Raw genomic sequence first — 56,634 nt, 5'->3', positions numbered from 1 at the left:
TCCGTGGTGAGGGGAAGCGTTGCGGGTTGGAAAAAGTGGGCTTGCGTGATCAGGCCGCGCGAGGCTGTGCACCGAAGCGCGTTGCCGCGGACGGCGCAGCATCGGGTTCGAGCAGCTCGCGCACGGCGTTGCCATAAAGCTGTTGCAGCAGGGCGGGCGTGAGCGCCGACGACGCGCCGTCGTACACCACGCGCCCATCGCGCAGCGCAATGGTGCGCGGGCAATACTCCATGGCGATATCCACCTGATGCAGCGAGACGACCACCGTCAAGCCGTGATCGCGGTTGAGCATGCGCATCATGTCCATCACGCGCCGCGACGATGCGGGATCGAGCGAGGCGATGGGTTCGTCGGCGAGAATGAGGCGCGCGCGCTGCACGAGCGCACGGGCGAGCGCCGCGCGCTGCTGCTGGCCGCCCGAGAGATTCGAGGCGCGCTCGGCGGCCTTGTGCGCGATGCCGACTTCGCCGAGCGCAGCAAGCATCAACTCGCGCTCGGCGCGCGGAAAGCGGCCTGTGAGGCGCCGCCACAACGGTAGCCGCGACAGTGCGCCGATCAGCACATTCGTTTCGACCGTGAGGCGATGTACGAGATTGAACTGCTGAAACACAAAGCCGATGTCGCGGCGAATGCGCCGCACTTCGCGCACGATGCGGCCGTCCTGCTGAATAGGACGACCAAGAATTTCGATGCGCGAAGGCTGCGGGTCGGAAGCCGTGAAGCCCGCAATATGGCGTAGCAAGGTCGATTTGCCCGAGCCCGATGCGCCGATCAGCGCAACCATTTCGCCAACGCCTACGCGCAGGTCGATCTCGTCGAGTGCCTTGCGGCCGCTGTCGAAGCTTTTCGAGAGGCGTTCGATGCGTATGGCGTCCATAACGATCCGTCGCTGTGTAGTCGAGGGCTCATTCTAGGAAGCGACTGTGACGGTTGAGTGAAGGTGTCGCGACGTCTAGACGACTACATGTTTTACGATCTCCACGGCGCGGCAAAAATCGTGAGGGATGTGACAAAGGCATGACGCCAAACATCTGTCACGCTCAATATCATGGGAAGCAGCTATATTGATGGGCAGCGTACGTGCTGTCCCTGGTTTTCCTGACTTGTTGCTGACTCATTGTCGACAGGGGTGGCGCTCGCAAGGCAGTTGTAGACAATGCGGCCGCACGCGGCGGCCCCGATCTACGCGACCCGATCCGAACGAGCGGCGAAACCCGGCGCCATATGCAGGCACTGAGCTTCCTACCTGACAGCTTCGAGGAATACGAGGACCTCAAGATGATCCTCGATGCCGGCGCACGCTGGCTCGACATTCGCAGCGAGGGCGAAGTCGAGGTGCGCGGCCGCACGTTTCCTCTGTATGTTGCGGCAGTCGGCTCGCGCGATCCGGCCGCGCCCGGTATTGGCTTTTTCGGCGGCATTCACGGGCTCGAACGCATTGGCTCACAGCTCGTGCTCGACTACATGCGCGCGCTGGTGGGGCGGCTTGCCTGGGACGAACTGCTCCTGCGCCAGCTCGAGTCCGTGCGCATCGTGTTCGCGCCGATCCTCAATCCCGGCGGCATGTGGCTCGCCACGCGAGCGAATCCGAACGGCGTCGATCTCATGCGCAACGCGCCGCAGGATGCCGACGAGCGCGTGCCCTTTCTCGCGGGCGGCCAGCGCCTCGGCTCGTGGCTGCCGTGGTATCGGGGGCGGCGCGGCGCGGCCATGGAGGTCGAAGCGCTCGCGCTGCTGAAGATCGTCGACGAAGAACTCACGCGGCGCCCCCTTTCCTTCGCGCTCGACTGCCATTCCGGTTACGGCTGGACCGACAGCATCTGGTTTCCGTACGCGCGCACGCGCCGCCTCATTCGACACCTGCCCGAAATGTATGTGCTCAAGACGATGTTCGAGCGCGCGCATCCGCATCACGGCTACACTTTCGAGCCGCAGAGCCATCAATATTTGCTGCACGGCGACTTGTGGGACTGCGCGTACGATCGCGCGCCCGGCGGCAACATCTTCCTGCCGCTCACACTCGAATTGGGCTCGTGGCTGTGGATCAAGAAGAACCCGCGCCAGATCTTTTCGCGCCAGGGCATGTTCAACCCGCTCCTTCAGCATCGCACCGCGCGTGTATTGCGGCGTCACGCGAACCTGTTCGAGTTCCTGACACGCGCCGCGTATTCCGCGCCGCGCTGGCTGCCCGAGGGCGTGATCCGCGACGAGGTGCTGAAAAGCGCGATCGGGCACTGGTACCGGAAGCCTGGCACATGAGCGAACCGTGGATCCTGCTGCGCGGCCTCACGCGCGAATCGCGCCACTGGGGCGCATTCGCCTTGCTGCTTGCGGAGCGCGATGGCGTGTTGCCTATCGACCTGCCGGGCAACGGCACCGCGGCGCACGTCCGTTCGCCGCTCGCGGTGGCCGACTACGTGGATGCACTGCGAGCCGAAGCGCAGCGGCGCGGGGCACGCGCGCCTTACCGCGTGCTGGCAATGTCGCTGGGCGGCATGGTGGCGACGGCGTGGGCGCTGCGTTATGCCGACGAGATCGGGCGGCTCGTGCTCGTGAACACGAGCATGCGCCCGCATAGCCGCGTGTGCGAGCGCTTGCGGCCCGCGGCGTGGCCCGCGGTCGTGCGCGTGGCGCGACACTGGGATGGCGGCGAGGTGACCGAGACGCTGATCCACGGCCTCACCTGCGCGCGCCGCGACACGCTCGCTGCCGACCTCGAAACGTGGCGTGCGATCCGCGCGAGCGCCCCTGTGAGTCGCGCGAACGCGCTGCGCCAGCTGGCCGCCGCCGCGCGCTTCAAGGCGTGCGCTGCGCCGCGCTGTGCGGTGCTCGTGGTGTCGTCGCGCGGCGACCGGCTCGTGAACCCCGTTTGCTCGGCGCGGCTCGCGCGAGCCTGGGGCGCACCGCACGTGGCGCATCCGTGGGCAGGGCACGATCTGCCGCATGACGATCCGCAATGGCTCGTCGATACGCTGCACGCGGGCCAAATCACGGCAAGCGCCGAGAACGCCGCGGGCCGGGCCGCCGGGCGCGGCTGAGCGGTGCCGCGCCGCGTGCACGCCGCGCGCATCGCCGGTCCGGCGATTGCCCCATAATACGAAAACTCATCCGGCACTTTCAGGACGACTTCCAGACATGAACGACAAACCCGCCATCGGCGCCGCCGTGCCGCGCCTCACGAGCCTTTCGCACGGCGGCGGCTGCGGCTGCAAGATCGCGCCCGGCGTGCTTTCCGCGCTGCTCGCCCGCAGCACGCCGCTCACCACCGCGTTTCCGAACCTGCTGGTCGGCACCGAGACCGCCGACGACGCCGCCGTCTACAAGCTCAACGACGAGCAGGCCATCGTCGCGACCACGGACTTCTTCATGCCGATCGTCGACGACCCGTACGACTTCGGCCGTATCGCCGCGACCAACGCGCTCTCGGACGTCTACGCCATGGGCGGCAAGCCGATCCTCGCGCTGGCGCTCGTGGGCATGCCCATCAACGTGCTGCCGCACGACGTGATCGCGCAGGTGCTGCGCGGCGGCGAGGACGTGTGCGCGGCGGCCGGCATTCCCGTGGCGGGCGGGCATTCGATCGACTCCGTGGAGCCCATTTACGGGCTGGCTGCGCTCGGCGTGGTGCATCCGGAGCGCGTGAAGCGCAACGCGTCGGCACAAGCCGGCGACGTGCTCGTGCTCGGCAAGCCGCTGGGCGTGGGCGTGCTTTCCGCCGCGCTCAAGAAGGAAATGCTCGGCGACGCGGGCTACCAGGCAATGGTGGCCGCCGCGACCCTCCTCAACAAGCCGGGCGCGACGCTGGCGGAGTTGCCGGGCGTGCACGCGATGACCGACGTGACCGGCTTCGGCCTGCTCGGCCACACGCTCGAAATTGCGCGCGGCGCGAATCTCGCCGCGCGCGTGCATTACGCCGGCCTGCCGTGGCTGCCGGGCGTGCAGAAGTTCGTCGATGACGGCGTGTGCACGGGCGCCTCCGGCCGCAACTGGGCCTCGTACGGCGACGCCGTCACGCTCGCGCCCAGCCTGCCCGAAAGCGCGCGCACGCTGCTCACCGACCCGCAAACCTCGGGCGGCCTGCTCGTGGCCTGCGCGCCGGAAAACGTGGAAGACGTGCTGGCGATCTTCCGCGCGGAAGGTTTTGGCGACGCGCGGGCGATCGGCGAACTGAGCGAAGGCCCGGCGCGCGTGGACGTCGCGTGAGGGCCGTATGAGCGGAGAATCGCCGAAAGCCATTTTCTATGCGCTCGCTGCGAACCTGGGCATTGCGGTCTGCAAGTACGCTGCCGCCGCGTTCACGGGCTCGGGATCGATGTTCGCGGAGGCGATTCACTCCACGGCCGACTGCGGCAATCAACTGCTGCTGCTCTTCGGCCTGCGCCAGTCGCGCGAGCCGCCCACGCCACTGCATCCCATGGGCACGGGCCGCGCGATCAACTTCTATTCGCTGCTCGTGGCGCTGCTGCTGTTCTTCGTGGGCGGCGCGTTTTCGGTCTACGAGGGCGTGCATCGGCTGATTGCGCGTGAGCCGTTGCGATTCGTGTACGTGGCGCTCGTCGTGCTCGGTATTTCCGTGGTGCTCGAAGCGTTTTCGCTTTACGGCGCGATTCGTGAGATTCGCAAGGGCGCGCCCACGAAATCGCTGTGGCGCTGGGCGCGCGAAACGCGCGACTCCGACCTGCTCGTCGTGGCGGGCGAGGACATTGCCGCGCTGGCGGGTCTCGCCATTGCGTTCGCCGCCGTGCTGCTCACCGTGATTACGGGCAATCCGGTATGGGACGCGTGCGGCTCGATCGGCGTGGGTATCCTGCTCATGCTGATTGCGTGGTTCATCGCGCGCGAAGTGAAGTCGATGATCGTCGGCGAATCGGCAAGCCCGGAAATGCGGCGCGATATCGAATCGTTCCTGCGCGCGCGGCCCGAGATTCGCAGCATCATCAGCCTCATTACCCTGCAATGGGGCAGGGAGGTGATGGTGGCGGTGCAGTGCGAAATGCTCGACTACGACCATAGCCGCACCATGGTCGAAGCGATCAACGAGATCGAAGCCGATCTGCAGGCGCGCTTTCCCCTCGTGCGCTGGGTATTTTTCGAACCGGATTTCGTGAGCCGGTAATGCACGGGCCCGGCGGTTGCGAAGCCGCCGGGCCCTTTCGCACGTTTCACATCTTCACGCGCGCCAGAACTTTCAATGCCGAAACGGCGTCCACACGGGCGTGGTGTTGTCCCACTGCTCGAGTTCGGAAGGTACGGCCGGATTCATGTTGGACTCCTACGTTTTTCGTCTTGCAATCGAAATGCCGAAGCGTTTCGCGTGCTTATTCGCCAGCCTGCGCAACACGTTGGGCGTTGTTCGCGCGGCTTTCCTGCAGCGCGATGCGTTGCGCTTGCGTGCGGCCGATCAGGCTTTGCTCGGGGTAGCTCGTCTTGTTCAGCGAGGGCAGCGTGCCGTCGCGATACGCGGCAACGATTTCCGCCTTCACTTCGGCACGGGTTTTCGGGGCGCTGTTGTCCTGGGCGAAGGCCGAAGCGCTGGCGGCGAGCGACAGAACGAGCGTGGCGCCAATGGCGGTTGCGAGAGTGCGTTTCATGATCTGCTCCTTTTATACGGGTGCCACGTGGGTCGCGGCGACAGGAGCAAATGTAGTTGCGCAGCCATCTGCGATAAACGGCCGGAACGCGAAAGCAATTGTCGAAAATACGGAACAATCGCTGCGCCGCGCCCGCAAAGCCTTTGCGGGCGCGGCCTCGAGGGTCGGCGTAACGCGGACGGCGTTACGTGACCCAGCCTATGCGGCCCAGCCTATGCGGCCCATTCCGAAATCACGGGCGTTTCGAGCGCCGGCGCGTTTTCGCGCTCTTCGAGCGTGCGCATCGTGCAGGCCTTGTCGAGCGAGGCGCGGCCACTCAGGAGCGGGCAGCGATCGAACACTTCCGCGATCCAGTCCACGAACACGCGCACTTTGGGTGACAGATGGCGGCTGTGCGGATAGACGGCCGAAATCGGCATGGGCAGCGGCTTGTAGTCGGGCAGCACTTCGACGAGGGCGCCCGACTTCAGGTGCGGCAGCACCATGTAGCGCGGGCCCTGAATCAGGCCGAAGCCTTCGATGCCGCAGGTCACGTACGCGTCCGCGTCGTTTACCGAGACCATGCTCTTGAGCTTGACTTCCACTTCCTTGCCGTCGACGAGAAACGCCCAGTCCATCACGCGTCCCGTGCGCGACGAGAAGTAATTCACGGCGCGATGCTCGGCCAGTTCTTCGAGCGTCTGCGGCGTGCCGTGGCGCTCCAGATATGACGGCGCCGCGCACGACACACCTTCGAAAATGCCGATGCGCCGCGCGACCAGCGACGAATCCTGCAGCGCACCCACGCGCACCACGCAATCCACGCCTTCCTGCAGCATGTCCACGGGGCGATCGGATAGCCCGAGTTGCAGGTCGATGTCCGGATAGCGCTGGTGGAACTCGCACAGCGACGGAATCACGATCAGCCGCCCGATCGAGCCGGGCATGTCGATGCGCAGTTTGCCGTGCGGTTTGCGGTTGCGATCCTGGAATGTGGTTTCGGTTTCCTCGACGTCCGCGAGAATGCGCACGCAGCGCTCGTAGTACGCGGCGCCATCGGGCGTGAGCGACAGACGGCGCGTGGTGCGGTGCATGAGGCGCACGCCGAGAAACGCCTCGAGATTCTGAATGATCGTCGTGACCGAAGCGCGCGGCATGTCGAGCGTTTCGGCAGCGCGCGTGAAGCTGTTGGTATCGACGACGCGGGTGAATACCTGCATGGCCTGAAGGCGGTCCATTGCCACTCTCCAAAAAGCTTCGGTCGCACGGCGCGCGGCGTTCGAAAGAAACGCCCGCGCAGAAAGAGGAGACAGATTGTTCAGGTGCGCCGAATTGTGTTGCCGGATTATAGGCATTTATTTGCAAGTCTGCCGAACCCACAATTCGGCTCATTCGAATCTACTCTCGCGCATTGCGCCGATTTGACATGGATGTCTTTAAACGCCCAACGTCCTGGACCTCCGCGGAGCAAGCGCCGCTGGCCGAAGTGCCCGCGGCGCTGCCTGTTACCGCGTCCGCCAGGCCCGGCAAGGTGCGCGCGCTGCTCACGACCGACGTGGCAATCGAAGGCTACGCCCAGCAGATTCCGCTGCGCCTGTACCGCCCCGAAGCCGCGAATGGTCTGCCGGTGCTGCTCTATTTCCACGGCGGCGGCTTCGTGCGCGGATCGATCGAGGAAGCGGATGCGGTGGGGCGTCTTCTCGCAGAACGCTTACCGGCGCTCGTGGTGAGCGTGGGGTATTCGCTCGCGCCGAAGCACCCCTTTCCTGCCGCGCCCGAAGATGCACATCGCGCGGCGCTGTGGGCCCTCACGCGGGCCCGTGCGTTCGGCGGCAATCCGAAGCGCGTGATCGCGGCGGGCCACGACGCGGGCGGCCAGATCGCCAACGTGCTCGCCTTCATGGGCCGCGATCGCGGCGACGTGAAACTCGCGGCGCAGGCATTGTTTGCGCCGATGCTCGACCCGAGCCTCACGCGTCTTGGCGACGAGGCGCGCCTCGGCTCCGATATCACCGCAAGCGAATGCGCGGCGTGCTATCGCGCGTATCTGCCCGATGCGACGCAGCGCATGCATCCGTACGCCGCGCCGCTCGAGTCGCTGCGTCTTGGCGGCTTGCCGCCGACGCTCATCGTGACGGCACAGAACGACGTGCTGCACATCGAAGCGGAGAAGTACGCGAGCCGCCTGATCGACGCGGGCGTGCGCACCCAGGTGGTGCGCTACCCGAGCGTCTCGCACGCGAATCTCGCGGCGCATCCGGCCGCGCTCAGCGAAGCCGTGCGGTTTTTCCAATGTTGCTTCGACGCGGGCGCGTCATAAGCGAAGCGCCCTTGCGGCGGTGCTGCCGAACCAGTGAAGAACAATCAACCATTATTTCTGGAGTCCGACATGTCACTTTTTTCGCAATCCCGAACCCGTATCGCGCTAGCCGTCATTGGCGTGCTGGTGGTCGCGGGCCTCGGCACCCTCGGGGCCATCCGGCTCGATTCGCACCCTGCCGTTGCCGCTGAAGCGCCGCCCGCACCCGAGGTCGATGTCGCGCCGGTGCTCAATCGCACGATCACCGACTGGCAGACCTACTCGGGCCGCATGGCCGCCGTCGAGAAAGTGGAGATACGTCCGCAGGTTTCCGGCACGATCGTCTCCGTGAACTTCCGTGACGGCGCGCTCGTGAAGCAGGGCGAAACGCTGTTTGTGATCGACCCGCGCCCGTATCAGGCGGCTGTCGATCAGGCCGCTGCGCAGCTTGCCGCCGCACAGGCGCGCACGGGCTATGCGCAAAGCGACTGGGAGCGCGCGCAGCGCCTCATTGGCGACAACGCCATCGCGAAGCGCGATTACGACGAGAAGCAGAACGCCTCGCGCGAAGCGAACGCGAACCTCAAGGCTGCGCAGGCCGCGCTCGAAGCCGCGCAGATCAACCTGGGCTACACGCGCATCGTCGCGCCGGTTGCCGGGCGTGTGTCGCGCGCCGAGATCACGGTGGGCAACGTCGTTTCGGCCGGGGCGAGCGCCGCGCCGCTCACGACGCTTGTTTCCGTTTCGCCCATCTACGCCGAATTCGACGCCGACGAGCAGACCTATCTCGACTACATCAGCCGCATCAAGGACGGCTCGAAGGTGCCGGTGGAACTAGGTCTGGCGAACGAGTCGGGTTATTCGCGCACGGGGACGATCGAGTCGGTGGATAACCGTCTCGACACCACGTCGGGCACGATCCGCGTGCGCGCGCGTTTCGACAACGCCGACGGCGCGCTGGTGCCGGGGCTTTACGCACGCATCAAGGTGGGCGGCAGCGCCCCGCACCCGGCGCTGCTCGTGGACGATGCGGCCATTGGCACCGACCAGGACAAGAAGTTTGTTTACGTCGTGGACAACAGCGGCAAGATCGCGTACCGCAACGTGCAAACGGGCGGCCAGCAGGGCAACCTGCGCGTGATTCTGGGCGGCCTGAAGGCGGGCGACCACGTGGTGGTGAACGGCACGCAGCGCGTGCGCCCGGGTGTTGTCGTGCGCTCGCACATGGTGCCGATGAACGGCGACCCCGATGCCGATTCGACCAACACGGTGGCGAACCCCGGCGCCAGGGCAGCGAAAACATCCTGACGAGCGGCGGGCGCAGGCGATCGCGGCCTGCGCCTTTGCTTCCATAAGGATGCCTAAGCAGAAAGATTCGCGTCAAATTGAGCGTCATGAACAAGAGCAACCCATGAACATATCGAAATTCTTCATCGACCGGCCGATCTTCGCGGGCGTGCTGTCCGTGCTGATCCTGCTGGCCGGCGTGATCGCGCTGTTCCAGTTGCCGATCTCCGAGTACCCCGAGGTCGTGCCGCCTTCGGTGGTGGTCCACGCGCAGTATCCGGGTGCGAACCCGAAGGTGATCGCCGAAGCCGTCGCTGCGCCGCTCGAGGAGCAGATCAACGGTGTCGAGAACATGCTGTACATGCAGTCGCAAGCCAATAGCGACGGCAATCTCACGCTGACGGTCACGTTTCGTCTCGGTACCGACCCGGACAAGGCCACGCAGCTCGTGCAGAACCGCGTGAACCAGGCGCTGCCGCGCTTGCCGGAAGACGTGCAGCGTCTCGGCATCACGACCATCAAGAGCTCGCCCACGCTCACGATGGTGGTGCACCTGATCTCGCCGGACAACCGCTACGACATGACGTACCTGCGCAATTACGCGCTGCTCAACGTGAAGGACCGCCTCTCGAACATCCAGGGCGTGGGCGAGGTGCAGCTGTGGGGCTCGGGCGATTACGCCATGCGTATCTGGCTCGACCCGCAGAAGGTGGCGCAGCGCAATCTCACCGCGAACGACGTGGTCAATGCGATTCGCGAGCAGAACGTGCAGGTGGCGGCGGGCGTGATCGGCGCTTCGCCCAGCGTGCCCGGCACGCCGTTCCAGCTCAATGTGAATGCGCGCGGTCGTCTGCGCACGGAAAGCGAGTTTGGCAACATCATCGTCAAGACGAATCCCGATGGCGGCGTGACTTACCTGCGCGATATCGCGCGCATTGAACTGGCAGCCTCCGAATACGGTCTGCGCTCGCTGCTCGACAACAAGCCGGCCGTTGCGCTCGCCATCAACCAGGCGCCGGGTGCGAACTCGCTCGCGATTTCGGACCAGGTGCGCGCGGCAATGAAGGAGCTCAAGCAGGACATGCCGGCGGGCGTGGATTACCGCATCGTCTACGATCCCACGCAATTCGTGCGCTCCAGTATCGAAGCCGTGGTGCATACGCTGCTCGAAGCGATCGCGCTCGTGGTGATCGTGGTGATCGTGTTCCTGCAGACGTGGCGTGCCTCGATCATTCCGTTGATCGCGGTGCCGGTGTCGATCGTCGGGACGTTCTCTCTCCTGCTTGCGTTCGGGTTCTCGATCAACGCGCTATCGCTGTTCGGGATGGTGCTCGCCATCGGCATCGTGGTCGACGATGCCATCGTGGTGGTGGAAAACGTGGAGCGCAATATCGCCAGCGGGTTATCCGCGCGCGATGCGACGTATAAGGCGATGCAGGAAGTGAGCGGGCCGATCATCGCCATTGCGCTCACGCTCGTGGCCGTGTTCGTGCCGCTCGCGTTCATGAGCGGGCTCACGGGCCAGTTCTACAAGCAGTTCGCGATGACCATCGCGATTTCCACCGTGATCTCGGCGTTCAACTCGCTCACGCTTTCGCCGGCGCTTTCGGCGCTGCTGCTGCGCGGTCACGGCGAGAAGGAAGACTGGCTCACGCGCGGGATGAACCTCGTGCTGGGCGGTTTTTTCCGCCGCTTCAACCGGGTGTTCCATCGCGGCTCGGAAAGCTACGGGCGCGGCGTGAATGGCGTGCTGCGCCACAAGGGCGCGATGCTCGCGGTCTATGTGGTGCTGATCGCCGCAACGGTGTTGATGGCGCGCGTGGTGCCGGGCGGCTTCGTGCCCGCGCAGGACAAGGAGTATCTGATCGCCTTCGCGCAACTGCCCAACGGCGCCGCGCTCGATCGCACCGAGAACGTGATTCGCGACATGAGCGCCATTGCACTGAAGCAACCCGGTGTGGAAAGCGCCGTGGCGTTCCCGGGTCTTTCGGTGAACGGTTTCACCAATAGTTCGAGCGCGGGCATTGTGTTCGTCACGCTCAAGCCGTTCAAGGAGCGCAAGGGCAAGGCGCTTTCGGCCGGTGCGATTGCGGGGGCGCTGAACCAGCAGTACGCCGGCATCAAGGATTCGTTCATCGCCGTGTTCCCGCCGCCGCCGGTGCTCGGCCTCGGTACATTGGGCGGCTTCAAGATGCAACTGGAGGATCATGGTGCGCTCGGCTATGAGGCGCTCAACCGCGCGACGCAGGACTTCGTCAAGCGCGCGGCGCAAACGCCGGAGCTGGGCCCGACGTTCACCAACTATCAGATCAACGTGCCGCAGCTGAACGTCGATCTCGACCGCACGAAGGCGAAGCAGCTTGGCGTGCCGGTTACCGACGTGTTCGACACGATGCAGATCTATCTGGGTTCGCTCTACGTGAACGACTTCAACCGTTTCGGACGCGTGTATCAGGTGCGCGTGCAGGCCGATGCGCCGTTCCGCCAGCGGGCCGACGACATCCTGCAACTGAAGACGCGCAACGCCGCGGGCGAAATGGTGCCGCTCTCGTCGCTCGTCACGGTCACGCCCACGTACGGCCCCGAGATGGTGGTGCGCTACAACGGCTACACCGCTGCCGACATCAACGGCGGTCCGGCGCCCGGTTATTCGTCGGGCCAGGCCCAGGCGGCGGCGGAACGCATCGCGGCCGAAGTGCTGCCGCGCGGCGTGAAGTTCGAATGGACCGATCTCACGTACCAGCAGGTGCTGGCGGGCAATGCGGGCATCTGGGTGTTCCCGATCAGCGTGCTGCTCGTGTTCCTCGTGCTGGCCGCGCTCTACGAGAGCTTGACGCTGCCGCTCGCGGTGATCCTGATCGTGCCGATGAGCGTGCTGTGCGCACTGACGGGCGTGTGGCTCACGCAGGGCGACAACAACATCTTCACGCAGATTGGCTTGATGGTGCTGGTGGGGCTCGCTTCGAAGAACGCGATCCTGATCGTCGAATTTGCGCGCGAGCTGGAGCACGACGGGCACACGCCGCTTAGCGCTGCCATCGAGGCGAGCCGCATGCGTCTGCGCCCGATCCTGATGACGTCCATCGCGTTCATCATGGGCGTGGTGCCGCTCGTGCTCTCCAGCGGCGCGGGTTCGGAAATGCGTCATGCAATGGGCGTGGCCGTGTTCTTCGGCATGCTCGGCGTGACCGCTTTCGGCCTGTTGCTGACGCCGGTGTTCTATGTGGTGCTGCGCACGCTCGCGGGCGGCAAGATTCACGTCGCGCAGAAGGACAACGCGCGCAAGCCGCAGTCGATGGTCGACGCGTAAGGCGACAAGGGAAAATGATCAATATGACTAACGAATCCAGCTTGCGCTATCGCGCGAATGCCGCGCCGGAGGGCGGGCAGTTCGGGCGTATCACACGAGTCGCAGCGAGCGTCGCGCTCTTTGCCTGGCTCGCTGCCTGCTCGGTCGAGCCGGCCTACAAGGTGCCTGACGCCGCCGTGCCCGCCGCCTACAAGGAAGCGCCGCAGCAAACGCAGAGCACCAATCCGCACGACGTGGGCACGTGGACGCCCGCGCAGCCCGCCGACGGCACCCATCGCGGCGAATGGTGGACGGTGTTCGGCGACCCGACGCTCGACAAACTCGAGCAGCAGGCGCTCGAAGCGAACCAGGACCTCAAGGCCGCGGCCGCGCGCGTGCAGCAGGCGCGTGCGGTGACGCAGGCCGCGCGCGCCTCGTGGTTCCCGTCGATCGATGCGGGTTTCGGGCCGACCTACGAGCGGGCCTCGCCGGCTTCGCTTTATTACCCGCAAAATTACAATGTGCCCGCTCAAACGCTGTGGCGCGCACAGGCTACGGCAAGCTATGAAGTCGACCTGTTCGGCCGTGTCAGTTCGAACGTTCACGCGGCGCAGGCGGACGCCCAGCAAAGCGAAGCCCTGTTCCTCTCGGTTCAGCTCGCCTTGCAGGCCGATGTCGCGCAGAACTATTTCCAGCTGCGCCAGTTCGACTCCGATGTCGATCTGTACCGCCGCACGGTGGCGCTGCGCGAAGACGCGCTCAAGCTTGTCGAGCGCCGCTTCAAGGAAGGCGACATCAGCGCGCTGGACGTAGCGCAGGCTCGCAACGAGCTCGCGAGCGCGCGTGCCGACGCGGTGGGCGTCGCGCGTCAGCGCGCGGCCTCGGAGCACAGCCTCGCGATCCTGCTCGGCAAGGCGCCCGCGGACTTCACGTTCCCCGAAACGCCGCTCGCGCCCGTGGTCGTGCAGGTGCCTCCGGGTTTGCCTTCCACGCTGCTGGAGCGCCGCCCCGACGTGGCCGCCGCCGAACGCGCCATGGCGGCCGCAAACGCACGCGTGGGTCTCGCGAAGTCGGCGTTCTTCCCGCAGCTCAACATCACCGGTGCGGCCGGCTTCGAGTCGGCCACGCTCGGCGACCTCTTCATGTGGTCGAGCCGCGCGTTCCTGCTCGGGCCGCTCGCGGGTACGGCGCTCACGCTGCCGCTTTTCGACGGCGGCAGGCGCCGGGCGAATCTCGCCCAGTCGCGCGCGAAGTATGAAGAAGATGTGGCGCAATACCGCCAGCAGGTGCTCGTGGCCTTCCGCGAGGTCGAGGACAATCTCTCCGACCTGCGCCTGCTCGACGACCAGATCCGCCAGCAGAACGACGCGGTGAGCGCTTCGCAGCAGTCGGCTCAGCTTTCGCGCACGCAGTACGAGGAAGGCGAGGTCAGCTATCTGAACGTGATCGACAGCGAGCGGACGGTGCTCGTATCGCAATTGCAGGCCAGCCATCTGCAGGGTTCGCAGGCTGTCGCGACCGTCAACCTGATCCGCGCACTGGGCGGCGGCTGGGGCGACGCGAAGCCTGGCGACGGTACGCCGCCACCGCCGGCGCCGCTCGCGGCGCGTTGAACCGCACGTTAAACCCCGCGTAGACCGCGGCAACGCTCGCCGCCTGTGCATATCGCAGGCGGCGATTTCCTTTGCGCAATCGCTTCGTAGACCCGGCCCCGCCGCGCCCCTATCATCGTCTGGATCCACCTGGAGCCAACGCGATGATACGTACCGTGCATACGCGACACGTTGCCGATGGGCGGCGTATTGGCGGTATTCGCACTCCTGATCGGTATTTCCATCGCGCTTCGCGTTCAGGGCATCACATTCGGGAAATATGGGTATGAACGAAGCACAGCGCCCACGCGGGCAGGAACAGGACGCGCGTTTCGCCGCGCTGCTCGAGGCGCTGCGCGCGAGCGCCGCGCAACGCGATCTCGCGGGTGGCCACGCGGCCGCCGAGAAGCAGCGCATTGCCGACGCCGGGCTGCTCACGCTTGCAGTGCCGCGCGAATTCGGCGGACAGTTCGGCAAGGACGGCGTGCGCTGGCGCGACATCTACGCGACGATCCGCGCGCTCGCGCGTGTCGACAGCGCGCTTGCGCATCTGCTTGGCTTTCAGTGCCTGCAGGTGGCGAGCGTCGAATTGTGGGGCAGTGCCGCGCAGCGCGCGAACTGGCTGCAAGGCACCGTCGAGCATCGCTGGTGGTGGGGCAACGCCGTGAATCCCATCGACACGCGGCTCGTCGCGCAGCCAGACAGGGAAGGCGGCTGGCGTCTGCATGGCAAAAAGGGATTCTGTTCGGGCACCTACGGATCGCAGATGATGACCGTGAGCGGGCACGATCCCGCCACGGGCAGCCCGATATTCGCGGTCGTGCCCACCACGCGCGCCGGGATCACGGTGCACGACGACTGGGACCCGATAGGCCAGCGTCAGACCGATAGCGGCACAGTCTCGTTCGAGAATGTGAAAGTGCACGCCGCCGAAGTGCTGCAGCGCCCCGACACCGCGCGCGCCACGCTGCGCACGCTGGTCTCCCAGGGCGTGCTGACAAATCTCTTCGTGGGCCTCGCCGAAGGCGCACTCGACGAAGCGCGCGCCTACGTGCTCGAGAACGGCCGCCCATGGGTCAATTCGGGCGTGCAGCACGTGGCCGACGACCCGTTCCTGCAGCAGCGCTTTGGCGAAATGCGCGTGCAGTCGCTCGCGGCGGCGGTGCTGGCCGATCGTGCGAGCGCGCTGCTCGACGCCGCGTGGGACGAAGGCGAAGCGCTGAGCACGGCGACGCGCGCCGAAGTCTCGCTCGCGATTTCCGAGGCGAAGATCGTCGCGCATCGCGCCGCGTTACAGGGTGGCGAGCAACTTTTCGAGGCGTGCGGCGCGCGCGCCACGGGCGCGGCGCTCGCGCTCGACCGTTTCTGGCGCAATGCTCGCGTGCATACGCTGCACGATCCGCTCGACTACCGCCTGCGCGACGTGGGCCGCTATACGCTCTTGAGAGAAGTGCCGCAGCCGACGCTGTACACTTGAGGGCCCGATCGCGTCACGTGCCGCGACGCGTCAACCCTTGAGGATCGAAGCGTTGGAATTCCGATTACCGACCACGGCAACGGCGCCGTTTTGCCCGTCCGAAGTGCAGGGCAGCATCGAGGTTTCGCCGCGCGCGCCATTCTGGAAGAAGTTCTGGCAATTCGCGGGTCCCGGCCTGCTGGTCTCGATCGGCTATATGGACCCGGGAAACTGGGCCACCGACATCGAGGCGGGCTCGCGCTTCGGTTACAGCCTGTTGTTCGTGGTCGTGCTCTCGAGCCTCGCGGCGATTGCGCTGCAATGCCTCTCCATGCGCCTTGGCATCGTCACGCAGCGCGATCTCGCGGAGCTTTCGCGCGAGCGCTATGCCAGGCCCGTGATGCTCGGTCAGTGGGTGCTCGCCGAGCTTTCGATCATCGCCTGCGATCTGGCCGAGGTGCTGGGCGGCGCGCTCGCGTTCCATTTGCTGCTTGGTGTCTCGCTGATGGTGGGCGTGGTGCTCACGGCGTTCGACACGCTCATCGTGCTCGGCCTGAAGGGCAAGAACTTCCGCTCGCTCGAGGCGATCATGGCCGGCTTGATCGCCACAATCGGTCTTGGCTATGTGATCCAGCTCGCGCTCGTGAAGCCGCACTGGCCCTCGGTGTTCGCGGGCGCGGTGCCGTCGTGGCACGCCATTTCCTCGGCGGAGCCGCTGTATCTGGCGATCGGCATTCTCGGCGCGACCGTCATGCCGCACAACCTCTACCTGCATTCGTCGATCGTGCAGACGCGCGCCGTCAAGCGCGATCGTGCGAGCCTCGCGCAGGCCATCGGCCTATCGCGCCTCGACACGATCGTCTCGCTTCTGATCGCGCTCCTCATCAATGCGGCCATCCTGATTCTGGCCGCGGCGGCGTTTTACGCTAACGGGCACACCGAGGTCACCGATATCGAACAGGCGTACAGGCTGCTTGCGCCTATCGTCGGCACGGGCGCGGCGGCGGTGCTGTTCGCGATCACGCTGCTTGCCTCCGGGCAAAGCTCGACCTTCACGGGGACCGTGGCGGGTCAGGTCATCATGGAAGGCTTCCTGCAGATGAAGATTCCGTGCTACCAGCGTCGGCTCATCACCCGCGTGCTCGCACTGATTCCCGCCTTGGCGGGCGTCGCGCTGCTCGGCAACGGCGCGGTGGGCAAGCTGCTGGTGGCAAGCCAGGTGGTGCTGAGTCTGCAACTGCCGTTCGCGCTCTGGCCGCTCATCCGCATGACGAACGACCGTGCGCTGATGGGCGAGTTCGTGAACCGGCTCCCCACGCGGCTGCTGGCGTGGTTCCTGTTCGTCGTGATCTCGGCGGCGAACCTGTGGCTCGTCTGGCAGACGTTCAGTGGAAACTAGAAGCGGGAAAGATGTAACAGAGGCGCGCGCCACGAAGGCGGCAAATGGAAAGCGCTTCGCCGTCCGGTGCGCTCAGGCACCGGACGGGTTCGCGTCTTGGTCTCGCGTCCGGTTAATCCGGATCTGCTCTCCTACGCTTACGCAGCCTCGGCAATGCCATCCGACGTTACCACTGCCGGAAGGTCGCTCTCGGTCTGCTCGGCGCCCCGTCGCGCTGCAGCCGCCTTTTTCGTCTTGCCGGCTCGCGAAGGAGGCTGGCATGCGCCGCACACGACGTTGTGCTGAAGGTCGTGACGATGCGCGACGAATTTGCCGCCGCAACGGCAGCAAGGCGTCAACTGCAGAATATCGGCATCGAAAAATCGCACCAGGGTCCACGCACGCGTGAGGTCGAGCGCAGGCTCGGCCCCGCTGTGGCGGCAGTGCTCCAGATACAGCCGGAACCCCTTGGTGAGCGCGTCGAGATGCGAACAACGCGCTTCGTTCCTGAGGAACAGGTACGTGTTATAGAACAGCGAAGCGTGGATGTTGGCCAGCCACGTCATGTACCAGTCCGCCGAGAACGGCAGCATACCTTTGGGCGGCGACACGCCACGGATCTCGCGGTACAGGCGGATCATGCGGTCGCGCGAGAGCGTGAGTTCGCTTTCGAGCACCTGCATGCGCGCGCCCAACTCGATCAGTGCGATCGCGCGGAATACTTCCTGAGCGTCTTCGGTGAGGCTGCGCCGCGTAGACATGGACATCACCCTCAGGCGAATTGACCAGCCGGCTGTCCCGCAAGCAGGATGGCCGCATGGGTAGCCGCCACGTCTGCATGCCGGGAAGTCTGCGTGAGCGCGGACAACATCGCATGATCGTCGAAGCGGAAAAAACAGAGAAGCTGGTCGGAAGAGGCCAACCTGACGATCTGCGCGAGCGACAGAGCGCCAAGCAGATCGGCCAGTTCCGACGACAGTCCCAGCCGGAACATGCCGACTGGCTTGTCCTCGCGCAGCATGCGCTGTGCGAGCATCAGATACGACAAATTAATTTCGCGGATAGATTCCAGCGTCTCGCTGCTGCGGTCCATTTCTCTAGTTTCCGAAGCCCCGAATTTAACCCCCCGGCTTTTCGCCGTTGTATCTTTTCTGGTCTTGTGGTCGATCTTCGCTCGTTGGCTCGATCTGACTCTTTGATACAGGTTGTTACATCTCGTAACAACCTTGGAGGGAATTGTATGAGGGCTTATCTCAGAAATCAATCCCTCGGATCAAAAAATAATCGTACTGTCGTAAATTATTTTCGGTAAGTTTTGCTGCAGCCCGAAATCCGCCTGGCGGCAAGCCGCCGCGACTCCGGCCGAGGCGTGCAAACGTGCCGTACGACATTGGTTTGTCAGGGTTTCCGCCAGATCGTCGATGCATGTGCAACGAATCGTCGAAGGATGAAAAACGCCGTCTGATGGAATAAACGTTTAGAAAGAAGCTGGGTTGACAGGTAAAAAATACGGCGCTGCGGATTAATACTTATGACAATTGAGTTGTAACAGATGTTTCGACCCCGACGGCCTGTAACAGGGCAATGTGTAACTGAAATGTTACGGGTGCAGATGGTGGGAGTCACCGTTGGTTTTTGGAAAATATGCGAGCTGGATATTGCGCGAAGATCGCACCTGTGAAACGTTTGCGAGCTGCGTGCCGATGCGCGGATGCCAGTTGTCGAGACGAATGACGCTGATGAGCGCGCTCAGTGCTTCATTTATGTCATGACGTGATGTAAGTGGCATAATGAAAGCCGCATTGCGGGTACGGCGCGTTCGCCCACCCGGCGCCGGAAACGATCGGGGGGAGGGATCATGGCCTCGTTCAACAGGATTCTGCTGTGTTACGACGCAACGCGCGAAGGCCGCCGGGCTTTGCGCGAAGGTGCCGACCTTGCGCGCGAATGCCACGCGCAAACGCATTTGCTGGCCGTGCTCGACCAGGCGCCGCTCCAGTGGGGTACGGACATCGCGGCCGCCGTGCCGTTCGAAGCCGCGGAAGCAGCGGCGCGCGATATTCTGCGGGAGGGCGTGGCGTGCCTGCAGGACAAGGGGCTCGCGGCGACGGGGCACTTCGTAGTGGGCCGGCCGATCGATGTGATCGCGAGCTACTGCGCGGAACTCCAGCCCGATCTCATCGTGGTGGGCCACCACCGGCGCGGGCCGTTCAAGCGCTGGTGGGATGGGCGCGACGACCGACTGCTGCTCGACCGCGTGTCATGCAGCGTGCTGGTCGTCACCGCGCCGGATCCGGAGCCCGCGAAAGCGGCGGCCTGAGCCGCCGCCACAATGCCCGAGCCAGGGCTAGCCGCTGTGCCGCTCAGGCGCTGGGTTGGCCAAGAATCGGCGTGCGCTTGACTTCGGAGATGTAAAGCAGGATCAGCGAGACCCACACGATGCCGTAGAGCAGCATGAAACAGCTCGAACGGATCCTGAGCCAGTCGAGCAGGATGCCGAACAGGATCGGCAGCAGAAAGCCGCCCAGCCCGCCCGCCAGCCCGACAATGCCGGTCACGACGCCCATGTTCGTGGGGAAGTCGTCGGCCACGTACTTGAACGTCGAAGCCATGCCGAACGCGAACACCGCGCCGAGCACGAAGGCGATCGCCACGAAGCCGAACACGGGCATGCTGATATGCAGGGCCGCCTGGCCGTCGATCGTATGGATCACGAAGTCCGTGGGCGGGTACGAAAGAATGAAGAGACAGATCCACGCCACCCACAGACCCCACCACGTGACGGTGTGCGCGCCGAGCTTGTCGGCGAGCACGCCGCCCACGGCCCGCAGGATCGAGCCGGGGAGCGAAAAGCCCGCGGCGAAGGCCGAAGCCATGACGAGCGACATGCCGTATTCGGCCTTCAGGTATTGCGGAATCCACAGCGAGAGCGCCGTGAAGCCGCCGAAGGTGATCGAGTAGTACTGGCACAGCCGCCACACGCGCGGGTTCGCCAGCACCTTGAACGAGTCGAGCAGCGAGCCGCCCGACTTGCCGGCGCCCGGGTCGCGCGCCGAACCGAGCCAGAAAATCACCGCGGTCACGATCAACGCGACGGCGTAGACGCGCGGCACGAAGCGCCAGCCGTAGAGGTTTTCCAGCTGCGGCGTGACGAACAGGTTGACGGCGGCGCCCACCGTGCCCGCGCCGAAAAAGCCCATGGCGAAGCCGCGCTGGCTGGGCGGGAAAAAGCGCGCCACATACGGCGTACCCACCGCGAACGAGGCGCCCACGCAGCCGAGAAAGAGGCCGATGAGCAGGAATTGCCACAGTTCGTTCGCATAACTGACGACATACACGGGCACGGCGCAGACCACGAGCAGCGTGGTCATGACGATGCGCCCGCCAAAGCGGTCGGTCCACGCGCCGAGCGGCAGGCGCATGATCGCGCCCGTCAGCACGGGCGTGGCGGTGAGCAGGCCGAACTCGGTGCTGTTGAGCTGGAGCTCGTCGCGCAACTGCACGCCCAGCACGCCGAACATCATCCACACCACGAAGCACACGAGAAACGCGAGCGTGCTGACGAGCAGGACTGACCATGCCCTCGCGCCGACCCTCTCGGGCTGGGCTGCGCTCGCTGCGGGGCGCGCCGGTTCGCTACGCAGATTCATGTTGCCTCCATCGTGTGGGGGAATCCATCGACTTCACTGGACGAGCGGGCTCGTCGCGGCTTCCAGCGCCGCATTCTCGAGCGTCGCTTCGCAAGCCAGGATCGATACGTACTGCTGTATGGCCTTATGGCGCACGCGCTCGCTGAGAAAGCGCGCGATGTCGGCGCGGACTTCGTCATAGGGCACCGGATCGCCCGGCACGCGCTGGTTCACGCGCACGAGATGAAAGCCGAAGCGCGTGCGCACGAGTCGCGGCAGCACGCCGATGTCGGCGCAGTCGAACAGCGCCGCTTCGAATTCAGGCACCGTGTCGCCGCGCGTGAGCTGGCCGAGGCTGCCCCCCACGCCCGCCGAAGGACAGTTCGAATACTGGTGTGCCAGCGCCTCGAAGGTGTCGGGCGCCTGCTGCAATTCGCGCAGCGTTTCTTCGGCCTTCCGGCGCAGCAGCGCGAGCGGCACGCGGTCGGTAATCGCGAAGAGAATGTGGCTCGCGTACACGAGTTCGTTGCGCACGAAGCGCTTCGCGTGCTGCGTGTAGTAGCGCTCGCAGTCTTCGCGCGTGGGCTCGGGCACGCGCAGCTCACGCTCCAGCAGCGCATCCAGCGCGCTGTCGTCGAGTGCGGCGTCAGGCGCCAGCAGGTCCAGCGCCACCGCGCGCTGGCGCAGCAGTTCGTGCACGACGAGCGTGCGCCGCGCGGCGAGCGCGGGGTCCGGGTCGTCGGCGTGATTGCGGCACTCGGCCTCGATGGCCGCGAGCCCGATCTCGACGTCGTTCACGCGGGCAGGCAGGCCTGGCTGGTCTTGATTGGGGACCGCATTCATCATCGATAGCGCTCCTGGTTCGGGGTCGTTGTGACTTAGCGCCTGCGCACGAGCTGGTACGGACGGATCAGATAGAACACCGAAGCGATTCCGCTCCAGATATGAACCATGCGCGTGAAGGGCGAAACGAGGAAGATCGTGAAGCCGAGCGCGATATGGGTTTGATAGACGAGCGGCACGCCGTCGAGCAGCCCGGCGATATTGGGCCGGAACGTCACTACGCCTTTCACGTAGTCGGTTAGCTGTTCGAACATCACGCCGTCCAGGTGGCGCGCCGAGAGCACCACGGTCGCGAGCCCAAGCGCGAGCTGCGCCCACAGCATGAAGACGATGAGGATGTCCGACGCCTTGCTGTTCACGCGGATGCGCGTGTCGCCGAGCCGCCGCACGATGAGGATCGTGAGCCCGACAATGGCGAAGCTGCCGGCCACGCCGCCCGCGACCATCGCGAGCAACTGGTGCACGGTGGCCGAGATGAACGGCGAAACGAGCCAGTGCGGCGCGAGAAAGCCGACGAAGTGGCCCATCACCACGACGAGAATGCCCCAGTGGAACAGGTTGCTGCCGAGGCGCAGCGCGCCGCGCCGCAGCAGTTGCGAGGAGTCGCTCTTCCACGTGTACTGCTCGCGGTCGAAGCGCACGAGCGAACCGAACAGCAGGACGGCCAGGCAGATATACGGATAAATGCCGAACAGAAACTGATGGAAGTATTGGCCCATGACGGCTCCTCGCTTGCGGTGTTCGAACAACGTGCTTAACTGGCGTGTCGGGTTTTTCAGCGTGGTGCTCGCCGCGGGTGGAACGCCACGGGCGCCAGGGGAGGCACGGCAGCCGGGCGCTCCGCACCCATGAATTGCACAGGTTCGTCGGCCCATGCCGCGTCGAGCGCTTGCAGATGCGCCTTGTCGTGCGGCTTGCCTGCGTCGTCGTCGTGCGCGGCCTCGGGCAGGCCGGTGCCGCCCGCGCCCGCGAGCGGCAGCAGCGCGCCGGTCACGTAGGCGTAGTGGCTGTTGCGCCGGCTCAGCTCCTGCGTGATCGACTGCAGGATCGCGACGGTTTCGCCAAGGAGCGCGCGCGCCTCGTTGGTCTCCAGAATCGAGAGGTATTCGAGGAACACGGGCAGGTAGTCGGGCAACTGGCCGGGCTGCAACAGCATGCCGTGCTTCTCGTAGGTCTGGACGAGGTCGATCATCGCCTGGCCGCGCTCGCGCGACTCGCCGTGCACGTGCTCGAACAGGTGCAGTGATGTTGCGCGGCCACGGTCGAACAACGCGACGTAGTTTTCCTGCAGCGCAAGCAGATCGCGCGAACCGAGATAATCGAGGAAGCGTTCGAGCTTCTCGCGCGCCTGCGCGCCGAACGCGCGCTCGCTGCGCACCAGCGCGCGCAGTTCGCGCACGGCTTCGATGAGCGAAGCATCGGGATACTCGAGCAGTGACGCAACGAGCCGGTACGTCATGGGCTGGGGGCGAGCCGGGAACATGGTCAAATCTCCTGAATGGGGATCTTGCGATGCCCATTCTTCGGCGCGAACAGGCTCGCCTCCGATTTGCCGTCCGAGCAGCCGTTGCCGAACGTGAAGCCGCACGACGAGCGCAAGTCGAAGGCGTTTTCCGCGTATTCGCGGTGCGTGGTGGGAATCACGAAGCGGTCTTCGTAGTTCGCAATCGCGAGATAACGGTACATCTCCTCGACCTGCGCGAGCGAGAGCCCCGCTTGCGAGAGCACCTGCGGCGCGTCCACGCGATCCACGTGACGCGCGCGCATGAACGCGCGCATGGCGAGCAGACGTTCCAGCGCGACCTGGACCGGCTTTTCGTCGCCGGCGGTGAGCAGGTTCGCGAGGTAGCGCAGCGGAATGCGCAGCGCGTGCACGTCGGGTAGCCAGCCGTTCATGCTGAGTTCGCCGCTATTGGCGGCCGCGTTGATGGGCGAGAGCGGCGGCACGTACCAGACCATCGGCAGCGTGCGGTACTCGGGGTGCAGCGGGAAGGCGATGCGCCAGTCGATCGCCATCTTGTAGACGGGCGAGCGCTGCGCGCCGTCGATCCACGCCTGCGGAACGCCATCGCGCGCGGCCTGCTCGATCACGGCGGGATCGAACGGATCGAGGAATACGTCGAGTTGCGCCTGGTAGAGATCCTTCTCGTCGGCGACGCTCGCAGCTTCGCGAATGCGGTCGGCGTCGTAGAGCAGCACGCCGAGATAGCGAATGCGCCCAACGCAGGTCTCCGAGCACACGGTGGGTTGCCCCGCCTCGATACGCGGATAGCAGAAGATGCACTTCTCGGCCTTGCCGCTTTGCCAGTTGAAATAAATCTTCTTGTACGGGCAGCCCGAAACGCACATGCGCCAGCCGCGGCACTTGTCCTGATCGATCAGCACGATGCCGTCTTCCTCGCGCTTGTAGATCGACCCCGAAGGGCATGCCGCCACGCATGCCGGATTCAGGCAGTGCTCGCACAGGCGCGGCAGGTACATCATGAAGGTGTTTTCGAACTGGCCGTAGATCTCCTTCTGCACGTTCTCGAAGTTATAGTCCTTCGACCGCTTCTCGAACTCGCCGCCGAGAATTTCTTCCCAGTTCGGCCCCCACTCGATCTTCTCCATGCGCTCGCCGCTCACGAGCGAGCGCGGCCGCGCAACCGGCGTGGCCTTCGTGTTGCCCGCTTCCTGCAGATGCGCGTAGTCGAATGTGAAGGGCTCGTAGTAGTCGTCGATCTCCGGCAGATGCGGATTCGCGAAGATTTGAGCAAGCAGGCGCCACTTGCCGCCCAGACGCGGCTCGATCTGGCCGTCGGCCTTGCGCACCCAGCCGCCGCGCCAGCGCTCCTGGTTCTCCCATTCCTTCGGGTAGCCGATGCCGGGCTTCGTCTCGACGTTGTTGAACCACGCGTATTCCATCCCCTCGCGGCTCGTCCAGACGTTCTTGCAGGTGACCGAACACGTATGGCAGCCAATGCACTTGTCGAGGTTCAGCACCATCGCGATCTGCGCGCGCACTTTCATGAGCTCTCTCCTTCGCGGACGGCTGCATTTACAGCGGGGTTGACTGCGGCAGGCAGGGGACCAACCGGCGTTTCCTCCGCGTCGAGCCAGTCGACGTTCTTCATCTTGCGCACGATGAGGAATTCATCGCGATTCGAGCCGACCGTGCCGTAGTAGTTGAAGCCGTAAGCGAGCTGCGCATAGCCGCCGATCATGTGCGTGGGCTTGAGTGAAATGCGCGTCACCGAGTTGTGAATGCCGCCGCGCGTGCCCGTTATTTCGGACCCCGGCGTATTCACGATTTTTTCCTGCGCGTGATACATCATCACTATGCCGCGCGGAATACGCTGGCTCACCACGGCGCGCGCGCAAAGCGCACCGTTCGCGTTGAAGCATTCGATCCAGTCGTTGTCGGCCACGCCGATCTGCGCCGCGTCCTGCTCCGAAATCCACACGATCGGGCCGCCGCGCGAGAGCGTGAGCATCAGCAGATTGTCGGTATAGGTGCTGTGAATGCCCCACTTCTGGTGTGGCGTGATGAAGTTCAGCGCGAGTTCGGGGTTGCCGTTCGAGCGCGAGCCGGTCATTTTCTCGTAGCTGCCCGTATCGATAGGCGGCTTGTACACGCACAGCGCCTCGCCGAACGCGCGCATCCACGCATGGTCCTGGTAGAGTTGCTGGCGGCCGCTCAGCGTGCGCCAGGGAATCAGTTCGTGCACGTTCGTATAACCCGCGTTGTACGACACATGCTCCGACTCGATGCCGCTCCACGTCGGCGACGAAATGATCTTGCGCGGCTGCGCCTGGATATCGCGGAAACGGATCTTCTCGTCGGCGCGGGCGTCGGCGAGATGGGCGTGCTCGATGCCGGTGAACCTCGAAAGCGCTTCCCACGCTTTTTTGGCGACCGCGCCGTTCGTTTCGGGCGCGAGCGAGAGAATCGTTTCCGCGGCGTCGAGTGCGGTCTCGATGCGCGGGCGCCCTTTCGCGTCGCCGGCGTCCTCCGACTGGTCGCGGTAGTTCAGCGCGCCGAGTTCGTGGACCTCGTCCTCCGTATTCCAGCTAATGCCTTTGCCACCGTTGCCGAGTTGGTCCATGAGCGGCCCAAGCGAGGTGAAGCGGTGATACGTCTCGGGGTAGTTGCGCTCGAGCGTGACCACGCCCGGCATGGTCTTGCCCGGAACCGGCTCGCATTCGCCGCGCTTCCAGTCGTCCACGCCGAACGGCTGTGCCAGTTCGGCCGCGGCGTCGTGTGCGATGGGCGCGAGCACCACGTCGCGCTCCACGCCGAGATGGCCGACGCTCAGCTCGGAAAAGCGCTTTGCAATGGCCTTGAAGATTTCCCAGTCGCTGCGCGCCTGCCATGCAGGGTCCACCGCAGCGGAAAGCGGATGAATGAACGGGTGCATGTCGGACGTGTTCATGTCGTCCTTCTCGTACCACGTGGCCGTGGGCAGCACGATGTCCGAGTACATGCAGGTGGTAGACATGCGGAAGTCCAGCGTGCAGAGCAAGTCGAGCTTACCCTCGGGCGCCTGCTCATGCCAGACGACTTCTTCGGGACGCGGCACACCGTCCTTCACCACTTCCTCGCCTTGCACTCCGTTCGTCGTGCCAAGCAGATGCTTGAGGAAATACTCGTGCCCCTTGCCCGACGAGCCGAGCAGGTTCGAGCGCCACACGAAGAGGTTGCGCGGAAACACGCTGGGATTGTCGGGGTCCTCGCAGGCGAGCTGCAGGCTGCCGTCTTTCAGGCGGCGCGCGACTTCGGCGCCGGCCTTCGCGGGGCCTTCGAGCGAGCGGCCAAGCTCGAGCGGATTGCTCGTGAGTTGCGGAGCCGAGGGCAGCCAGCCCATGCGCTCGGCGCGCACGTTGTAGTCGATCGGCGCGCCATGGTAGTCGGCCTTGTTCGCGAGCGGCGAAAGCAGATCCGTGGGATTCATCGGATCGTAGCGCCACTGGTCTGTGTGTGCGTAGAAGAACGAGGTAGCGTTCATCTGGCGCGGTGGCCGGTTCCAGTCGAGCGCGAACGCGAGTGCGGTCCAGCCTGTTTGCGGGCGCAATTTCTCCTGGCCCACATAATGCGACCAGCCGCCGCCGGACTTGCCGATGCAGCCGCACATCACGAGCATGTTGATGATGGCGCGATACGCCATGTCCATGTGGAACCAGTGATTGATGCCTGCGCCGATGATTACCATCGAACGGCCTTCGGTCTTGTCGGCGTTTTCGGCGAACTGGCGCGCGACGTTGATGACGTCCGCGCGCTTTACGCCCGTGATCGCTTCCTGCCACGCGGGCGTGTAGGGCACGTCGTCGTCGTAGCTGTGTGCGAGGTCCTTGCCGCCCAGGCCCTGATCGAGGCCGTAGTTCGCCACGAAGAGATCGTAGACGGTGGCCACGAGGCGCTCGCCGGCGGGCGTCGCCACGCGCCGCACGCCGATGCGGCGGCTCAGCACCGGCCCGTGTGAGGTGTGCGGGAAGTGCGGATGCGCGACGTTGCCGAAGTAGGGGAACAGCACGTCCACTACATCGTCGTGCTTTTCCACGAGCGAGAGCGCGGGCTTGAGCGGCGCGCCGTCGACGCTTTCCTCGCGCAGGTTCCACTTGCCGCGATCGGCGCCTTCCTGCTGGCCCCAGCGAAAGCCCACGGAGCCGAGCGGCACCGCGAACGCGTTGGTCGCGCTGTCGATCACCACGGTCTTCCATTCAGGGTTGTTGTCCTGCGCGAGGGCGCCGTCGAAGTCGCAGGCGCGCAGATAGCGGTCGGGCACGTACTGGCCGTCGCGCTCGACGAGCGTGACGAGGCAGGACATGTCGGTGAAGCGGCTGCAATAGTCGGCGAAATAGGCGCTCTTGCCGGCGAGGTGATACTCCTTGAGGATCACATGGCCCATGGCGAGCGCGAGCGCCGCGTCGGTACCTTGCTTCGGATGCAGCCAGATGTCGCCGAACTTCGCGCCTTCGGCGTAGTCGGGGAAGATCGAAACGATCTTCGCGCCGCGATAGCGCGCTTCCACCATGAAGTGCGCGTCGGGCGTGCGCGTTTGCGGCACGTTCGACCCCCACATCACGATGAACGACGAGTTGTACCAGTCGGCGGACTCGGGCACGTCGGTCTGCTCGCCCCATGTTTGCGGCGAGGCGGGCGGCAGGTCGCAGTACCAGTCGTAGAAAGAGAGGCACACGCCGCCGATGAGCGAGAGATAACGCGAACCGGCCGCGTACGACACCATCGACATCGCGGGAATGGGCGAGAAGCCGATCACGCGGTCGGGGCCGTGACGCTTGATGGTGTGCACGTTCGCGGCGGCCGCGATTTCCAGCACTTCGCTCCAGTCAGCCCGCACGAAGCCGCCAAGACCGCGCCGCGTTTGATAACTTTTGCGCGCGGCGTCGTCGTCGACAATGGCCGCCCACGCCGCAACGGGGTCGAGCGTCCGGCGCTTTTCGCGCCACAGCTTCACGAGCGCGCTGCGCACGAGCGGATACTTCAGGCGATTGGCGCTGTAGAGATACCACGAATAGGATGCGCCGCGTGAGCAGCCGCGCGGTTCGTGGTTGGGCATGTCAGGGCGCGTGCGCGGGTAGTCGGTTTGCTGCGTTTCCCACGCGACGATGCCGCCCTTCACATAGATTTTCCACGAGCATGAACCCGTGCAATTCACGCCGTGTGTGGAGCGCACGATCTTGTCGTGCTGCCAGCGTGTACGGTAGGCCTCCTCCCATTTCCGGTCTTCGTCTGTGACGGCGCCGTGACCGTCCGCGAATTGTGTTCGTGCCGCCGTGAAGTAACGCAGACGATCCAGAAAATGGCTCATGGCATCTCCAGCTTGTATGTGCGTCGGGGACACCCGTATTTAAAAGTAGGAACCAGAAGAAGTAAAGAGGATGAATGTCATTACTTTCGACGTATTTGCGAAGATATATCGTCTTTTCGCACGATTTACCAGGCAGATGGTAAAGCGCCGGTTATGCAAAACGCACGTTATCGCACAGATATGTTTGAAAACACTTCGTGTCTTAAAGATTCGTTTCGATGAAGGAAATGTCCTTGATTTCGTGGGTGAATCGCTCGACGGCGCGCGGAGCTGGTTTTTCCCGATTGCGTCCCCCGGGCCGAAAAAGATTCGCAAATCAGCTGCAAAAAACGCGCGCTTTTTGTAATTTACTGAAATAATTTCCGTCCGGATAATTCGCTGCGCGTCGAATTGCGAGATCGTTGTGTGCGCATGAATCTGGAATGGTTATTTCCGCTCGTTTCACGTGCCCGACATATTGTCAGGCGCACCCGGGCGGTCGCCTTGCGCATCAAGACGCGTGGTCGCGCAATGCCTGAGCGGTCTGCGGATCGGCGGGAAAGAACGCTTCGATTGCTAGTTCGGAAAGCGTGATGTCGACCGGTGTGCCGAACACGGTGGTCGTACTGTAGAACGCCAGTTCGCCAGACACCGTGCGCACGCACAGCGGCACGGCAATGTGATGCGCGATCGGCTCGGCGTTCACGTTCGCCACGCCCGGCGGCGTGGGATATGTCGCGAGTTCCTGGTACAACGCGGCGAGTGCCGGGTCGGCGCTCGCGTCGATCTGACGTTGCAGGCGTGTGAGCAGGTGCGCGCGCCACGCGTGCCAGTTGACGATGCGCGGCGCCATGCCCTCGGGATGCAGCGAAAGCCGCAGCGCATTGACGGGTGCGGCGAGCAGCGCAGGCGAAGCGTCGCCGATGAGCGGCGCGAGCGCGCCGTTCGTGGCGACGATATTCCAGTGGCGGTCCACGGCCACGGCTGGATACGGTTCGTGACCGCGCAGCACGAGATCGACGGCCTCGCGCGCGGCGGCGAGCTGCGGGTCGTCGAGCGCGCGCTCGCGATAGAGCGGCGCATAGCCGGCCGCCACGAGTAGCGCATTGCGTTCCCGCAGCGGCACATCGAGCTGCTCGGCCAGATGCATGACCATCTCGCGGCTCGGCATTGCGCGGCCCGATTCGACGAAGCTCAAATGCCGCGTCGAAATCTCAGCTTCGGTCGCGAGCAGCAACTGGCTCATGCGTCGGCGCATGCGCCAGTCGCGCAGCATTTCGCCGACGCTGCGGCGCCCCGCGCCCGATGGCGCGGCGGGGAGGAGGGAAGCGAGCGTGTTCATGCTGGCGATTCTAGCGAAACGCGTGGGCAAGGCGATTACGTCTGAGGTAAAGAAGCCGCCGGGAACGGATATATGAAAACCTCGGGTTTATCTCCCTGCTGCATTCGTGGACGGCGCTTACCGTACGCCGCGCTATCGCCTAGAATGAAAAGTCTTACGGACTGTGGCGTCGCGCAGAGGAGACCGCCATGAGGGAAACCGTTGCCGCTTATCTGCTCGGACCAGGCGTCATGTTGCTGGTGTGTGCGGCCATGTGGGCCGTGTCGCGCCGCAGCAGGGGCACGCTCGAGGCGCGCCTGACTCGCTGGCTCGACGCGCATCGGCCGCACGGCATGCGTCACAAGCATTGAGCGTGCCAGCGCCGCGCCGGCGTGCGCGTTTGCCTGAGCGCATCGCGAACGGATCGCGACAGGGACCGTCAGATTAATTCAATAGCATTCCGAATCAACTCCCGGGTTAGTTCATTTCGTTTCCGCGCGTGGCGCGCCCGTTGTGCGTGCCGCCTCGTCTGCCACTGTCGCCTCACGTCGAGGGAACTGGGCGTGCGCCTCGCGGTCATTCCGATATTGCATACCGGAGCCCTCCATGACCCGTCCTGCCGATTCCTTCATCATCTTCATCGCCCGCATCGCGCTTGCCATTCTGTTTCTCTGGGGCGGTGCCATGAAGCTGTTGGGATACGCGGGGTTCGTCAGCTACCTGCACTCGAAAGGCGTGCCGTATGCTGCGTATGGCGCGATCGTGGCGACCGCCGTCGAAGTGCTCGGCGGCATTGCGATCGTGCTGGGCGTGCGCACGCGCGCGGTTGCGTTCCTGCTGGCCGTGTACGCTGTCGTTACGGCGATACTCGGCCATGACTTCTGGAACATGACCCAGGCGGCAGCGCAACAGGACGCGGTCATTCATTTCTGGAAGAACGTGGCGATCGCGGGCGGCTTCCTGCTGCTGACCGTGACGGGCGCGGGACGTGCTTCCGTCGATGGTTTGCGTGCGCCGCGCGGCGGCGGCCTGCGAGGCTGACGCCTTCGCGCGGCGCGGCGCGAGTGTCGAATCACAACTACCGGGCAACCGGGCGTAGAGGGAGCAGGCCTTGATACAGAACTTCGACTTCAACGTGGCAGGCAAGACCGGGCAGTTCTGCGCGAGTCTTGCGGAAGACGGCACGCGGCGCGTGTTCATCAGCGACGCGGATTCCGCGAAGACGCTGGTGATCCTCGACGCCTCCGGGCTCATTGGCGCGCTCAAGGCAGAGCTCGAGGAGCCCGACCAGCTGATCGCTCACGCCATCCGCAAGGCGCAGGACGACGGCTTGATCGCCCGCGCAATCGACTCCGGCGCGATCCAGGAGGCGTCGCTGTAGGTCGGCGCGCCAGTTCGCGGTTGCCTCAGCGCGATTCCGGTTCGTTCACGCGCGCCGGCGCGGCGCGGCGCGCGTCCGCATGCGCCGGATCGGTTCTCACGAGCGAGGCGAGCCCGGCCGCCATGAGCAGGAGCGCCGTCGAGACGGCGGTTTCCGCACGCAGGCCGGCGACCACCTGCGCCGCGCCTGCCCCGCCCGCGAGCGCGCCGAACGCCGCCACCCCCACCGCACCGCCCGCCTGACGCGCCGTATTGAGCAGCGCCGAGGCCGTTCCTGCGCGCGCCGGCTCCACGCAGGAGAGCACGGCCGTGGTCATCGCCGGTACGGCCAGACCCATGCCGGACGGAATCAGCAGGAAGGCGAGCAGCACGAAGACGAGCGGCGTCGGGGCGTCCACGCTGATCAGCAAGGCGTAGCCCGCACCCGCGATCAGCGCGCCGATGATCATCGGCCGGCGCGTGCCGTAGTGCGCCACCACATGGCCGCTCACGATGTTCGAGAGCAGGAAGCCGCCGGTGAGCGGGATGAACGCGAGGCCCGCCTGCAACGGCGTTTGGCCCCGTGCATGCTGCAGATAGAGCGCGAGCACGAACACCGTGCCGTAATAGGTGAGATTCACGCAGATGCCGAATAGCACCGCCGCGCTGAACGTGCGGTTACGCAGCATGGCGAGCGGCAGCATGGGGTCGCGCGCGCGCGCTTCGAACGAGACGAATGCAAGACCCGCCACGAACGCGAGCGCAAAGCCGCCCGCCACGGCCCAGTGCGTGAAGCCGAACGGCCGCCATTCGATCACGGCACCCGTAAAGGCCGTGAGCGCCACGATGGCGAGCAGCTGGCCGCGCACGTCGAGGCTGCGCGCGGAGGGCGCGCCGGGGGCGCTGGAATCGTGCGCATGGCGGCGCGGCGCGGGAATCCAGGCGAGCGCGGCCCAGAAGCCTGCCGCGCATAGCGGCAGGTTCACGAGGAAAATGCTGCGCCAGCCGAACGCTGCGATCAGCAGACCGCCCGCCACGGGGCCGGCGGCGATCGAGATGGCGCCGGCGGCGGTCCAGAAACCCACCGCGCGGGCCCTGAGCGCCCGGTCGTGGCGGCACGCTTCGTTGAGCAGCGCGAGCGAATTGGGCAGCATGGCCGCCGCGCCCGCGCCCTGCAGCGCGCGGGCGGCGATCAGCATGACCGGGTGGGACGCGAGCCCGCAGGCCAGCGAGGCGAGGGCGAACAGCACGAGCCCGGCGGCGTATAGGCGGCGCGCCCCGTAGCGCTCGCCGAGCACGCCGCCCGAGAGCATCAGCACGGCGAAGGCGAGCGTATAGGCGTCGACGATCCATTGCAGGCCCGCGACGTTCGCATGGAGATCGGTTGCGATGCGCGCGAGCGCGATATTGACGATGGTGACATCGAGCTGCGTGACGACGAATCCGACGCTGACGGTCGCGACGATACGCGTGAGCGCGAGCGTGAAATGGGCGTGGGGGACGGGGGTGGGGTGTGAGGTATTCATGCGCCCATGGTAGGGCGCTCGCCGGCTTCGACGTTTCAGTGCGAGGTGAATCGTCGAAGCCGGCGGCAAATGGTGCCGGACCGCTGGCGGCCATTCCGTGCGCAGTGAGCGCGCACTGCGTCGCGCTTACGGCTCCCGATGCGCGTCCTTGAAGAACAGCGTCGTGATCGCACCGAGCACGCAAATCGCGGCCACATAGTAAGTGGGCGCGAGCGGCGCGGACTTCATCAGCAGCGCGACGACGATCGGCGTGAGGCCGCCGAACACGGCGTACGCCACGTTGTACGAGAACGAGATGCCCGAGAAGCGCACCACGGGCGGGAACGCATTCACCATCACATAGGGCACCGCGCCGATCGTGCCGACCAGCAGCCCGCAGAGCGCATAAAGCGGCATGAGCATCGAGCGGTCCACGGCGATCTGGCGGAACAGCGTGTAGTACGAGATCGCGAGGGCGATGCCGCCAATGGCCAGCACGCGGCGCGCGCCGAAGCGGTCCGCGAGCGCGCCCGCGCTCACGCAGCCGACCGTGAGGAAGAGCGTCGCGACGCAGTTCGCGAGGAGCGAGGTGGTGGCGTCGAGATGGAATTGCTTCTGCAGCAGCGGCGGCGTCATCAGGATCACGACGACGATGGCGGCCGAAAGCATCCACGTGAGCAGCATCGAGACGATCACCGCGCGGCCGTGATCACGCAGCACGGCCTTGAGCGGAATTTCGCCGGCGAGCGACTTGCGCGCCTTCATCTCCGCGAACACGGGCGTTTCATGCAGCCACTGGCGCAGATACACCGAGAACATGCCGAACAGCCCGCCAATCAGGAACGGAATACGCCAGGCATAGGCGGCGATGTCGCCCGGGGCGTAGTGATGATTGACGGCCGCGGCGATCAGCGAGCCGAGCAGGATGCCGAACGTGAGGCCCGCCGTGAGCGTGCCGCATGCATAGCCGATGTGGCGGCGCGGCACGTGCTCGGAGACGAACACCCACGCGCCCGGCACCTCGCCGCCCACGGCCGCGCCTTGCAGCACGCGCAGCGCGAGCAGCAGCACGGGAGCGAGCACGCCGATCGAAGCAAAGGTGGGCAGGCAGCCCATGGCGAGCGTGGGCAACGCCATCAGCAGCACGGAGAGCGTGAACATGCGCTTGCGGCCGAGCAGGTCGCCGAAGTGCGCCATGACGATGCCGCCGAGCGGCCGCGCGAGGTAGCCCGCCGCGAAGATGCCGAAAGTCTGCAACTGGCGCAGCCAGTCGGGAATCGTTGCAGGGAAGAACAACTGGCCGATAGCCGGCGCGAAGAACACGAAGATGATGAAGTCGTAGAACTCGAGGGCGCCGCCGAGTGCGGCGAGCCCGAGCGTCTTGTAGTCGCTGCGGGTGAGCGCGCGCGCAGCGGCAGGCGTGCGCACGCCAATTTCTGTTGCTTGCATTTCCGAAAAACCAGGGTGTTGTTATGTACGACGTTGTATGTGGCGCGTGTGGACGCCGTGATGGCCGAATTTGCCTGGTGCGCGCGTGGCGCGGGGCGGCGGTCGTCGAATGGGCGGGCGCAAGGGTGGGGCACGGCAACGGCGCGTCCGCGCGGGTGGGCGGACGTGCGACGACTTCAGGCCAGAGCGCGATTCTACAGGAAGCCTGCAAGCCGCCAGACGCGCGGCCCGTCAGGACGCGCACGCGCCGCTGCGGGCAGACGGCGAAGCGCGCTCATTCTGTAGTTCGATAAAAAGAGACGGCGGCACGCATGGCGTGCCGCCGTCTCGTTTGTCTGGTGCAGCGGTGCGCGGCAACCTCAGCGTGCGAGGCCGAGTCCTTGCAGTACGGCGTTGCCTTCACTCGTGAGGCGGATGCGCGCGTCACCGGCGTCGTCCTGCACCTGCTCGACGAGGCCGGCTTCCTGGAGCATCGGAATTTCCGGTTTGGCGTGCGCATCGATCGGCGCATGCAGCAGCAACAGGAGCGTCGCCAGCTCGTGATGGCTCAGCAACCGGCGCAACAAGGTGCGGCGGACGGGCTTCGCGCCGGACGTTGTCTCGCTGTCGGCCTGACTTGTCGCCTGGATTTGCGGGTCTTGCTGTTTCACGGAACCTCCTGCAGCGTTCGTTTCTTCTAGGTGAAGCGATGATGCGGACGAAGACTTAAGCGATTCTTAAAACGCCCGGCGAAAATGTGTCAGCGCGCTACACCGCGCGCATCCCTGCAAGAAAGCTGTAATAGAAGGGCAGGAAGGGCAGCCCCGGCAAAAACGGCCCGTCAAATGTGGCCCGTCAAATGTTCAAGGCGCGCAGATTTTGCTCGCACCCTCGATCCACAGGTTCGAGGCGTGGCGTTTGCCGGCGTAATAGCGGTAGGTCGTCGCGCCGTTGTCGGTGCGGATCTTGATGACGTTCGAGTCGCCGAACTCCAGCATCTGGCCTTGCGGCAGCGGCGAGGTGGTAAAGCTGGCGCCGTGACGCGAGGCTTCCACGGTCAGGCACGAGATCACGTCCTGGACCGACCGGTTGGTTGTGGAATCGATGACCGGCTGGCCAGCGTCCGGGTTGCTCTGAAACCACGCGCACGCGCCGAGCGTGAGCGAAAGGGCAAGGGGCACGGCAAGCTTCTTCATATTTCCAGGTTTCCAACGAAATGGCCAATCATTATATCGGGAGCATGTCGCGTGCCACGACGCTGCCGCAAAACTGTCACGCGCCCGGCATCGGTGTTGCGGCAGTGCGACGTGCGTGCGAAGCCCTACATACTGGCGCGCAAGAACCTACGGAGCGAGATAGACTACTTAAGGGGTGCCGTCTGGAAATCTGACGTGACGTCAGGAGAATACGCATGAACCGCCCATCGGTACGCTTTCCTGTTCGCGCCGCTGGCGCTGGCTCACTCCTCAGGTGGGTCAAGTGGGGATTCGTCGTCGCGTTTCTGGCCGCCCTCGTCATCATCGCGCGCATTGTTCAGATCGAAATCGACACGTCGCGCCTGCAGGCGCGCTACCTCTCCGAACTCACGCGCGACATAGGCTTTACGGTCGAGAACGGGCCGAGCCACAGCATCCGCTTTCCCACCACAAACGGGCCGTACGACGTGCGGCTCGGTTATGCGCAACTGCCCACCTTCGAGAACCGGCTTGCCGAACGCGGTTTCGCGATCGCCGCGCAGGCGCGCGATTCGGATCGCATGATCGCCGTGGCCGACGAGGGGCTTTTCCTCCCGTTCGAAGAAAAGGATCAGGCCGGGATCGTATTGCGCGACGCGTCGGGGGCGACGCTCTTTCATACGCGTTATCCGCAGCGCGCCTACGAGAATTTCGACGCGGTGCCGGCCGTGGTGCGCGACTCGCTGCTTTTCATCGAAGACAAAAACCTGCTGGCCCAGGATCAGCCGAACCGCAACCCCGCCATCGACTGGGGGCGCTTTAGCCGCGCGCTCGTCGACCAGGGGGCGCGTCTCGTGAACCGGCATCAGCAAACGCCGGGCGGCAGCACGCTCGCCACGCAGATCGAGAAGTTCCGGCACTCGGCTGGCGGCCGCACCTCCACGCCGCCGGAGAAGCTGCGCCAGATCGCGTCCGCTTCGCTGCGCGCCTATCTGGACGGCCCGCAGACCATGCCCGCGCGCCAGCAGATTCTCGTGCACTACCTGAATTCGGTGCCGCTTTCCGCCAAGCCGGGCGTGGGCGAAGTCAACGGTCTGGGCGACGGCCTCGCCGCCTGGTATGGGCGCGACTTCCGCGACGTCAATCGCATCCTGCGCGCGCCGCTTACGCCCGAGATGCTCGATGCGCAGGCGCTGGCGTTTCGCCAGGTGCTCTCGCTGCTGATCGCCCAGCGCGCGCCTTCGTACTTCCTGCAAAAGAACAACGAGGCGCTCGCGAAGCTGACCGACAGCTATATCCGCCTGCTCGGCGCCGGCGGCGTGATTACGCCGGCGCTGCGCGACGCCGCGCTCGCCACGCCGCTCACGCTCGACCGCTCGAAGCCATCGCAGCGCGTGCCGGTTTCATTCGTGGAACGCAAGGCGGTGCTGACGCTGCGCACCCAGCTCATGCAGGCGCTGGGGCTGAAGACGCTTTACGACCTCGACCGCCTCGATCTCACGGCCACGGCCACGCTCGTCGACAGCGTGCAGCAGGCCGTAAGCGACCGCCTCGCCGACGCCGCCACGAAGGACGGCGCGCGCCAGGCAGGTCTCGTGGGCTTCGAGATGCTGCGCCCCTCCGACGATCCGTCGAAGATCGCGTATAGCTTCACGCTGTTCGAGCGCAGCAGCGGCGAGAACCTCGTGCGCGTGCAAACGGACAGCGTGAACCAGCCGTTCGACATCAACTCGGGTGCGCGCCTGAATCTGGGGTCGACGGCGAAGCTGCGCACGCTCGTGACCTACCTGCAGATCGTAAGCGCGCTGCACGCGCGCTACGCGGCCGACGACGCGAAGTCGTTGCGCGCGATGCTGCCGCAAGTCGATCCGAGCGACGCGCTCACGCGCTGGGCGATCGACTATCTTTCGAAGACATCCGACCGCTCGCTGCATTCCATGCTGGAAGCGGCCGTCGAGCGCAAGTACTCGGCCAACCCGGGCGAAACGTTCTACACCGGCGGCGGCGCGCAGAGCTTCAACAATTTCGAGTCGAGCGACAACGCGCAGATTCTCACCGTGCACCGCGCGTTCCAGCATTCGGTGAATCTGGTATTCGTGCGGCTGATGCGCGACATCGTCCACTACGAGATGATTCAGACTTCGGGGCCGCCCGCGCAGTGGCTCGACGATCCTGTCACGCGCACGCGTTTTCTCACGCAGTTTGCCGATGGTGAGAGTCAGGTCTACATGAAGCGCTTCTACACGCGCTACGCGGGCAAGAGCAACGACGAAGCGCTGGCGATCCTGCTGCAGCACACGCGCAAGGGTCCGGCGCGCATTGCTACCGTGCTGCGCAGCGTGAAACCCGACGGCAAACTGCCGTGGTTCGATGCCCAGATGCGCGCGCAACTCAAGAACACGAAGTTCCAGTGGCTCGACGACGAAGACCTCGCGCACTACTACGACAAGTACGCCATCGACAAATTCAATCTCAACGACCGCGGCTACATTGCGGGCATTCATCCGCTCGAACTGTGGCTGCTCAATTACTTGCGCGCGCACCCGGATGCGACGCTCGCGCAGGTTCAGCAGGAGAGCCGCGACACGCGCCTTTACACCTACAGCTGGCTCTTCAAGACGAAGTATCACGCTACGCAGAACCGGCGCATTCGCCACATGATCGAACTGCGCGCGTACGACGCGATCGGCAAGTCATGGCGCGCGGTCGGTTATCCGTTCGACAACATCACGCCTTCTTATGGCGCGGCGATCGGTGCGTCGGGGGACCGGCCCGCTGCGCTCGCGCAGCTCATCGGCCTGATTTCGAGCAACGGCGAAAAGCTGCCGACGCACAGCTTCGAGTCGCTCGACTTCGCGCGCGGCACGCCGTACGAGACGCATTTCGTTCATGCGTCCACGCCGCCGCAGGCATTGATTTCGCCCGAAATTTCGCAAGTGGTGCGCGAGCTGCTGACGTCGGTGGTGGAGGGCGGTACGGCCAAGCGCCTCGCCGACGGCATGACGCTCCCCGACGGCAAGACGCTGCCCGTGTACGGCAAGACCGGCACCGGCGACCAGCGCTTCAACGTGTACGCCCCGGGCGCGCGGCTCATCGAATCGCGCAAGGTGAACCGCAGCGCGACCTTCGTGTTCGTGATCGGCAACCGCTTCTACGGCACGCTTACGGCATGGGTGCATGAACCCTATGCGGCGCGCTATACGTTCACGAGTGCGCTCTCCGTGCAACTGCTGAAGTCGCTCGCGCCGGTGTTGCAGCCGCTGCTCGAATCCAGGTCCGCGACGGAGCGCGACGCGAAACCCGATCCTGTCCACGCCGCGCAGCAAATGACGCTCATCGACCCGCAGTCCGGCGAGATGCGCCGGGTAGTGTGGAACGGCAAGGCGCTCGAATTCGACGAGCACTGATCCGGGTTATTCGGAATCCAAAGCAAAACGCGGGGCTGGCGCAGATGCGCCAGCCCCGCGTTCATTTTATATGCGGTCAATATCCGCTGGGCGGCGGAGGCGGCGACCCTGGCGGGGGCGGTGGCAAATAGCGCGGCTGCGGCGCTGTCTGGAACTGCTGCTGGGGCGCCTGGAACGGCTGGGGCTGCGACATCGTCATGTTGCCGGGCGCCGGTATGCGGTTGCCGGTGGCGTACATGCATTGCAGATAAGCGTAGTCGTAACGGCGCTGCACGTCCCACGCGGAACCCTGTGCGTTGCCCATGCCGACCGCACTGCCTGCGAGCAGCCCGGCGCCCGCGCCGATGGCCGCGCCCTGGCCGCCGCCAAATGCGGCGCCCGCGGCCGCGCCGAGCGCCGTGCCGACCACGGCGCTGCCTACGCCTGTGCCGGTGGCGGCCTGGTTCGCGGTGACGCCGCCAACCTGCTGGAAGGCGAACTGGCGGCAGTTCGCGTCGTCGGCGCGGAACTGATCGAAGGTCTTGCCCGTGCCGGGCAGCGCCATCACGCTCGGCCCCGTGGGCGTCACGGCGCATGCGCTCAGCAGCCCCGCCGTGGCGAATAGCGCGAGATACGTGTATTTCATGTGCGGCTCGATATTTTCAAGGTGTTCAGTTCGAAGGCGCCGGCTGGGCGGGAACCGCGCGCCAGCCCGACGAACATTGCTTTACGTAGGGATAGTAGGTTTTCGACTCGTCGCAGTAATACCAGGTGTCGGCGTTTGACTGCTGGTCGCCCGCCGCATCGCCCGGCGCGGCCGGCCCCTGCTGCGGGTCCATGGCGGGGGCGCCAGCCTGCCCCTGCTCGATGTAGTCGGGCGCCTGCGGCGGCGGCGCGACGATGACGGGCGGCGGCGCGTAGTAGTAAGGCACGGGCGCGACCGGGTAGTAATACGGCACGCCGCCGCCGAAATACACGCCGACACGCGCCGCCTGCGCGGCGCCGCACACACCGATAAGCGCGGCCGCGGCGGCCCCGAGAAACAGTTTCGACCTTCTCACACACGATCTCCAGAAACGGGCAGGCCGGAGCAGCGGCGCGCGCCAGCCAGTTATCGAACGCTATGACAATGCCGGAACCAATGCAATTACGCGAGTTGCACCGATTTTTCGAGTTGTTACAGGAGGCGCCGGGCTGGCTGGGCGCAAAGGGCGCCCGAAGGGCGTACGGCGCGCAACGGCGCGCTTCGCGATCCATATTTCACAGAAATGCGGGCCATGAGGCGCGAGCGGGCGTCGCCCGCTTGTAATAATTGGATAGATGTTGGCCTTTCGCCAGATCGACAGGAGGCATGCGGCAAGCATCGCCGGATGTTTTGCAATCCTGATTATGTGCGTAGCGAAGCTTGCCGCCAGTTCTGGGAGCGGCTTGGCCGCGGCGAGTTCGGCCGGGGCGAATGCCGGCGTCTCGGGCGCGCCGGCTAGCGTGCGGCGCGGGCGTGCTCGAGCCGGCGCACGGCTTCGCCCACGTCCTGGCTGAACTGTGCGAGCGCGGCCAGTTCGAGGTTGGGCGGCTGCAGCGCAGACCAGAGCGCGTCCACGAGGCGCTCGGCCGTGGCGTCGATGTCCGTGCGACGGTTGGCGAGCGTCGCGTCCCACAGCACGTGCTCCATCGGGCCGAATACCAGCGAACGCAGTAGCCGCAGCGGCAGGTCGTTGCGGATCTGTCCGCTTTCCTGGCCGCGCGCGAGCACGCGCATGAGCGGCGCCGTATAGCGGCGCTGCATTTCCGTGAGCGCTTCGCTCAGATCGTGGTGCCGCGTGCGGCCTTCCGAGAGCACCAGCTCGCAGATGCCGGTGCCGCTCTCCAGCATCAACTGCAGATGCATGCGCACGATGAATGCGAACTGCTGGCGCACGGTGCCCTCGCGCGGCAGGCCACCTTCGATCGCGGCGATCGATTCGTCATACCAGTCGCCGATCACGCGCGCGCACAACTCCCGTTTGCCCCGAAAGTAGCTGAATACCGTCGCCTCGGACACGCCGAGGCGCTGGGCGATCTCGGCCGTGGTGGCGCGTGCGTACCCTTTTTCCGAGAACACCTCGCGTCCCGCCTGCAGGATCTCGCGCACGCGCTGCTGCGATTTGCGGCCCGCCGGCTGGCGGCGCGACGCGGGCAGGACGGCTTTCCGGGCAACGGCTTCCATTTTGAGCTTGATTCAATTTGCGTCAAAGTGAAATTCATTATCCACGAAAGAAACGCGGCTGGACAAGGATATTTCATCTATACAGAGACTTGAGCATCACTCAGAAATACCTATTGACGTTAACGTAAATCTGGCGTGAAATGTGCGTCCATGGGGCGAAGCTACGCCCGGTTCGAGATTCCCTGGAGACACACATGAGCAACGTACCCGGTTTGCAGTTCCCGCTTGGCGAAGAAGTCGAAATGCTGCGCGACAGCATCGCTGGCTTCGCGGCGAAGGAAATCGCGCCGCGCGCGGGCGAAATCGACCGTACCGACCAGTTCCCGATGGACCTCTGGCGCAAGTTCGGCGACCTTGGCGTGCTCGGCATGACGGTCTCGGAGGAATACGGCGGGGCGAACATGGGCTACACGGCGCACATGGTCGCGATGGAGGAAATCTCGCGCGCGTCCGCATCGGTGGGCCTTTCGTACGGCGCGCATTCGAACCTGTGCGTGAACCAGATCCACCGCAACGGCAGCGAGGGGCAAAAGCGCAAATATCTGCCGAAGCTCGTTTCCGGCGAACACGTCGGCGCGCTCGCCATGAGCGAGCCCAACGCGGGCTCGGACGTCGTGAGCATGAAGCTGCGTGCCGAAAAGAAGGGCGACCGCTACGTACTCAACGGCACGAAGATGTGGATCACCAACGGCCCGGATTGCGACACACTGGTCGTCTACGCGAAAACCGACCCTGAAGCGGGTTCGCGCGGCATTACGGCGTTCATCGTCGAGAAGGGCATGAAGGGCTTTTCGGTGGCGCAGAAGCTCGACAAGCTCGGCATGCGTGGTTCGCACACGGGCGAGCTGGTGTTCCAGGACGTGGAAGTGCCCGAAGAGAACATCCTCGGCCAGCTCAACGGCGGCGTGAAAGTGCTGATGAGCGGTCTCGACTACGAGCGCGCCGTGCTCGCGGGCGGGCCCACCGGCATCATGGCCGCGGTCATGGACGCGGTTGTGCCGTACATCCACGACCGCAAGCAGTTCGGTCAGGCGATCGGCGAATTCCAGCTCATTCAGGGCAAGGTCGCGGACCTCTATACGACCTACCAGGCGTGCCGAGCCTATCTCTATGCGGTGGGCCGCCAACTCGATACGCTCGGCAAGGACCACGTGCGCCAGGTGCGCAAGGACTGCGCGGGCGTGATTCTCTACACGGCGGAAAAGGCGACATGGATGGCCGGCGAAGCGATCCAGATCCTCGGCGGGAACGGCTATATCAACGAATATCCGGTCGGGCGTCTCTGGCGCGACGCGAAGCTCTACGAAATCGGTGCGGGCACGAGCGAGATTCGCCGCATGTTGATCGGCCGCGAGCTGTTCGCGGAAACGATGTAATCCTGAGCCATTCACGGAGGATCGGATGCCGGTCATCGAATCGAAGCTCAATCCGCGTTCGGAAGACTTCAAGGCCAATAGCGCGGCACTCGAAGCGCTCGTCGCGGACCTGCGCGGGAAGGTCCAGAAGCTAACGCTTGGCGGCGGCGCGGCCGCGCGCGACAAGCACCTCTCGCGCGGCAAGCTGCTGCCGCGCGATCGCATCGCGCAACTGCTCGATCCGGGCACGCCGTTTCTGGAGCTCTCGCAGCTCGCGGCCTATGGCATGTACAACGACGACGCGCCGGGCGCGGGCATCATCACGGGCATTGGCCGCATTGCGGGGCAAGAATGCGTGATCGTGTGCAACGACGCCACGGTGAAGGGCGGCACGTACTATCCGGTCACGGTGAAGAAGCACGTGCGCGCGCAGGAAATCGCCGAGGAAAACAACCTGCCGTGCGTGTATCTCGTCGATTCGGGCGGTGCGAACCTGCCGAACCAGGACGAGGTGTTTCCGGACCGCGATCACTTCGGCCGCATCTTTTACAACCAGGCGAATCTCTCTGCGCAGGGCATTCCGCAGATCGCGGTGGTGATGGGCTCGTGCACGGCGGGCGGCGCGTACGTCCCGGCCATGAGCGACGAGTCGATCATCGTGAAGAACCAGGGCACGATTTTCCTCGGCGGGCCGCCGCTCGTGAAAGCGGCGACGGGCGAGGAAGTGAGCGCCGAGGACCTGGGCGGCGGCGACGTCCACACGCGCCTTTCCGGCGTCGTCGACCATCTCGCGCAGAACGATGCGCACGCGCTGGCCATTGCGCGTTCGATCGTCGGCAATCTGAACCGCACGAAAACGCCGCCCGTGGCGCTGCGCGAGCCGCTGCCGCCGCGTTTCGACGCGAAAAGCCTTTACGGCGTGATTCCCGTGGATACACGCAAGCCCTTCGATGTGCGCGAGGTGATCGCCCGCATCGTGGACGACTCGGCGTTCGACGAATTCAAGGCGCGCTACGGCACCACGCTCGTGACCGGCTTCGCGCACATCTGGGGCCACCCGGTCGGCATCGTCGCGAACAACGGCATTCTGTTTTCCGAATCGGCGCTCAAGGGCGCGCACTTCATCGAGCTGTGCTGCCAGCGCAAGATTCCGCTGGTGTTCCTGCAGAACATCACGGGCTTCATGGTGGGCCGCAAGTACGAGAACGAGGGCATCGCGCGCAATGGCGCGAAGATGGTAACGGCAGTGGCCACGGCAAAAGTGCCGAAATTCACGGTCATCATTGGCGGCTCGTTCGGCGCGGGCAATTACGGCATGTGCGGCCGAGCCTATTCGCCGCGCTTCCTGTGGATGTGGCCGAACGCGCGCATTTCGGTGATGGGCGGCGAGCAGGCCGCCTCCGTGCTCGCCACGGTGCGCCGCGACGGCATCGAAGCGAAGGGCGGCACGTGGAGCGCCGAAGAAGAAAACGCGTTCAAGCAGCCGATTCGCGATCAATACGAGCTGCAGGGCCATCCGTATTACGCGAGCGCCCGCCTGTGGGACGATGGCGTGATCGATCCGGCGCAAACGCGCGACGTGCTCGGCCTGGGCCTTTCCGCCGCGATGAACGCGCCGATCGAAGAGACGCGCTTCGGCGTGTTCCGCATGTGATGCATTGAGGACCGGACAATGCAATACGAAACGCTCGCCGTAGAAGTCGTCGGACACGTGGCCACTGTTACGCTCAATCGCCCTGAAGTGCGTAACGCGTTCAACGAAGCGATGATCGCGGATGTTACGGCCGCGTTCGCCGCACTGGGCGCGCGCGACGACGTGCGCGCGATCGTGCTCGCCGGGAACGGCAAGGCCTTTTGTGCAGGCGCGGACCTGAACTGGATGCGCAAGATGGCCGGCTACTCCGACGAGGAGAATCGCGCGGACGCCATGCGTCTCGCGCAGATGCTCTCGGCTGTCTATCGCTGCCCGAAGCCGGTCGTCGCGCGTGTGCATGGCGACGCCTACGCGGGCGGCATAGGTCTCGTGTGTGCGGCGGACATCGTGGTGGCCGTGGAAACCGCGCACTTCTGCCTTTCCGAAGCGCGACTCGGTCTCATGCCCGCCACGATCGCGCCTTACGTGATCCGCGCGCTGGGCGAGCAGGCTTCGCGCCGCTACTTCGTCACGGCCGAAGCGTTCGACTGCGCCACCGCGCAGCGGCTTGGCCTCGTGAGCGAAGCCGTGAGTGCCGAAGCGCTCGACGCCACCGTGCAACGCATCACGGAAACGCTCTGTGCGAACAGCCCGAATGCCGTGCGCGAGTGCAAGCAGCTCGTGCAGGACATCGCGGGCCAGACGATCGACAATGCCTTGATCGAAGATACCGCCGTTCGCATCGCGCGCATTCGCGCGAGCGAGGAGGGGCGCGACGGCGTGTCGTCGTTCCTCGAAAAGCGCACGCCGCGCTGGCGCGATCAATAGATCAATAAGGCAAGAAGCAGGAAACGAAGCGAGGACAGCACATGTTCAACAAGATCCTGATCGCCAACCGCGGCGAAATTGCATGCCGGGTTGCGGCCACCTGCAGGCGGCTCGGCGTGAAGAGCGTGGCCGTGTACTCGGACGCCGACGCGAACGCCAAGCACGTCGCGGCCTGCGACGAAGCCGTGCATATCGGTGAAGCGGCGGCGGCGCAGAGCTATTTGCGCTATGAGCGCATCATCGAAGCCGCGCGCGCCACGAGGGCACAGGCTATCCACCCAGGCTACGGTTTTCTTTCGGAGAACGAAGACTTTGCCCGCGCGTGCGAAGCGGCCGGCATCGTCTTCATCGGGCCGCCGGTCGAGGCGATCGCCGCCATGGGCTCGAAAGCGGCCGCGAAGGCGCTGATGCATGCGGCGGCCGTGCCGCTCGTGCCGGGTTACCACGGCGACGACCAGGACCCCGGGTTCCTGCAGCGCGAAGCCGATGCAATGGGCTACCCCGTGCTGCTCAAGGCGAGCGCGGGCGGCGGCGGCAAGGGCATGCGCGTGGTCGAGCGCAGCGCCGACTTTGCAGCGGCGCTCGCTTCGTGCAAGCGCGAGGCGGCGAGCAGCTTCGGCAACGACCGCGTGCTGATCGAGAAGTACCTCACGCGGCCGCGTCACGTCGAAGTCCAGGTGTTCGCCGACAAACATGGCGGCGCGGTCTACCTGTTCGACCGCGACTGCTCGGTGCAGCGCCGTCATCAGAAAGTGCTCGAAGAAGCGCCCGCGCCGGGCCTCGAAGACGAGGTGCGCCGCGCGATGGGCGAGGCGGCCGTGGCCGCGGCGCGCGCGGTGCATTACGAGGGCGCGGGCACCGTCGAATTCATCATGACGGGCGCCGACTTCTACTTCATGGAGATGAACACGCGTTTGCAGGTCGAGCACCCCGTAACGGAGATGGTCACGGGTCTCGATCTCGTTGAATGGCAGCTGCGCGTGGCGGCGGGCGAGCCGCTGCCGCTCGGGCAGGCGCAGCTTTCGATCACGGGCCATGCACTCGAGGCGCGCATTTACGCGGAAAATCCGGCGCGCGGCTTTCTGCCCTCCACGGGCACGCTCAAGCACTTGCGCATGCCCCAGGGCGTCGAGTTCCGTCTCGGCGATGCGGACCGGCGCGCGAGCGTGCGCATCGACAGCGGCGTGCGCGAAGGCGACACCATTACGCCGTTCTACGATCCGATGATCGCGAAGCTGATCGTGCACGGCGCCACGCGCGAGGACGCGCTTGCGCGTATGAAGCGTGCGCTCGAAGCGTGCGAGGTGGTGGGGCCGCATACGAACGTCGAATTTCTGCAGCGGCTCGTGACCTGTGAGCCATTCGCAGGCGCCGATCTCGACACGGGCCTGATCGAGCGTAACCATGATGCGTTGTTCACGCCGCAGCACAAGCCGGTTCGCGAAGCGCTCGCGCTCGCGTGTGCGGCGCTGCTCGGCCGTGAGGGCGGCGCGGCGCATGGTGCGTCGCCGTGGCATGCGCTTTCGCATTGGCGCCTGAATAGCGGCTTCGCACAGTCGCTCTCCTGGCGCGATGTGGAAAGCGATACGGCGTTCACGGTGGCGCATACGCATGACGGTGGTGAGGAAACCCTCGCCTATGCGGGGCATGTGGGGCGGTACACGTGGTGGCGCGGCGAGGGCGCGGACGAATACGGCGCGACCCTTGGCGAGACGCGCGTGACGGGCCGCGTATTCATCGACGGCGACGTGTTTCATGTGTTCTGCCTCGGCACGGCGATGGCGTTCGAGTGGCAGAACCTGCTCGCGCATGCGGCCGACGCAGAGCACGGGGAGGGCCGCCTGACAGCGCCCATGCCAGGCAAGGTGATCGCGGTGCTGGTCGAGCCGGGCGCCGTGGTTGAGAAGGGCGCGCCGCTCATTGTCATGGAGGCGATGAAGATGGAGCACACGATCGGCGCGCCTGCGGCGGGTAAGGTCACCGAAGTCTTGTATGGCGTAGGCGACCAGGTCGCCGACGGCGCGCAATTGCTCGTGCTCGAAGCGGCTTGAATCGCGCTTGCGGTTGGGAACCGCTCAGCGTTCCTTCGCGTGCGCCGCGAGCAGTTCCCGATGCCGCGCTTCGGTGGCGTCGTCGGCGGGGAACATGCATTCGAGGCGCAATTCCTGTGCGGCAATGTTTTGCGGTGTTCCCACGCTCGTCACCATCGAGAAATAGCGAAGCACTGTGCCGTCGTCGATGAAACTCAGTGGAATGACCGGCATGGTGGGCGTCCCGGCCGAACCGTGGTGCGCTTTCCAGTCGCCCGGCACGCCGGGGTACGCGAGCAATTCGTCGAGCAGCGCGCGTGTTTCGTCGTCGATTACGCGGCCGACCGCTTCGCGATACACGCGCTGCAGAAGGCTTCGCGAAACGTTCTCCCAGTCCGCGAGGAACGGGCGCATGCCCTGAGGATCGAACATCAAACGCAGCAGGTTGCGCGGGCCGGTGCGTGCGGCATTGTCGATAAAGTGGCCGAAGAAGCGCGGCGCGGCGTCATTGGTCATCAGCACGTTCCAGTGCCGGTCCATCACGATGGCCGGAAACGGATCGTGCTGGCGAATGACCCGTTCGAGCGCCCGCACGACATGCTGCATTTCCTGCGCGTTCCAGGGCGCTTCCGAATAGACGGGCGCGTAGCCGGCGGCGAGCAGCAGGGCGTTGCGCTCGCGCAGGGGCACGTCCAGCGTCTGTGCAAGGGTCAGCAGCGTGTCGCGGCCCGGCACGCTGCGTCCGCTTTCAATGAAGCTGATTTGCCGCTGGGAAATCCCGGCGTCCAGCGACAGATCGAGCTGACTCACGCCGCGCGCATCGCGCCAGTAGCGCAGCAAGGTGCCAAGTTCGTTTTGCGGCGCGTGTGGGTCGGGGCGCATAAGGCTCATCGGTTCTTCCAGGTCGGTGCGGACTCGATCGTATCTCGAGGATAGGCGCCCATGCGCGGCTCGCCAATTACATGCCATGTAATCGCGCCGCGCCGCGGGGAATGGCATGCCTTGCGTATGCCGCATGTGGCCCGCCTTCACTCGCGCGCACTTCGCGCAAAAACAGTGCGATGATTGAGTGTGGCTTTTTGGCGGACCTTTCCGGCCGAATACCGGAAACATGTCGCCGAACTGATTCGCCACATGGAGAGATCCGGGGTCGGATGCAGATCCCGCACCCTTCGCCATGGCCGTACTGCCTCTCTACCAGACAGGTGAGGTCATCATGCTTGGTGTTCGTAAAGCTGTGTTCCCGGTGGCGGGAATCGATACAAGCTTTCTGCCGGCAACGAAGGCGAGCCCAAAGGAAATGCTGCCGGTCATCGACAAACCGCTCATTCAATATGCCGTTGAAGAAGCCATTGGCGCAGGGATTACCGAACTGATCTTCGTGACGGGCCGCGGAAAGCGCGTCATCGAAGATCATTTCGACAAGTCCTACGAGGTCGAACACGTGCTGAGGGCGCGCGGCAGGCAGAATCTCGTCGAGCTCGTGCGGAACATCAAGCCGGCCAATGTCGAGTGCGTCTATGTCCGGCAGGCCGAACCGCTCGGCCTCGGGCATGCCGTGCTTTGCGCGGAAAAGCTGATTGGCGACGAACCGTTTGCGGTCGTGCTCGCGGACGATCTGCTCGACGGCAAGCCTTCGGTTCTCGCACAAATGGTCCATATATTCAGCCATTACGATTCCTCGGTTCTCGCCGTGGAAGAATTCGAATCGTGCGAGTCGACGAGTCATGGCGTGATCGACGGCCGGCATTGGGACGAGCGCGTGATCAGTGTGAGCCGCATCATTGAAAAGCCTACGCCCGAACTGGCGCCGTCCAGCTTCGGCGTGGCCGGCCGTTACGTGCTCATGCCGAGCATCTTCGAGCATTTGCGTGCGCTGAAACCCGGTGCGAACGGCGAGATCGAGCTCACGCCCGCCATTCATTCCATGCGCGAAGAGGAGCAGGTGCTGGCCTACGAATTCGTTGGCAAGCGCTACGACTGCGGCACCAAGCTCGGCTATGTTCAGGCGACGGTCGACTTCGCCCTGCGGCATGCGGAATTGCAGAAGACCTTCGATGCGTGGCTGCGCGAGCGCATCGGCGCGGCCCAACCGGACGCGTGGGCAACGGGTCCGATGCTGAATCAACCGGCTTCGGGCGTGGCGGGGCTCGCACATTGAAGACATGCCATTTGCATAGCAGAATTGAACGATACTCCGCGTGCAGCCTCGACAACATGAAATCGTTTTGACTGGGCGGGATCTGACGTGCAACCCGGCTTTCCTGTCACCCAAGGCTGATACGCCGTAGCCGGTGAGCGCGGCGGCGCGCTTGCGCGTCGCCCGCGACTGCGCGTTACTGCGAAGCGCTCTTCGTCTGCGCGAGGCTGCACGAATGGTCGAGCAGGCCTTCCGCAGTGCCGGTCCCGCCGTCGACATCGAGCCCGCTGTTGACGACGAGCCAGCCATCGCGCCTGGCATCGGGGCCTGCGCCCGTCACGAGTATCGTCTGCACGGCCATGGTCTGTTTCGGGCCGAGATCGCGCTCGACCACGCGAAACGGATTATGGCTGTCCGAGAGGCTCGTCACGCGCGTGACGCGGTAGCGCGAGCCGTCGAGCGTAGTCCAGCGCCACGTGCCCGGCGCGATGTCGCCATACGGCGCGAGCGCTTTCGTGATGTCGGTGCGCATGCAATCGACGTGGATATGCAGTTGATTCTGCGTGCGGCGTTCGGAGGAATTGATCTCGAGGCCAAGCTGATTGCCGGCGAGCGGCATGCCGAGCTTCGCCTCCACGAAGCGTCCCGCGCCCCAGGCGCCTACCCAGTATTCGGGCGCGCCGCCATAGAGAATCTCGGGGCTCTCGATGCCGGCCACGCGGTCGGTGGGAATCATGAGGTACTGCGCGCGCCCTGCGATGTCCTTGAGCACGGCATAGCGCTTCTGGAAGTCGACGGTGGTGCAGGGGCCGGGCTGGCCCTTGTCGCGCATGTTCGGCACGCACTGCCCGCCGACGACTTTCCAGAGACCGCTGGAGTCGACCGCGGAGAGGCGCACACAGGCGCCGGTGGCGGCGAGCGCAACGACTGCCGCGGCGACTGCGGCAAGCCGGGACATCCGCATGAAAGGGGCAAGGCGCAAGGATCGCATCGGCTCGAAGTGTCTGGGTTCATTCGATCAAACGCGCCGCGGTGCGAAGCCAGCACGCGTCGCGGCGCGACGCAGCGCGCAGTGTAGCGCAATGCCCGTGACACATCGGGCGTTGCATGCGCTTAAATCTCCGGCGCGGGCAGCGTCCCGAGAATCGCTTCGAACGCGAGACCGATCGCGAGCAGCCTGCGGTCGCCGCCGGCCGGTCCGTCGAGTTCGAGCCCGACGGGCAAGCGAGCGTCGACGAGACCTGCCGGCAGCGCGAGGCCCGGAATGCCGGCGTTGCTCGCGGGATCGGTGTTGCGCAGATACGCCTCCATTTCGTCGATCGGCGCCGCTCCGTCGATCGACACACGAGACGAACCGTTCAGTTCGTCGATCGGCACGGCGGCGAGCCGCGTCGTGGGAAAGAGCAGTGCGTCGAGGCCGCTGGCCGCGAAAGTCTGCGCATAGAGTTGCTGCAGGCGCGGCCGCCACACCGTCATCGCGCCGTGATAGTCGGCGCCGCGCGCGTCGGCGAGCACGGCGTCGTAGGCCGCGCGCACGTCGGGGCTCGCAATGCGCGCGGCGACCTCGGCCACGGTTTGCGCGGGTGCGCGGTTCGCAACGAGCCACGCGGCGAGATCTTCGATGGGCTCGTGCAGCGCGATCGCGTAGCTCACGCGGTCGTTCAGCGCGAGCAACTCGCTCATTTCGACCGGTACGAGCGTGACGCCCGCGGCTTCGAGCTTCGCGAGCGCGCCGCGCGCGACGTCTTCGAGTGCGGCTTCGAGACCTTCCCACAGCGGCGCGGGCAGGCCGATGCGCAGATTCGTCACGGCGGCCGGCGAGAGCGGGCCGTGCCCGGTGATCACGGCGTCGAGCAGCGCGACATCGGCTACCGTGCGCCCCATCGGTCCGACCGTGTCGCGCGTATGGCTGATGGGCACGACGGCCTGCGGGTCGTGATAGCGGCGTTGCGTGCCGCCGTCGCCCACGCTCGGGCGCAAGCCGACAATGCCGCACAGCGCGGCGGGAATGCGCGTGGAGCCGCCGGTGTCGGTGCCGAGCCCGGCGGGCACGATGCGCGCCGCCACGGCGGCCGCCGTGCCGCCGGACGAGCCGCCCGGGATTCGTTCGGGATCCCAGGGGTTGCGCACGGGCCCCGCATGCGGCGCGAGATTCGTGCTGGTGATGCCGAATGCCAGTTCGTGCATGTTGGCCTTGCCGAGCAAGATCGCGCCGGCATCGACGAGGCGCTGCACCGAAGGCGCGTGACGCGCGGGCACGAAGCCTTCGAGCGCGGGCGTGGCCGCGGAGGTTTGCAGGCCGCGCGTATTGATGTTGTCTTTCACGACCACGGGCAGCCCGGCGAGCGGCAGACGCGCCCGTTCGTTTGCGCCGAGCGCGTCGATGCGCTGCGCGGCGGCGAGCGCGCCTTCCACGTCGAGCACGGTTAGCGCGTTGAGGTTGGAGAGCGCCTGGGCGCGCGCCAGCAGCGTGGCGACATAGTCGGCGGCCTTCAGCTGCCCGGCCTGGATGGCCTCGACGGCTTGCGTTGCGCTCAGTTCCAGTTGCTGGTCGACAGTCCAGGTCATGCAGCGTTCTCCTCGTACGGCTATGGAGCCATGCCAACAACGCGTGCGTTTTACGTTGTGGCGCTACTTCTTCAAGAGGCGCAGCGCGAAGCGTGCGAGTGTGGGCACGAGCGTCGGCCGCAAGAGGCGCGCGTCGTAGCCGCTCATGCGCGCGTCGTTTTCCCGGAGGCAGAGTGCGATCATCTCGCGCGGATCGAGCGAGTCGCCTAGCACCTCGCGGTTCGCAGGCAGGAAGTTCGAATCGCGCGCGTTGCCGCTGGCGTCGATGCCTCGCGCGATCGCGAGCCGCTCCCATACCAGCATGAACCAGATGGCGGCGACGCGCACGGCGTGCCACGGCCTGCGCCACCAGGGCATGTTCTTGCGATACCACGCGACCCAGTTGACGAAGAAGAGGATGTGGCGCGCCTCTTCCTGGATCACCGGTTCGAAGGTTTCGACGAGATCTGGCGGGAAAAAGCCCGAGCGCTGCGCCGAGCGAAACAGGCCGAACGCGAAGAAGCTGTCGATACACTCGCTATAGCCGGTGAACATCCATGCCCATTCCGCTTTTTTGGGCGGCGGGTATGCGGGTTCAGGCGCAAGTTCAATGCCATAGGCCTGCACGAGATGCGAGAGCACGACCTTGTGGCGCGCTTCCTCGGCGGCATCCATTTCGACCGCCTTGCGCAGCAGCGGATCGCTCAGGGTTTGCGCGTAAGTCAGCACGCGGATCGAGGCGCGGCCTTCGGTCTGCACCGCGATGTCCCAGATCGGCAGCGACGTGAGGCGGCTGAGCACGTCGGGCTCGAGCTTTGGCCAGTCGAGCACGGCGGGGCGGTATGGATCGTGGGTCTCGAGCAGCATCCGGCAGAACATCTTGCGGTGTTCGTCCGATCCGATCTTGATGGGCCCTGGCGCGCCGTGAGTCCAGCGCCGCAGCGCGGCGTCCTGTTCGGAGATGAAGGCTGCGCCTTCGTCCGGATGCGTCAGGGTGTCGGACATGAGCATCTAGCGTGAAGGGGGTATGACTCCTATTCTGTCACAACCGTAAGGAACCATGCGCCCTCACGCGCAGCGGCGCTGCTGGTCGATCCACATGCGCGCCCAGCGGCAGGCGTAGGCGAGCGCGTGCCTTTCTTCGAAGAAGTAATCGAGTTCGTCGAACGAATGCTGCGCGCCCGGCTGCGTGCCAATGGTGAGATTGGCGGCGAAGAGGCCGTTCGGGAGTTGCCGCGCGCTGGGGGCGACGACGTAGCCTTTGTAGCGTAATGGTGTGTTCATGGCCGCGCTTCCTGCTGATCTTCTGCTGATTTGCCCGGGTTCTCGTTCTGGGTGGTGCCCACTCGCGGCGCCGATACGGGTCAGCGTACGGGCCGCCGTTTGTCGATGGAACCAATCATTCGTCGCAAGCAAATCACGTGTGGCCTGGAACGGTCAGCAGAATGATCCGGATGAGGCGAGGGGTGAATCCGGCTTCAATGTGGACCGGACGAAATGCAGCGTCTGTGGGATGGCGCACGCGAAGCGCGCCGCGCGACGCCGCCAATGTGGCTTAGGGAACGTTTGTTTCGCGCCCCGCGCGCTCAGGGCCGTGAGGGTGGGCGACGCGGAGAGGTCGGGCGGCGTGTCAGACAGCGAGGCTCAGGCGCTTTTCGGTGCGCGGCGCATTGGCGGCTGGCGCGCCGCCGGCGCTGTTCAAGGCGCCCGCCAGCGGCGCCGCGTAGTGTTCCTGGCCCTGGCCCTGGCCCTGGCCGCCGAACGCGAGCGCGAACTGCGCCGCCTGGCGGCCGACCGTTGCGAGCTGTTCGGCGACCTTGGCGTCGGAGCATTGCTGCGCGCTCTCGAAACGCGTCTCCAGCGTGTTGATGCCCGCGCCGAATGGCGTCGGCCAGCCGCGCAGCGCGTGCACGATCGAGCGCAGCGAGGTCAGCACCGAGCCCGCGGCCTGCCAGCCGTAGGCCGTGACGATGCAGCCCACCGCGCGGCCGTCCAGGTACGGGCGCTTGTCGGCCCGCAGTTCTTCGAGCGTGTCGAGCGCGTTCTTCACGAGCCCGGACACGCCGCCGTGATAGCCGGGCGTCGCGATGATGACGGCGTCGGCCGCGCGCACGGCTTCGATCAGTTCGAGCTGGGCGTCGGTGCGAACGGGGTCTTCGGGCGCGTAGTGCGGCAGCGTGTGCAGGAACGTGCCGCCGAGCCATTGCGTGCGCGCGCCGGCGTCCTCGGCGCCCCGGAGCGCGAAAGCGAGGGCGCGCTCGGTCGACGAGGCAGCGCGTGTCGTGCCGCCGATGCCCACTACGAGCGGGCGGCGTTGCGAATCGGAAATACTCAAGGGGGACTCCCTGAAATGCAATGAGACCTGGTCCGTGCTCGATCGGGCAATACAGTCACGAGGCCTGGAAGGCTGGAAAAGGTCATCTTAGAGAGCGCGCCGCGCGGCGCGAAACGACTTTTTGTTCTATCCATATGCCGGCGGCGCGACGTTGCGCTGCGCCACACGGCCCGAAATGCATATGCGAAATCATTGGTTGGACGCGCGGAGGGCCATGGCTAAGATGAAGCCGTCTCCTCCATGACATCTCCTTGACATGGGATTCGGCCCCGCACCTCTCCGGTGACGGGGCTGTTTTTTTTCTGGAGACGGGAATGGGCGGCGCCTCGAGGTCTTCGAGGCCGCGATTGCGGCGGCGTCGTGCCGCGTTGTGCATCGTGCCCGGTGTCGTGCCTCGACGCGCTGGCTCACACCGTCAGCACGTTGCCGTCGGGGCCGATTTGCGGCGGAATTTCCGGCAGGACTCCGTTGCCGGGCGCGGTACGCACGGGGGCGCCCGGCGTGGCCGGCAGCGTGGGCGCAGGAGCGCGCATGGCCGGTTCGGCGACCTTGCGGGTGGTGAGCTTGTCGGCAGAGGCAAGCTTGTGCTTCGTGCCGTGATGCGCCTTCTTGCCGGCATTGCCCGCATGCGCCGAAGGCGTGCGCGCTTCCGGCGGATTCCAGATCTCGATGTAGTGTTCCCCGGCGATCGCGGTGGACGCCAGGACGCCCAGCAAGGTCCCCGTGATGAAGAATCGCACGTCGTGTTCTCCGTTTTCGATGTACAGGCCGGGGCCGCGCCATGCGCCGGCGCGCGATGGGGCGGCGTAACCCGGTACGGCGACCGGGCGGCACGAACGGCCGGCTGCACGCACTGTACATTCATACAGGCGCTTATGCAAACGTTTCCCGGCGGGCCGTGGGCGATGTGTTGCATGGGCGCGCCGCGGCCTTGCGGGGCTTGCGCCGGAGCCCGATCCGGCGTGTACAGCAGGCTCAGGCGTCGAGCGCCGCACGGCTTTGCGCGATCGCGCCGTGCGCGTCCGGGCCGTGGGTGCCGAGCCAGCGCCCGTAGCTGCGCGGCGAGAACGCGAGCGTGAGCACGACCATCGCGCTGATCGATACAGCGAGCATCATCCAAGCGCCCGTAAAGCCGCCCGTGAGGTCGCGCACGCGTCCGGCCACGATGGGGGCGAGCGCGGCGATCACGAAGCCCAGACCCTGGACGAAGGCGACGAGGCGCGCGGCCAGGCGGTGGTCCGCGCAATGGTCGAGCGCGGTGACGAGCGTGACAGAGAACGTGCCGCCGAGTCCTGCGCCCGCCGCCGCGACCCACAGCAGCGGCGCGGCCTCGGGCCACGCCGCGAGGCCGGTCACGCCGACGAGCTGGCCGCACAGGCCCAGAACGAGCCACGGGCGCCGGTCCGTGAACGCCGCCGCGGCGAGCGGCAGGAGCAGTGCGCTGGCGGCCTGGAACACGGTCATCGCGGCGAGCAGCGAGCCGCTCGCTTCGACGCTCGCGCCATGCTGCTGATAGTAGGCGGGCAGCCACGCGACGAGACTCGTATAGCCGCCGTTGACGAGCCCGAAGTGCAGGCCGAGCGACCACGCCCGGCGCTTGCGCCAGACCGGGACCGTTGCGGCGTTGGCGTGGCCCTGGGAAGGGACTGTGGCGGCCTGCTGTACGCGCTGCCCTGCGCCGAACCCGCCGTTCAACACGCCCCAGATCGCGAGCGCGGCCAGCGCGGGCAATGCCCAGACGGCGAGCCCCGCCTGCCACGAACCGCTGAAGCGCGCGACGAGCGGGCTCAGGCTCGCGCCGAGGCCGCCGCCGCCCATGATCGACGCCGAGAACAGGCCCATCGCGAGCGGGACCCGCGCGGCGAAGCGCTGCTTCATGACGGCGGGCAGCAGCGCCTGGATGGCCGCGACGCCCGCACCGGCCGCGGCCGCCGTGGCCATGAGCGCGCCGCCGCTGGCGGCGAACGTGCGGGCCGCGCATGCAGCGGCAATCGCCGCGAGCCCGAGCGCGACGCCGCGCATCTCGCCGAGCCGGCGCGCGAGCAGGCCGGTGCCGAAGGCGCCGAACCCCATCGCGACGACGGGCAGGCTCGTGAGCAGCGAAGCGCCATAGAAGCTCAGGCCGGTGTCGTTGCGGATGGTCGTCGTGAGCGGACTGATCGAGGTGAGCAGCGGCCGCAGATTCAGGCCGATCGCGACGATCGCGGCATACCACGCAAGCTCGCTGGCCGATTCGCCGGAGGGCGTCCGGGAATGAATGAAGCGATTTTTAGGGTTCAATTCGGTCAACCTTTTACAGAACTATGGTTGACCATTGTACAGATTGATTGTCAACAATCTGGCGATGCCCGCTATGTCCGGCATGAGCGATCGGGTATGGACGCGGGTCTATATCGCCTCGCCATGCCGCTCGCTACAATGCGACCTGACCCAGTGAACCGACCCAGCTAGCGCGCCTGCTCATGGCCCAATCCTCCCGCCTCGCTCCACCCCGCGACACCGACGAACCGTCCGATGTCGAAGCGCATGTCTATACGTCGATTTCTTCCGCGCTGCTGGAGGGCAAGCTCGCGCCGGGCCAGCAACTGGTGGAGCGCGAATTGGCGGCGGCGTTCGGCTGCACGCGCGGCGCGTTGCGCAAGGTGCTCGCGCGCCTCGGCTACGAGGGCAAGCTCGTGCTCGAACCCAATCGCGGCGCATTCGTGCCGTCGCCCACGGAGGAGGACATACGCGCCGTGTACCGCGCGCGCCAGGTGGCCGAAGCGGGCGTGATGGTGAGTCTGTGCGGCACGCTCGACGCCGCGATGCGGCGCAAGCTCGCGGCCCATGTGCGCAGCGAGAAGAAGGCGTTGCGCGAGGCGCGCGTGGACGAAGCGGTGCGCCTCGCGGGGCAGTTCCACCTGCTGCTGACCGAGCAGGCGGGCGGCGCCGCGCTCGTGGAAGCGCTGGCGCAACTGGTCGCGAAAACGGAGCTCTACAAGGCCTTGTTCGATCCGTCGAAGGCGTCGATGTGCGCGCCCGACGAGCACGCGCAGATCATCGAGGCGCTCGATGCCGGGGACCTCGCGGCGGCGCTCGCCACCATGCGTGCGCATCTGGGCGAACTGGAGGAGCGGGTGGTGCAGCAGGTGCGCGCGCGCGCCGGGCGCGATCTGAAGGCGGTGTTCGCGGATCTCGCGAACGGCTGAACGCAAGGGGCAAACATCAGCCCTGACCCACGCGCCGGCGCAATTCCTTCGAAGCCGCAAGCGGAAT

Annotated in this window: 49 protein-coding genes (1 of these 49 running past the window's edge); 21 read left to right on the top strand and 28 right to left on the bottom strand. The window is 65.6% G+C overall.

The window, feature by feature from the left end; translation table 11 throughout:
• Positions 1-49: 49 nt before the first annotated feature.
• Entirely contained in the window at positions 50-877 is an 828-nt protein-coding gene (gene phnC, locus BHE01S_RS19215; protein WP_042266695.1) for a phosphonate ABC transporter ATP-binding protein, read from the bottom strand.
• A 347-nt stretch (positions 878-1,224) separates the two neighbouring features.
• On the opposite strand from phnC, the gene BHE01S_RS19210 reads away from it, so the two are divergent.
• The 4 genes from BHE01S_RS19210 to BHE01S_RS19195 all read left to right on the top strand — a co-directional run bounded on the left by BHE01S_RS19210 (position 1,225) and on the right by BHE01S_RS19195 (position 5,116).
• Positions 1,225-2,259: a M14 family zinc carboxypeptidase gene (locus tag BHE01S_RS19210; RefSeq protein ID WP_042266692.1), complete on the top strand. Its 1,035-nt coding sequence runs from the start codon at positions 1,225-1,227 to the stop codon at positions 2,257-2,259.
• The gene (locus BHE01S_RS19205) at positions 2,256-3,038 is read left to right on the top strand and encodes an alpha/beta fold hydrolase (protein ID WP_042266688.1); all 783 of its coding nucleotides are present in this window, start codon (positions 2,256-2,258) and stop codon (positions 3,036-3,038) included. The genes BHE01S_RS19210 and BHE01S_RS19205 overlap by 4 nt, the downstream gene beginning before the upstream one ends.
• Before the next feature lie 97 nt (positions 3,039-3,135).
• On the top strand, positions 3,136-4,203 hold the full coding sequence (selD, locus tag BHE01S_RS19200; RefSeq protein WP_042266686.1) for a selenide, water dikinase SelD: 1,068 nt from the start codon (positions 3,136-3,138) through the stop codon (positions 4,201-4,203).
• Positions 4,204-4,210: 7 nt separating this feature from the next.
• Positions 4,211-5,116, top strand: coding sequence for a cation diffusion facilitator family transporter (locus tag BHE01S_RS19195; protein ID WP_042266685.1), 906 nt, complete (start codon positions 4,211-4,213; stop codon positions 5,114-5,116).
• Positions 5,117-5,318: 202 nt separating this feature from the next.
• Here BHE01S_RS19195 and BHE01S_RS19190 read toward each other — a convergent pair whose 3' ends face one another.
• Positions 5,319-5,591, bottom strand: coding sequence for a DUF4148 domain-containing protein (locus tag BHE01S_RS19190; RefSeq protein WP_042266683.1), 273 nt, complete (start codon positions 5,589-5,591; stop codon positions 5,319-5,321).
• A gap of 212 nt (positions 5,592-5,803) precedes the next feature.
• Entirely contained in the window at positions 5,804-6,808 is a 1,005-nt protein-coding gene (locus BHE01S_RS19185; protein ID WP_042266682.1) for a LysR family transcriptional regulator, read from the bottom strand.
• A gap of 188 nt (positions 6,809-6,996) precedes the next feature.
• Between BHE01S_RS19185 and BHE01S_RS19180 the strand changes: the two genes are divergently transcribed.
• The 6 genes from BHE01S_RS19180 to BHE01S_RS19155 all read left to right on the top strand — a co-directional run bounded on the left by BHE01S_RS19180 (position 6,997) and on the right by BHE01S_RS19155 (position 16,892).
• Complete coding sequence (locus tag BHE01S_RS19180; RefSeq protein ID WP_084068992.1) at positions 6,997-7,890, top strand: alpha/beta hydrolase; 894 nt, start codon at positions 6,997-6,999, stop codon at positions 7,888-7,890.
• A gap of 69 nt (positions 7,891-7,959) precedes the next feature.
• Positions 7,960-9,177: an efflux RND transporter periplasmic adaptor subunit gene (locus BHE01S_RS19175; RefSeq protein ID WP_042266679.1), complete on the top strand. Its 1,218-nt coding sequence runs from the start codon at positions 7,960-7,962 to the stop codon at positions 9,175-9,177.
• Between the two features lie 103 nt (positions 9,178-9,280).
• Positions 9,281-12,466, top strand: a complete 3,186-nt coding sequence (locus BHE01S_RS19170; protein ID WP_042266677.1) for an efflux RND transporter permease subunit — start codon at positions 9,281-9,283, stop codon at positions 12,464-12,466.
• 23 nt (positions 12,467-12,489) lie between these two features.
• Complete coding sequence (locus BHE01S_RS19165; RefSeq protein WP_042266675.1) at positions 12,490-14,058, top strand: efflux transporter outer membrane subunit; 1,569 nt, start codon at positions 12,490-12,492, stop codon at positions 14,056-14,058.
• Positions 14,059-14,323: 265 nt separating this feature from the next.
• The gene (locus BHE01S_RS19160) at positions 14,324-15,514 is read left to right on the top strand and encodes an acyl-CoA dehydrogenase family protein (RefSeq protein ID WP_042266672.1); all 1,191 of its coding nucleotides are present in this window, start codon (positions 14,324-14,326) and stop codon (positions 15,512-15,514) included.
• A gap of 52 nt (positions 15,515-15,566) precedes the next feature.
• Positions 15,567-16,892, top strand: coding sequence for an Nramp family divalent metal transporter (locus BHE01S_RS19155; RefSeq protein WP_042266748.1), 1,326 nt, complete (start codon positions 15,567-15,569; stop codon positions 16,890-16,892).
• Positions 16,893-17,029: 137 nt separating this feature from the next.
• Here the strand turns inward: BHE01S_RS19155 and flhC are convergent, their stop codons facing one another.
• Positions 17,030-17,632, bottom strand: coding sequence for a flagellar transcriptional regulator FlhC (gene flhC, locus BHE01S_RS19150; protein WP_042266671.1), 603 nt, complete (start codon positions 17,630-17,632; stop codon positions 17,030-17,032).
• An 11-nt stretch (positions 17,633-17,643) separates the two neighbouring features.
• Positions 17,644-17,964 (bottom strand): flagellar transcriptional regulator FlhD, encoded by a 321-nt coding sequence (gene flhD, locus BHE01S_RS19145; protein WP_042266670.1) that lies wholly within the window; start codon positions 17,962-17,964, stop codon positions 17,644-17,646.
• Positions 17,965-18,729: 765 nt separating this feature from the next.
• On the opposite strand from flhD, the gene BHE01S_RS19135 reads away from it, so the two are divergent.
• Positions 18,730-19,191: a universal stress protein gene (locus tag BHE01S_RS19135; protein WP_042266666.1), complete on the top strand. Its 462-nt coding sequence runs from the start codon at positions 18,730-18,732 to the stop codon at positions 19,189-19,191.
• A 43-nt stretch (positions 19,192-19,234) separates the two neighbouring features.
• Here the strand turns inward: BHE01S_RS19135 and BHE01S_RS19130 are convergent, their stop codons facing one another.
• The 7 genes from BHE01S_RS19130 to BHE01S_RS19100 form a co-directional block, all read right to left on the bottom strand.
• A complete protein-coding gene (locus BHE01S_RS19130; RefSeq protein WP_042266665.1) occupies positions 19,235-20,521 on the bottom strand; it encodes an MFS transporter in 1,287 nt (428 codons plus the stop codon).
• A gap of 33 nt (positions 20,522-20,554) precedes the next feature.
• On the bottom strand, positions 20,555-21,343 hold the full coding sequence (locus tag BHE01S_RS19125) for a peptidylprolyl isomerase (RefSeq protein WP_042266663.1): 789 nt from the start codon (positions 21,341-21,343) through the stop codon (positions 20,555-20,557).
• A 35-nt stretch (positions 21,344-21,378) separates the two neighbouring features.
• On the bottom strand, positions 21,379-22,062 hold the full coding sequence (narI, locus tag BHE01S_RS19120) for a respiratory nitrate reductase subunit gamma (protein ID WP_042266661.1): 684 nt from the start codon (positions 22,060-22,062) through the stop codon (positions 21,379-21,381).
• 56 nt (positions 22,063-22,118) lie between these two features.
• Positions 22,119-22,832 carry a nitrate reductase molybdenum cofactor assembly chaperone gene (gene narJ / locus BHE01S_RS19115; protein WP_407669530.1) on the bottom strand — a complete coding sequence of 238 codons (714 nt, stop codon included), beginning with the start codon at positions 22,830-22,832 and terminating at the stop codon, positions 22,119-22,121.
• A complete protein-coding gene (gene narH / locus BHE01S_RS19110; RefSeq protein ID WP_042266658.1) occupies positions 22,829-24,352 on the bottom strand; it encodes a nitrate reductase subunit beta in 1,524 nt (507 codons plus the stop codon). The genes narJ and narH overlap by 4 nt, the downstream gene beginning before the upstream one ends.
• On the bottom strand, positions 24,349-28,152 hold the full coding sequence (locus tag BHE01S_RS19105) for a nitrate reductase subunit alpha (RefSeq protein ID WP_042266656.1): 3,804 nt from the start codon (positions 28,150-28,152) through the stop codon (positions 24,349-24,351). The genes narH and BHE01S_RS19105 overlap by 4 nt, the downstream gene beginning before the upstream one ends.
• Positions 28,153-28,642: 490 nt before the next feature.
• Positions 28,643-29,473: a helix-turn-helix domain-containing protein gene (locus tag BHE01S_RS19100; RefSeq protein ID WP_042266654.1), complete on the bottom strand. Its 831-nt coding sequence runs from the start codon at positions 29,471-29,473 to the stop codon at positions 28,643-28,645.
• A gap of 188 nt (positions 29,474-29,661) precedes the next feature.
• Between BHE01S_RS19100 and BHE01S_RS38450 the strand changes: the two genes are divergently transcribed.
• The 3 genes from BHE01S_RS38450 to BHE01S_RS19090 all read left to right on the top strand — a co-directional run bounded on the left by BHE01S_RS38450 (position 29,662) and on the right by BHE01S_RS19090 (position 30,833).
• A complete protein-coding gene (locus BHE01S_RS38450) occupies positions 29,662-29,823 on the top strand; it encodes a hypothetical protein (RefSeq protein WP_165822769.1) in 162 nt (53 codons plus the stop codon).
• A gap of 235 nt (positions 29,824-30,058) precedes the next feature.
• Positions 30,059-30,493, top strand: coding sequence for a DoxX family protein (locus tag BHE01S_RS19095; protein WP_042266651.1), 435 nt, complete (start codon positions 30,059-30,061; stop codon positions 30,491-30,493).
• Positions 30,494-30,563: 70 nt separating this feature from the next.
• The gene (locus BHE01S_RS19090) at positions 30,564-30,833 is read left to right on the top strand and encodes a hypothetical protein (RefSeq protein WP_042266649.1); all 270 of its coding nucleotides are present in this window, start codon (positions 30,564-30,566) and stop codon (positions 30,831-30,833) included.
• Between the two features lie 25 nt (positions 30,834-30,858).
• Here the strand turns inward: BHE01S_RS19090 and BHE01S_RS19085 are convergent, their stop codons facing one another.
• From BHE01S_RS19085 to BHE01S_RS19070, 4 genes are all read right to left on the bottom strand, one after another.
• On the bottom strand, positions 30,859-32,337 hold the full coding sequence (locus tag BHE01S_RS19085) for an MFS transporter (protein WP_042266646.1): 1,479 nt from the start codon (positions 32,335-32,337) through the stop codon (positions 30,859-30,861).
• A gap of 126 nt (positions 32,338-32,463) precedes the next feature.
• Positions 32,464-33,765, bottom strand: coding sequence for an MFS transporter (locus BHE01S_RS19080; RefSeq protein ID WP_042266645.1), 1,302 nt, complete (start codon positions 33,763-33,765; stop codon positions 32,464-32,466).
• 359 nt (positions 33,766-34,124) lie between these two features.
• The gene (locus BHE01S_RS19075) at positions 34,125-34,394 is read right to left on the bottom strand and encodes a hypothetical protein (protein WP_042266747.1); all 270 of its coding nucleotides are present in this window, start codon (positions 34,392-34,394) and stop codon (positions 34,125-34,127) included.
• A gap of 213 nt (positions 34,395-34,607) precedes the next feature.
• A complete protein-coding gene (locus BHE01S_RS19070; protein WP_042266643.1) occupies positions 34,608-34,940 on the bottom strand; it encodes a hypothetical protein in 333 nt (110 codons plus the stop codon).
• 215 nt (positions 34,941-35,155) lie between these two features.
• On the opposite strand from BHE01S_RS19070, the gene BHE01S_RS19065 reads away from it, so the two are divergent.
• Positions 35,156-38,326 carry a transglycosylase domain-containing protein gene (locus tag BHE01S_RS19065; RefSeq protein WP_084068991.1) on the top strand — a complete coding sequence of 1,057 codons (3,171 nt, stop codon included), beginning with the start codon at positions 35,156-35,158 and terminating at the stop codon, positions 38,324-38,326.
• Between the two features lie 76 nt (positions 38,327-38,402).
• Here the strand turns inward: BHE01S_RS19065 and BHE01S_RS19060 are convergent, their stop codons facing one another.
• The 3 genes from BHE01S_RS19060 to BHE01S_RS19050 all read right to left on the bottom strand — a co-directional run bounded on the left by BHE01S_RS19060 (position 38,403) and on the right by BHE01S_RS19050 (position 40,511).
• Positions 38,403-38,951 (bottom strand): glycine zipper family protein, encoded by a 549-nt coding sequence (locus BHE01S_RS19060; RefSeq protein WP_042266642.1) that lies wholly within the window; start codon positions 38,949-38,951, stop codon positions 38,403-38,405.
• Positions 38,952-38,976: 25 nt separating this feature from the next.
• Positions 38,977-39,366: a hypothetical protein gene (locus BHE01S_RS19055; protein WP_042266640.1), complete on the bottom strand. Its 390-nt coding sequence runs from the start codon at positions 39,364-39,366 to the stop codon at positions 38,977-38,979.
• A 419-nt stretch (positions 39,367-39,785) separates the two neighbouring features.
• Positions 39,786-40,511, bottom strand: coding sequence for a TetR/AcrR family transcriptional regulator (locus tag BHE01S_RS19050; RefSeq protein ID WP_042266639.1), 726 nt, complete (start codon positions 40,509-40,511; stop codon positions 39,786-39,788).
• Between the two features lie 194 nt (positions 40,512-40,705).
• Here BHE01S_RS19050 and BHE01S_RS19045 point away from each other — a divergent pair, with 194 nt between their 5' ends.
• The 4 genes from BHE01S_RS19045 to BHE01S_RS19030 are packed head-to-tail and all read left to right on the top strand — an operon-like array spanning position 40,706 to position 46,378.
• Entirely contained in the window at positions 40,706-41,887 is a 1,182-nt protein-coding gene (locus tag BHE01S_RS19045; protein ID WP_042266638.1) for an isovaleryl-CoA dehydrogenase, read from the top strand.
• A 25-nt stretch (positions 41,888-41,912) separates the two neighbouring features.
• Positions 41,913-43,520 (top strand): carboxyl transferase domain-containing protein, encoded by a 1,608-nt coding sequence (locus tag BHE01S_RS19040; protein ID WP_042266636.1) that lies wholly within the window; start codon positions 41,913-41,915, stop codon positions 43,518-43,520.
• An 18-nt stretch (positions 43,521-43,538) separates the two neighbouring features.
• The gene (locus BHE01S_RS19035) at positions 43,539-44,327 is read left to right on the top strand and encodes an enoyl-CoA hydratase/isomerase family protein (protein ID WP_042266635.1); all 789 of its coding nucleotides are present in this window, start codon (positions 43,539-43,541) and stop codon (positions 44,325-44,327) included.
• A 41-nt stretch (positions 44,328-44,368) separates the two neighbouring features.
• Positions 44,369-46,378: an acetyl/propionyl/methylcrotonyl-CoA carboxylase subunit alpha gene (locus BHE01S_RS19030; RefSeq protein WP_042266634.1), complete on the top strand. Its 2,010-nt coding sequence runs from the start codon at positions 44,369-44,371 to the stop codon at positions 46,376-46,378.
• 24 nt (positions 46,379-46,402) lie between these two features.
• On the opposite strand, the gene BHE01S_RS19025 is transcribed toward BHE01S_RS19030, so the two are convergent.
• Positions 46,403-47,248: a helix-turn-helix domain-containing protein gene (locus BHE01S_RS19025; RefSeq protein WP_042266632.1), complete on the bottom strand. Its 846-nt coding sequence runs from the start codon at positions 47,246-47,248 to the stop codon at positions 46,403-46,405.
• 325 nt (positions 47,249-47,573) lie between these two features.
• Here BHE01S_RS19025 and galU point away from each other — a divergent pair, with 325 nt between their 5' ends.
• Complete coding sequence (galU, locus tag BHE01S_RS19020) at positions 47,574-48,518, top strand: UTP--glucose-1-phosphate uridylyltransferase GalU (RefSeq protein ID WP_042266744.1); 945 nt, start codon at positions 47,574-47,576, stop codon at positions 48,516-48,518.
• A gap of 175 nt (positions 48,519-48,693) precedes the next feature.
• On the opposite strand, the gene BHE01S_RS19015 is transcribed toward galU, so the two are convergent.
• From BHE01S_RS19015 to BHE01S_RS18985, 7 genes are all read right to left on the bottom strand, one after another.
• Entirely contained in the window at positions 48,694-49,461 is a 768-nt protein-coding gene (locus BHE01S_RS19015) for a CDP-diacylglycerol diphosphatase (RefSeq protein ID WP_245639785.1), read from the bottom strand.
• Positions 49,462-49,610: 149 nt separating this feature from the next.
• Complete coding sequence (gene iaaH, locus BHE01S_RS19010) at positions 49,611-51,065, bottom strand: indoleacetamide hydrolase (RefSeq protein ID WP_042266629.1); 1,455 nt, start codon at positions 51,063-51,065, stop codon at positions 49,611-49,613.
• 63 nt (positions 51,066-51,128) lie between these two features.
• A complete protein-coding gene (locus BHE01S_RS19005; protein ID WP_042266742.1) occupies positions 51,129-52,049 on the bottom strand; it encodes a ferritin-like domain-containing protein in 921 nt (306 codons plus the stop codon).
• A 63-nt stretch (positions 52,050-52,112) separates the two neighbouring features.
• The gene (locus tag BHE01S_RS19000; protein ID WP_042266627.1) at positions 52,113-52,328 is read right to left on the bottom strand and encodes a hypothetical protein; all 216 of its coding nucleotides are present in this window, start codon (positions 52,326-52,328) and stop codon (positions 52,113-52,115) included.
• A 346-nt stretch (positions 52,329-52,674) separates the two neighbouring features.
• Positions 52,675-53,379, bottom strand: coding sequence for an NADPH-dependent FMN reductase (locus BHE01S_RS18995; RefSeq protein WP_042266626.1), 705 nt, complete (start codon positions 53,377-53,379; stop codon positions 52,675-52,677).
• Positions 53,380-53,786: 407 nt separating this feature from the next.
• Positions 53,787-54,119 carry a hypothetical protein gene (locus tag BHE01S_RS18990; RefSeq protein WP_052405985.1) on the bottom strand — a complete coding sequence of 111 codons (333 nt, stop codon included), beginning with the start codon at positions 54,117-54,119 and terminating at the stop codon, positions 53,787-53,789.
• Between the two features lie 235 nt (positions 54,120-54,354).
• The gene (locus tag BHE01S_RS18985) at positions 54,355-55,638 is read right to left on the bottom strand and encodes a cyanate transporter (RefSeq protein ID WP_042266739.1); all 1,284 of its coding nucleotides are present in this window, start codon (positions 55,636-55,638) and stop codon (positions 54,355-54,357) included.
• A 203-nt stretch (positions 55,639-55,841) separates the two neighbouring features.
• Here BHE01S_RS18985 and BHE01S_RS18980 point away from each other — a divergent pair, with 203 nt between their 5' ends.
• On the top strand, positions 55,842-56,567 hold the full coding sequence (locus BHE01S_RS18980; RefSeq protein WP_042266624.1) for a GntR family transcriptional regulator: 726 nt from the start codon (positions 55,842-55,844) through the stop codon (positions 56,565-56,567).
• Between the two features lie 16 nt (positions 56,568-56,583).
• Here the strand turns inward: BHE01S_RS18980 and BHE01S_RS18975 are convergent, their stop codons facing one another.
• Positions 56,584-56,634 carry the final stretch of a hypothetical protein gene (locus tag BHE01S_RS18975; RefSeq protein ID WP_042266623.1) on the bottom strand. 162 nt of this gene lie beyond the right edge of the window, so only the last 51 of its 213 coding nucleotides appear in the window; its start codon lies beyond the right edge, outside the window; it ends in the stop codon at positions 56,584-56,586.

It is taken from the genome of Paraburkholderia heleia NBRC 101817, from assembly GCF_000739775.1.
GTDB classification, from domain to species: domain Bacteria; phylum Pseudomonadota; class Gammaproteobacteria; order Burkholderiales; family Burkholderiaceae; genus Paraburkholderia; species Paraburkholderia heleia.
The sequence above is the reverse complement of the archived record's forward strand: the minus strand, read 5'-3'. Positions and strand labels throughout refer to the sequence as shown.

What these genes read in the sequence shown, in the direction of transcription:
- flhD (WP_042266670.1), bottom strand. Translation starts at nt 17,964, where the DNA reads ATGGACCGCAGCAGCGAGACGCTGGAATCTATCCGCGAAATTAATTTG.
- BHE01S_RS19105 (WP_042266656.1), bottom strand. Translation starts at nt 28,152, where the DNA reads ATGAGCCATTTTCTGGATCGTCTGCGTTACTTCACGGCGGCACGAACA.
- BHE01S_RS19080 (WP_042266645.1), bottom strand. Translation starts at nt 33,765, where the DNA reads ATGCAAGCAACAGAAATTGGCGTGCGCACGCCTGCCGCTGCGCGCGCG.
- BHE01S_RS19060 (WP_042266642.1), bottom strand. Translation starts at nt 38,951, where the DNA reads ATGAAATACACGTATCTCGCGCTATTCGCCACGGCGGGGCTGCTGAGC.
- iaaH (WP_042266629.1), bottom strand. Translation starts at nt 51,065, where the DNA reads ATGACCTGGACTGTCGACCAGCAACTGGAACTGAGCGCAACGCAAGCC.
- BHE01S_RS19000 (WP_042266627.1), bottom strand. Translation starts at nt 52,328, where the DNA reads ATGAACACACCATTACGCTACAAAGGCTACGTCGTCGCCCCCAGCGCG.
- BHE01S_RS19100 (WP_042266654.1), bottom strand. Translation starts at nt 29,473, where the DNA reads ATGAACACGCTCGCTTCCCTCCTCCCCGCCGCGCCATCGGGCGCGGGG.
- narH (WP_042266658.1), bottom strand. Translation starts at nt 24,352, where the DNA reads ATGAAAGTGCGCGCGCAGATCGCGATGGTGCTGAACCTCGACAAGTGC.
- BHE01S_RS19040 (WP_042266636.1), top strand. Translation starts at nt 41,913, where the DNA reads ATGCCGGTCATCGAATCGAAGCTCAATCCGCGTTCGGAAGACTTCAAG.
- BHE01S_RS19005 (WP_042266742.1), bottom strand. Translation starts at nt 52,049, where the DNA reads ATGTCCGACACCCTGACGCATCCGGACGAAGGCGCAGCCTTCATCTCC.
- BHE01S_RS19165 (WP_042266675.1), top strand. Translation starts at nt 12,490, where the DNA reads ATGACTAACGAATCCAGCTTGCGCTATCGCGCGAATGCCGCGCCGGAG.
- BHE01S_RS19205 (WP_042266688.1), top strand. Translation starts at nt 2,256, where the DNA reads ATGAGCGAACCGTGGATCCTGCTGCGCGGCCTCACGCGCGAATCGCGC.
- BHE01S_RS19035 (WP_042266635.1), top strand. Translation starts at nt 43,539, where the DNA reads ATGCAATACGAAACGCTCGCCGTAGAAGTCGTCGGACACGTGGCCACT.
- BHE01S_RS19050 (WP_042266639.1), bottom strand. Translation starts at nt 40,511, where the DNA reads ATGGAAGCCGTTGCCCGGAAAGCCGTCCTGCCCGCGTCGCGCCGCCAG.
- BHE01S_RS19180 (WP_084068992.1), top strand. Translation starts at nt 6,997, where the DNA reads ATGGATGTCTTTAAACGCCCAACGTCCTGGACCTCCGCGGAGCAAGCG.
- BHE01S_RS19175 (WP_042266679.1), top strand. Translation starts at nt 7,960, where the DNA reads ATGTCACTTTTTTCGCAATCCCGAACCCGTATCGCGCTAGCCGTCATT.
- flhC (WP_042266671.1), bottom strand. Translation starts at nt 17,632, where the DNA reads ATGTCTACGCGGCGCAGCCTCACCGAAGACGCTCAGGAAGTATTCCGC.
- BHE01S_RS19210 (WP_042266692.1), top strand. Translation starts at nt 1,225, where the DNA reads ATGCAGGCACTGAGCTTCCTACCTGACAGCTTCGAGGAATACGAGGAC.
- BHE01S_RS19125 (WP_042266663.1), bottom strand. Translation starts at nt 21,343, where the DNA reads ATGAATGCGGTCCCCAATCAAGACCAGCCAGGCCTGCCTGCCCGCGTG.
- BHE01S_RS19190 (WP_042266683.1), bottom strand. Translation starts at nt 5,591, where the DNA reads ATGAAACGCACTCTCGCAACCGCCATTGGCGCCACGCTCGTTCTGTCG.
- BHE01S_RS19025 (WP_042266632.1), bottom strand. Translation starts at nt 47,248, where the DNA reads ATGAGCCTTATGCGCCCCGACCCACACGCGCCGCAAAACGAACTTGGC.
- BHE01S_RS19030 (WP_042266634.1), top strand. Translation starts at nt 44,369, where the DNA reads ATGTTCAACAAGATCCTGATCGCCAACCGCGGCGAAATTGCATGCCGG.
- galU (WP_042266744.1), top strand. Translation starts at nt 47,574, where the DNA reads ATGCTTGGTGTTCGTAAAGCTGTGTTCCCGGTGGCGGGAATCGATACA.
- BHE01S_RS19170 (WP_042266677.1), top strand. Translation starts at nt 9,281, where the DNA reads ATGAACATATCGAAATTCTTCATCGACCGGCCGATCTTCGCGGGCGTG.
- BHE01S_RS19185 (WP_042266682.1), bottom strand. Translation starts at nt 6,808, where the DNA reads ATGGACCGCCTTCAGGCCATGCAGGTATTCACCCGCGTCGTCGATACC.
- BHE01S_RS19095 (WP_042266651.1), top strand. Translation starts at nt 30,059, where the DNA reads ATGACCCGTCCTGCCGATTCCTTCATCATCTTCATCGCCCGCATCGCG.
- BHE01S_RS19070 (WP_042266643.1), bottom strand. Translation starts at nt 34,940, where the DNA reads ATGAAGAAGCTTGCCGTGCCCCTTGCCCTTTCGCTCACGCTCGGCGCG.
- BHE01S_RS19045 (WP_042266638.1), top strand. Translation starts at nt 40,706, where the DNA reads ATGAGCAACGTACCCGGTTTGCAGTTCCCGCTTGGCGAAGAAGTCGAA.
- phnC (WP_042266695.1), bottom strand. Translation starts at nt 877, where the DNA reads ATGGACGCCATACGCATCGAACGCCTCTCGAAAAGCTTCGACAGCGGC.
- BHE01S_RS19085 (WP_042266646.1), bottom strand. Translation starts at nt 32,337, where the DNA reads ATGAATACCTCACACCCCACCCCCGTCCCCCACGCCCATTTCACGCTC.
- BHE01S_RS19015 (WP_245639785.1), bottom strand. Translation starts at nt 49,461, where the DNA reads ATGCGGATGTCCCGGCTTGCCGCAGTCGCCGCGGCAGTCGTTGCGCTC.
- BHE01S_RS19160 (WP_042266672.1), top strand. Translation starts at nt 14,324, where the DNA reads ATGAACGAAGCACAGCGCCCACGCGGGCAGGAACAGGACGCGCGTTTC.
- BHE01S_RS38450 (WP_165822769.1), top strand. Translation starts at nt 29,662, where the DNA reads ATGAGGGAAACCGTTGCCGCTTATCTGCTCGGACCAGGCGTCATGTTG.
- BHE01S_RS19065 (WP_084068991.1), top strand. Translation starts at nt 35,156, where the DNA reads ATGAACCGCCCATCGGTACGCTTTCCTGTTCGCGCCGCTGGCGCTGGC.
- BHE01S_RS18980 (WP_042266624.1), top strand. Translation starts at nt 55,842, where the DNA reads ATGGCCCAATCCTCCCGCCTCGCTCCACCCCGCGACACCGACGAACCG.
- narI (WP_042266661.1), bottom strand. Translation starts at nt 22,062, where the DNA reads ATGGGCCAATACTTCCATCAGTTTCTGTTCGGCATTTATCCGTATATC.
- BHE01S_RS19195 (WP_042266685.1), top strand. Translation starts at nt 4,211, where the DNA reads ATGAGCGGAGAATCGCCGAAAGCCATTTTCTATGCGCTCGCTGCGAAC.
- selD (WP_042266686.1), top strand. Translation starts at nt 3,136, where the DNA reads ATGAACGACAAACCCGCCATCGGCGCCGCCGTGCCGCGCCTCACGAGC.
- BHE01S_RS19135 (WP_042266666.1), top strand. Translation starts at nt 18,730, where the DNA reads ATGGCCTCGTTCAACAGGATTCTGCTGTGTTACGACGCAACGCGCGAA.
- BHE01S_RS19130 (WP_042266665.1), bottom strand. Translation starts at nt 20,521, where the DNA reads ATGAATCTGCGTAGCGAACCGGCGCGCCCCGCAGCGAGCGCAGCCCAG.